This is a genomic window from Corynebacterium sp. KPL4015 (assembly GCF_040225725.1).
In the GTDB taxonomy this organism is placed as follows: Bacteria; Actinomycetota; Actinomycetes; order Mycobacteriales; family Mycobacteriaceae; genus Corynebacterium; species Corynebacterium rhinophilum.
The window spans coordinates 1-55,327 of sequence record NZ_JBEHGF010000014.1 but is presented as its reverse complement, the minus strand read 5'-3'; the positions used below and the strand labels follow the sequence as shown (position 1 = coordinate 55,327).

Genomic DNA, 55,327 nt, shown 5'->3' with positions numbered 1-55,327 from the left:
CCCGCTGCTGCGCTGGCGCGCAGGTTATGAGCGTGGTCGGCCATGGGCGTGAAGGAATTCTAAGGGGTGAGTGCCTTAGGAGTTGTCAGAAATCCACTGTTCGGTCAGCTTGCCCTCGTTATCAAAGAGCTCTGCCAGGGATTCGCCCACCTTTGGCTCGATGGCTGCGCCCATCATCGGGATCTTGACGGAGATCTCGTTGGTGTAGGTCAGCTTGGTCATCTCGCCCTCGCCGGCCAGGGAAATCTCGCCCTTGAAGTCCACCGGGGTGCCCTTGACGTCTGCGGTGTAGTTGACGTCAGCGGCCTGGCCGTTGAGCTCGCCCACGGTGACCACGCGCTTGACCTTGAGGTCCTGCGAGACCATGGCGCGCACTGCCTCTGGCAAGAGGTTGGTCGGCAGGACCTCGTAGAGAGTTGCTACGTTATCGGAGAAATCGTGAACCTGGCCTGCCTCAGGGGAAAGGTTTGCCACGATGTACTCCCAGTACCCCTGGGTGAGCAGCGCCTTGTGAACCATGTCGATAGGCTGATTGATGGTTACGGTGTTTTCACTACGAGTTGACATGCTTAACAGACTACCTTGGTATACGTGCTTGATAAATTTTTTACGCAACAACTCACAGCAATCGACGGCGTAGACGTGGATCCCACGGCGAGCTTTGCCGATCTCACCACCTTGCGCGTGGGGGGAAAGCCGCGGGTCACGTTGCGTTGTTCGCGGCCTGAAGCAGCGGTTGCAGCACTGCGGTACCTCGAGAAAGAAAAAGTTCCTTTCATCGTGGTCGGCGGCGGTTCCAACCTGTTGGTTTCTGATGGCGAGGTAGACGTGGTCGCCGTCGTCCTCGACTTTGCCGTGGTGGACATGGATACCGAGACTGGCCTCGTGCGCGCCCAAGCCGGTGCGGTATGGGACGAGGTCGTGGCGGAATCCGTGGCACAGTCCCTGGGCGGCATCGAGTGCCTTTCCGGCATTCCCGGCACGGTGGGCGCGGTGCCCGTGCAAAACGTGGGTGCCTATGGAGCCGAGATTTCTGAGGTCTTGACCCGCGTGCGCCTGTATAACCTGCGCACCGATGCCGATGAGTGGGTTCCCGTCTCCGATCTTGATCTGGCCTACCGCTACTCCAACCTGAAATTCACCGGCCGCGCGGTGGTGCTCGAGGTCGAATTGCAATTGACCACCGATGGGCTGTCGCGCCCACTGCGCTTTGGGCAGCTTACCGATGCCCCCGGCGAGCGCCGCCCCGTCGCCCAGGTCCGCGAAGAGGTCCTCGCGCTGCGCCGCGGCAAGGGCATGGTGCTTGATGCCGCCGACCACGACACCTGGTCTGCCGGCTCCTTTTTCACCAACCCCGTGGTCGAGTCCAGCGTCGCTGATGCCGTCCAGGACAAGGTGCGCGCCACGCTTGGCGATGCCCTCGCCGACCGCATGCCCCGCCATCCCGCCACCGCTTCAGCACAGGGCGAACCGTCCCCGCACGAAAAGCTTTCGGCAGCCTGGCTTATCGATAACGCAGGATTCACAAAGGGCTACCCCGGCTCCGGCCCAGCAACGCTGTCCACCAAGCACACCCTGGCGCTGACCAACCGCGGAAACGCGACCGCCGCAGACATCGTCGCGCTGGCCCGCACGATCCGCGACGGCGTGCGCGAAGCCTTCGGCGTCGAGCTCGTGCCCGAGCCGGTGTGGCTGGGCGTATCCATGGACGAAGACTAGGCCGCACGCATATAAAAACGTCCAAAACAACCGCGTTCTTCTAAAATTCGTCCTCATTTTTGACGAAACGCGGTTGTTTTGGACGTAATCGTTGCTTGTGGCCGGCACAGGCAGCACGGGCGGCGCAAAAGCCGCCCCGGCGCAGTCTTAGGCAGCCATGACCTCGAGCCACTCCGGCTTGGCGTCCAAGAACTTGCGGGCCGCATCCTGCGCGCCCTTCAAGCTGTGGTGCGCGCCCCAACCGCACTGCTCTTCGTTGGCGGCGGGAACCTCGGTGGCGGTAAGGATATCGTTCAGCGCGCCCTCAACGGCGCGCAGCAATTCATCCTGCTCCATGCCGTTGGTGATGGCATAGAAACCGGTGCGGCAGCCCATAGGTGCAAAGCCGATGAGCTTATCGGTGTAATTGCGCATAAAGTTGGCCATCATGTGCTCCACGGAGTGCAGCGCCTCCGTGTCCAAGTGCTCCTTATTGGGCTGGCAGAAGCGCAGGTCATACTTGATAATTTCCACGCCGCCGCCCAAATCGGTGCGGTCAGCCACGCGGATATATGGCGCGCTGACGAGGCGGTGGTCGAGCTCGAAGGACTTGACGTTAATCTTTTCTTGGTTCTGTTCAGTCATACTCCCCAGCCTAATCGCTGCGAGTGTCACTTCACAGAATAGATTCTTCAGCCGAATGCGCGCCGCGAGTTAGCGGGAAGAAACCTCCGCCACCAAGATGTCCTGCACCTGGCGGCGGCGCAGCTTGCCTAGCTGATCGGTGGGCAATTCCTCCCGCACCACGAAATGGCGCGGGACCTTATAGCGGGCCAGGAGGCCGCGGCAGTGCTCGCGCAGCGCTTCCGCATCGAAGGTGGCGCCGGGGTGGAGCACCAGGCAGGCGGCAACGTCCTCGGAACCATCGGCGCGCGGGACGCCTGCCACCGCTGCTTGGCCCACCGCGGGGTGGCTCAACAGTGCATGTTCCACCTCGCTGGGAAAGACGTTAAACCCACCGGTGATGATGACCTCTTTAATCCGGCCCACCAGCCGGAAATGGCCATCGGCCTCGCGCACCCCCATATCGCCGGTGCGCAGCCACTCGCCGTGGAATGCCTCCCGCGTGGCGGTGGGATTATCGAGATAGCCCGCAAAAACTTGGGGCCCGCGGGCGAGGATCTCACCGGGCGTGCCATCGGGTTGGCTGCGGTCCAGGTCACCCGGATCCCCGATGCGCAGGTCGGTATCGGCAAGCGGCTTGCCGATGGTCCCCACGCGCCGCCCCTCACCAAGCGGGTTAATGGTCAGCACGGGTGAGGCCTCGGTGAGCCCGTAGCCTTCGACGAGCATGCCGCCGGTGCGGTCTTGCCAGGGCTCGATGATGCGCGCGGGCAGCGATGCAGCCCCGGAAATGGCGTAGCGTACTCCGCCCAGGTCCGCGGCTGGTTCAGCGGCCTGCTCGTTCATGGCGCGCTCATAAATGGTGGGAACACCCGGCATCCACGTCGGGCGGCGCTGTGCCAAGGCGCTGACCACGGCCGCGGGGCGCGGGGAAGGCAGCAGGACGATCTCGGCGGCGCAGCGCATCGCGAGCAAGACGCTCATGGTCAGTCCATAGGAGTGGAACATCGGCAGCGTGGCGAGGAAGCGCTCGTGGCCGGGGCGCAGATCGACCTGGGCCTCCAATTGGATGCAATTGGCGGCGAGGTTGTGGTGCGTGAGCACCACGCCCTTAGGCTGGCCGGTGGTGCCGGAGGTGTAGAGGATAAGTGCGGCATCGGCAAGCGCGGCCTGGCGGTGGGGAACTGGGGCGCCGGAGAGGGGAAGGTGCACCTCCAAAGACACGGGGATCACCGTGCTGGCCAGGCCATCGACCACGGCGGTGACCTGATCCCAGACCAGGGCGATGCTGGCGCCGTGGTGGGCAAAGAGCGGGGCCAGCTCGTGGGCGGTGTACTGAGGGTTATGTTCGACTACGACCGCGCCCAGGCGCAGCACCGCGAAAAAGGCAATGAGGTGCTGCGGGGAGTTGGGCAAGACCAGCGCTACCCGGTCGCCGGGGCGGATTCCCATCTCCCGCAGGGCGCCGGCGGCAGCGGCGATGCGGGTATCCAGCTCCGCGTAGCTCAAGGTCTCGCCGCCGAAAAATGTGGCGGGACGGTCGGGGAAGTTGGCTACTGCGGTGGCGAGGAAATCCGTCAGCGTGGCTTCGTACTCGAGGTCTGACATGGTGGTTAATACTAAGCCTTCTGTTTGAGGAGATCGAGGAGATCCTGCTGCACCATGCGGCGGCGGACCTTGCCCAGCTGGTCCGAAGCCAGCTCCTCAAAGTGGTAGAAGGTGCGCGGAACCTTGTAGCGGGTCAGGCGCTCGCGGCAGAAGGATTTGAGGCCTTCTGGGTCCAAAACGGCGCCATCGCGCAGGATGAGACAGGCGACGACGTCCTCGGAGCCATCCTTGCGCGGGCGGCCCACCACGGCGACCTCCTTGACATCTGGGTGCTTGCGCACCACCTCTTCGACTTCGGCCGGGTAGACGTTAAAGCCGCCGGTGATGATGATTTCCTTGATGCGGCTAACCAGCTTGACCCAGCCGTCCTCATCCATGGTGGCCATATCGCCGGTGCGGAACCAGCCGTTGTGGAAGGACTCCTCGGTGGCCTTTTCGTTATTGAAATAGCCCTGGAAAATCTGCGGCCCGCGAGCCAGCATCTCGCCCGGCTCGCCATCTGGCTGGGTTTCATCGAGGTTATCCGGGTTGCCAATGCGCACCTCGGTATCGGGAAAGGGCAGGCCCACATAGCCCGGGCGGCGGTTGCCGTTCATGGGGTTGCCAATAAGCACGGGGGAGGTCTCGGTCATGCCGAAGCCCTCCACGAGGCGGCCGCCGGTCATGGATTCCCAGCGCTCCATCACGTCAACCGGCAGGGTAGCGGCGCCAGAGAACGCGTTGCTGATGCCGGCGAGATCCACGCCCTTGTCCTCGGCGGCGTCCATGATCTTCTCGTACAACGTGGGCACGCCCGGCAGCCAAGTGGGAGTGTGCTTCTTAATGATGTCCATGATGAGCGGCATCTGCGGGGACGGAACCAAGATCAGCTCGGCGCCGAAGTAGATGCTGAGCACGCACAGCGTGGTCATGCCGTAGGCGTGGAAGAGCGGCAAGGCGGCGAGGAAGCGCTGCTCGGTGGCGTCCATATTCGTCAGCCAAGCCTCGCCCTGCACGCAGTTGGCGATGAGGTTGCCGTGCGAAAGTAACGCGCCCTTGGGCTTGCCGGTGGTGCCGGAGGTGTAGAGGATAAGCGCGATATCGTCCTGCGTGACCTTGGCAATCTCGAGGTCCTTGCCGTCGCCGCCGATGGCAGAACCGATAAGCGTGGACCAGGCCACGGTATTCGGGGCCGCGCCGGTCAGTTGCTCGCGCTTGGCGGCCAACGGCGGTAGGGGAATCCGGAGCGCGAGGCGCTTGAGTGGTGGCATCGCGTCGATCATGTTGACGGACATGATGGTCTCCAGCGGGGTGGTGGCGCGAATCTTTTCCAAGGTGGTGGCGGTTTTATCCCAGGCGATGACCACGCGCGCGCCGTGGTCCTGGAAAAGCCCCTCGAGTTCGTGAGCGGTGTAGAGGGGATTGTGCTCTACCGCGGTGGCTCCCAGCAGCTGGATGGCATAAAACGCCACCACGTGTTGGGGGCAGTTGGGCATGACGATGGCGACCCTATCGCCAGGCCGAATGCCAAAGGCCTTAAGGCCCGCGGCGGCTGCGCGCACCTGTGCGTCTAGCTCCGCGTAGTTCTGCGTATTGCCAAAGAAGTAGGTAGCGGACTTATTCCCATTGATGCGGAGGTTATTGACGTAGTAGTCAACGATGGTTTTATCGCCATAATCAAGCGTGGCGGGGGTCCAGTCGCTGTAGTGCTTAATCCAGGCCCGGGATTCGTATGCAGACACGCGCTACCCTTTCGTTTGGTAAAGAAAAATATTACAAAGGGCGAGTATACCCAGAACGTGAGGAAATCCTCTAGTTTTCTTCGAGTGTCAGCAAAAAACGCTTGATATCCAGGCCGCCGGCATAGCCACCGAGCGTTCCATCGCTGCGCAGCACGCGGTGGCAAGGCCGAATGATCGGCAGGGGATTGGCGCCGCAGGCGGTGCCGACCGCCCGGGTAGCAGCGGGACGCCCCACGGCGGCGGCGAGCTCGCCATAGCTTGAGACCTCGCCGTAGCCGATGGTGTCGAGTTGCGCATGAATTTGGGCGCGGAATTCGGTCGTCGGTGCCGGATTAAGCGGCAGGTCGAATTCGCGGCGGCGCCCAGCGAAATACTCCGCGAGCTGCTCCTGCGCCACATCTAGGATGTGTGCACCGCGCTTGTCGATGCCCCCATTGTCCCCGCCGCGAGTCTTGTCGGCTCCGTCGCTACCTCTGCTTTCCTCGTCGCGACCCGACTGGATCGCGACGAAGTCGACACGGGACAGCCCGTCCGCATCTGCGGTCAACAGTAGCGGGCCGATGGGGGTATCGATGGTGCGCAACATGGTGTGAACTCTAGGTGTTTTAGGAGTTCTTCTCTGCTTCGAGGCGGTTGATGAGGTCTTCTTGTACCTCGCGGCGGCGGATCTTGCCCATTTGGTCCTTGGCCAGTTCCTCGAAGTGGTAGAAGGTGCGTGGGACCTTGTAGCGGGTCAGGCGCTCGCGGCAGTACTCCTTGAGGCCTTCGGGGTCGAGCGCGGCGCCATCGGCAAGATCGAGACAGGCCACGACGTCTTCGGAGCCGTCCTCGCGCGGGCGGCCCACCACGGCGGCGTCGTCGACGCTGGGGTGCTCGCGCAGGATTTCTTCGACCTCGCCTGGGTAGACGTTGAAGCCGCCGGTGATGATGATTTCCTTGATGCGGCTGACCAGGCGGATGAAGCCGTCTTCTTCCATGATGCCCATGTCACCGGTGCGGAACCAGTCACCGTGGAAGGCGGTATCGGTGGCTTCCTGGTTATTGAGGTAGCCCTTGAAAATCTGCGGGCCGCGGGCCAGCACTTCGCCCTCAACGCCGTCCGGCTGGGTTTCATCCAGGTTATCGGGGTTGGCGATGCGCACCTCGGTATCCGGGAAGGGAATGCCCACGTAGCCGGGGCGTCGGTCAGTGCTCATGGGGTTACCTACGATGATTGGCGAGCACTCGGTTAGGCCATAGCCCTCTACGAGCAGGCCACCGGTGGCGTTTTCCCACTTATTGACGGTCTCAGAAGGCAGGGTGGATGCGCCGGAGAAGGCTGCTCGCACGCCCTTGATGGGTACTTCTTGCTCCTCGGCGGCCTTGACGATGCGCTCGTACAAGGTAGGAACGCCCGGGACCCAGGTCGGGGTGTGCTTCTTCATCAGCTGCATGATGAGCGGGATCTGCGGCACGGGGAGAATGACCAATTCGCCGCCGATGAGCTGGGCCAAGGTGACGTTCATGGTCAGTCCATACGCGTGGAAGAAGGGCAGGGCGGCGAGCATGCGCTCTGGCTTATCGCCTAAGCCTGGCACCCACGCCTTGCCCTGGAGCAGGTTGGATACGAGGTTGCCGTGCGAGAGCATCGCGCCCTTGGGTGCGCCGGTCGTACCGGAGGTGTACATCACCAGCGCGATGGTGTCCTTATCAATGTCCTCCGGCGTCTTAATATCGCTGCCGTTGCCACCGATGGCATCACCAATCAGCGCCTCCCACGGCACGGTATTTGGTGCCGGGGCAGAAAGCTGCTCGCGCTTGGCCTTGAGCGGGGGAAGCGGCAGGCGCAGCGCGGCGCGCTGCAGGGTGGGCATGGCGTTGATCATGTTGATGGACACGACCGTTTCCAGGTTGGTGGTAGCCCGCAGCTTCTCCAGGGTGGGGGCGGCCTTGTCCCAGGCGATGGCGATGCGCGCGCCGTGATCCTGGAACAGACCCTCCAGCTCGTGGGCGGTATAAAGCGGGTTGTGCAGCACAACCTGGGCGCCGAGCTTCAAGATGGCATAAAAGGCCGCGATGTACTGCGGGCTATTGGGGGCAACGATGGCTACGCGGTCACCGGGGCGCACGCCAAAGGCCTTCAGGCCGGCTGCGGCGGCGCGCACTTGGCGGTCCAGCTCGGAATAGTTTTGGCTGCGTCCAAAGAAATACGTGGCTGACTTATCGCCATTGACCTTGAGGTTATTGTCAAACAGGTCCAACAGGGTGGTGTTGCCATAGTCGAGGCTATGCGGCGTCCACTCCGGGTAATACTGGAGCCATGCCTTTGATTCATAAGCGGACAATGCGTGACCTTTCGGTAGCGTAGGTTGTTGGCAGGGGTCAGTATAGCGCCGCTAAGATGAGTTACCATGCGCATCGCCATGATTTCTATGCATACTTCCCCCATTGAGCAGCCTGGCTCCGGGGATGCCGGCGGAATGAACGTCTACGTTTTAAATATTGCCTGCCAATTAGCCCAGCTTGGTGTCGAGGTGGATGTCTATACCCGCGCTACCCGCCCCAGCCACAAAGAAATCGTGGAAGTGGCCCCCAACCTGCGGGTGATCAACATCGTGGCCGGTCCCTTTGAGGGGCTAGAAAAAGAAGATCTACCTACCCAGCTGGCAGCTTTTTCCGGCGGCGTAATGCAATTTGCCAAGTGGCAGGGCAAAAAATATGACCTTATTCACTCCCATTACTGGCTTTCCGGCCAAGTGGGATGGCTGCTTCGCGATCTATGGGGCATCCCCCTCGTCCACACCGCCCACACCTTGGCAGCGGTGAAAAACGCTTACCGCACCGCCGAGGACACCGTGGAATCAGAGGCGCGGCGCATCTGCGAGCAGCAATTGGTGGATAATGCCGATCTCCTGGTGGTCAATACCGATCAGGAAGCCCGCGATCTGGCGGAGCACTACGATGCCGAGCGCGATATCATCCGCGTGGTCTCCCCAGGTGCTGACGTGGGGCTATTCACCCCAGGTACCGACCGCAACACTGAGCGTTCCCGCCGCGAGCTGGGCATCCCGTTGCATACCAAGGTCGTGGCCTTTGTGGGGCGGCTACAGAAATTCAAGGGGCCCGAAGTTCTTATCCGCACCGCCGCCGAGCTGTGCCACCGCGAGCCCACCCGCGATTTTAGGGTGCTCATCTGCGGCGGGCCATCCGGGGCCAATGCCTCGCCGGAGGCGTATAGGGAATTGGCGCGGGAGTTGGGCGTGCAAAAGCGCGTGCGCTTTTTAGGACCCCGCCCACCCGAGGAGCTGGTAGGTGTGTACCGCGCCGCGGATATCGTGGCGGTGCCCAGCTACAACGAGTCTTTTGGTCTGGTGGCGCTCGAGGCTCAGGCCTCTGGCACGCCGGTCGTCGCCGCGGCAGTGGGTGGGCTGCCCATCGCCGTCGTCGATGGCGAGACCGGGCTGCTGGTGCCGTCCCACGATCCGAAGGACTGGGCGGATTCCTTGAGCCAGCTGCTTGATGATGACGCCCGGCGCATCGCCATGGGCGAGGCCGCCGTCGCGCATGCCGCGCGATTTAGTTGGACCAACACGGCCCGAGAGCTGACGGAAATTTATGACGAAGCCCGGCAGATTCCCGTGCCGGACTGCCACCAACGTCGGGCGAAGGGAGACTAGCTTCACTGACGCGCCGGGCGGTTTCGTGGCATGCTGGAGGCATGACTAACGGAAAACTGATTCTTCTTCGCCATGGCCAATCCACCTGGAATGAATCCAACCAATTTACTGGTTGGGTCGATGTTGATCTGACAGAAAAGGGTGAGGCAGAGGCCAAGCGCGGCGGCGAGCTGCTCGCGCAAGAAGGCATCCTGCCCAACGTGCTGTACACCTCCTTGCTGCGCCGCGCCATCCGCACCGCCAATATCGCGCTGGATGCGGCCGACCGCCACTGGATCCCGGTCATTCGTGACTGGCGCCTCAATGAGCGCCACTACGGTGCGCTGCAGGGCTTGAACAAGGCCGAGACCAAGGAAGAATACGGCGAGGACCAGTTCATGGCATGGCGCCGTTCCTATGACACGCGCCCGCCCGAGCTTGCCGATGACGCCGAGTACTCCCAGGCAAACGACCCCCGCTACGCGGACCTGGACAAGGTCCCACAGACGGAGTGCCTGAAGGACGTAGTCGAGCGCTTCGTGCCTTATTTCGAGGAAGAGATTCTGCCGCGGGCTAAGAAGGGCGAGTCCGTCATGATTGCAGCGCACGGCAACTCCCTGCGCGCGTTGGTCAAGCACCTCGATGGCATTTCCGATGATGACATCGCCGGGCTGAATATCCCGACCGGTATCCCGCTGGTTTACGAGATTGCGGAGGATGGCTCCGTGGTCAACGAGGGCGGCACCTACCTGGACCCAGAGGCCGCCGAGGCCGGGGCCGCTGCCGTTGCCGCGCAGGGTGGCAAGTAACCCGCTACTGCATATAAGTCCCCGGGGAGGTGCTCCCTGGGGACTTTCTAATGATTAGGCTTAATCACGTGGAATTAATTTTTGTCTTTCTCGCGGGCGTGCTTGCCTGCGCGGTGGCGCTGCCATTAATTTCCCGGGTGCGCGAGCGTATGGCACGCCGCCAGCGCGCCAGCGACGCCCAGGCAAACCAGGTCACCAACGTGAGCCAAGGCCTGCACCTCGCGGTCCAGGGCTCTCCTACGGCGCTGACGGTGCTCGATAGGAATCAGGAAATCATCCTGTCCAATCCCGCGGCGCACGAGATGTCCGTGGTCCACGATCGCGCCGTCAATCCGGAAATCTGGAAGACCGCAGAGCAGGTCTTCGAGGATAAGGAAACCCGCACCGTGGACCTGGCAATCCCCAAGCGCCGCACTGGGCACCGCGTCACTCAGGTCAAGGCCGTTATCAAGCCGCTGACGCTTAACGATGGCCGCTTTATCATCATCTACGGCACCGATGAGAGCGAAAACGTGCGCATGGAATCCGCGCGCCGCGATTTCGTAGCTAACGTCTCCCACGAGCTGAAAACCCCGGTGGGTGGCATCGCACTGCTGGCCGAGGCCCTGCTGCAAGACCCCGAGGATCCGGAGCACGTGAAGTACTTCGGCAACAAGGTGCAAAAAGAGGCCAACCGCATGGCGGATATGGTCAGCGAGCTTATTTCGCTGTCCAAGCTGCAGGGCGCCGAAGCGCTGCCGGAAATGCAACCGCTTTACGTGGACGATCTCATTGACGAGGCGATTTCGCGCAATCAGCTCGCCGCAGACGCGCGCTCCATCAGGCTGACCCAAGGTCCCTCCGAGGGCGTGCAGATCAGAGGCGACCGTTCTCTCTTGGTAACGGCGCTGTCTAACCTCATTTCCAACGCGATTAATTATTCGCCGGAGGAATTGCCGGTCTCCGTCTCACAGAAAGTGGTGGGAGAGGACGTCGTGTTGATCCGGGTGACGGACCGTGGCATCGGTATCCCACCGGAGCATCATAAGCGCGTCTTCGAGCGCTTTTTCCGCGTTGACCAAGCCCGGTCGCGGCAGACGGGAGGCACTGGCTTAGGATTAGCAATTGTCAAACACGTGGTGGCCAACCACGGGGGCAATATCAAGCTGTGGTCGCGCCCGGGCACGGGCTCTACTTTTACCATCGAGTTGCCCATATATAAGGAAGAGAAGCCAGCGCACGAGGCTGACTTGCAGGATAATGAAGACAAGGAATCCGTCGATGCGGCGGCTCCTGGGCTCCAGCGTGCGGTAGCACGCGTTGCAGCACGTCGAAAGGATAAAGCACAATGACCACCATCCTCATCGTGGAAGATGAAGAGTCGCTGGCCGATCCGCTGGCATTCTTGCTCCGCAAGGAAGGCTTCGAGCCGATTATCGCCCTCGATGGCCCATCGGCGCTGGAGAAATTCGCCGATAATGACATCGACATCGTGCTGCTTGACCTTATGCTTCCCGGCATGTCCGGCACCGACGTGTGCAAGCAGCTGCGCGCCACCTCCTCCGTGCCGGTCATTATGGTCACCGCGCGCGATGCGGAAATCGACAAGGTCGTGGGCCTGGAGCTGGGCGCGGACGATTACGTCACCAAACCGTATTCCTCCCGCGAGCTCATTGCCCGCATCCGGGCCGTGTTGCGTCGCGGCAACGATCGGTCCTCCCACGCGGATGCTGCGGAGAGCACCGAGGCAGAAGACGAGCAGATCCTGTCCGGCGGCCGCGTGAAGATGGATGTGGAGCGCCACATCGTCACCGTGGCAGACGAGCCTGTGGCCATGCCGCTCAAGGAGTTTGACCTGCTGGAATACCTCCTGCGCAACGCCGGGCGCGTGCTGACCCGCGGCCAGCTCATCGATCGCATTTGGGGTGCCGATTACGTGGGCGATACCAAGACGCTAGACGTGCACATCAAGCGCCTGCGCACCAAGATTGAGGAGCACCCCTCCCGCCCGAAGCACCTGGTGACGGTGCGCGGGCTGGGCTATAAATTCGAGCTCTAATACCAGCCGGCCTTGATACTGGCTGGGTGCTGGCTAAGCTTTACGCCGTGCTCGGCGGCTTCCGCGCGGGCACGGCATTGTTGAGCCAAAATATCGTAGCTTTCGCGCCCCATGAGCGCGACGAGCTCGTCCTCGTGCGATTGCCACATCGGCAGCGGATTGGCGTGGCAGGCGCCATCGGTAGAGCAGTACCAATCAAAGTCTTCGCCGCCATTTCCCCAACCGCGGCGGTCATATTCGCCGATGGTGGTGCGCAAAATCTCCTGCCCATCGGGGCGTTCTTCATAATCCTCGTAGCGCCGCAGCGGCAGCTGCCAGCACACCTCCGGCTTGACCACGGTCAGCTCCTCGCCGCTATCGACGGCCCATTGGTGCAGCGCGCAGCCGGTGCCTGTTTCCCAGCCAGCGCGGTTGGCAAAGATGCAGGCGCCATCCACGATGGGCGTTTTTAGCGCCGGTTCCGGTTCGCCGTCCTCGCCATCGAGCTCGTCCCATTCCAACCAGGGCTCTAGCTCATTGGTTTTTTCTTGCGCCAGGAACTCATCTACCCCCGCTGGGCGCAGCTGCCAATAGCGCGCGGGCATGCGGGAGACGGCATCGTAAAGCTGGTCGTGGTCTTGTTCATCGGCCATATATGCACCGTGCACGCAGCAGCCCACATAGGGTTGGCTCTTATCGATGCCCCGGCACGCCGACGTGCCAAATTGGCAGCTGTAGTGCGATTCCACCCACGTGAGATCGATGGAAAAGACATGGTAAGGGTCGTTTGGGTTGGTAAATTCGAACCACTCCCGCGGAAAATCTGGGGCTTCTTCGCGCCCGGCTTTAATCGATGCCGCCGCTGGCGAGCTCGCGGGAAAACCTAGGTAAACGGTGTCAGATTTTGGGCGATTCACACCTAACCACGGTAGACCTACTACGCTATTAGTGTGCGATTAGGTGTATTAGACGTTGGAAGTAATACCGTCCACCTCGTTGCGGTCGATGCCGCAATGGGGGGACGGCCTACTCCGATGAGCGATTGGAAGACCCCACTCCGGCTGGTTGAACAGCTGGATAAGAAGGGAAACATCCACGAAAAGGGGCTTAAAAAGCTCGTGTCCGCCGTGGGTGAGGCAAGTGAGCTGGGTGAAAAACTCGGGTGCTCCGAATTTATTGCCTTCGCGACCTCCGCGGTCCGCTCTGCCCCTAACTCTGAAGCGGTACTCGATGAGGTGGAAAAGCAGACCGGTGTGCGCCTGCAGATCCTCACGGGCGTGGAAGAAGCGCAGCTTACCTTCCTCGCGGCTCGTCGTTGGTACGGCTGGTCCGCTGGGCGCATTACCAACCTGGACATCGGCGGTGGCTCCTTGGAGCTATCTACCGGTACCGATGAACACCCTGACCTGGCTTTCTCTCTCGATCTGGGCGCAGGGCGGCTGACCCACAACTGGTTCGATACCGATCCGCCTGAGAAGAAGAAGGTCAGTGCGCTGCGCGATTTCATCGATGCGGAGCTTGAAGATGCCGTCACACAGATGAAGGCGATGGGTCCTGCCGGCCTGGCCGTGGGTACCTCGAAAACCTTCCGCACCCTGTCGCGGCTGACCGGCGCAGCACCCTCGTCTGCAGGGCCATACGTCAAGCGCACCTTGACCGCACCGGGCCTGCGCCAGTTGATTTCATTCATCACGCGCATGACTGCAGCAGACAGAGCGGACCTTGAGGGTGTAAGTTCGAACCGATCGCACCAAATCGTCGCCGGCGCTTTGGTTGCCGAGGCAAGCATGCGAGCTCTGGGTATCGAGAAGTTGGAAATCTGCCCATGGGCGCTGCGCGAAGGTGTTATTTTGCGCCGGACCGACAAGGGATTGGAATAGGAAGAGATCATGGCTGACGAAAAACAGTTGACCGTGGCCGAGCTGCTGGCTCGCAATAAGAAGGACCGCACGGATAAAGACGAGAAGACCTCTCGCCGCCGTCGGCGGAGCCTCGATGAGGGCGGCGTATCCGTTGCCGAGCTCACCGGCAGCCTGAAGAAGGTAAAGTCCACCCCGCCTGAGGCGAAGCACACCAACGTATCCATCGACGATGACGCCCCTGTCATCCGCGCGCCGAAGTCCAAGGATGAGCAGCCCGCTGAGAACAAGGCCGCGGAGTCCAAGGCCCAGCAGGCGAGCGGTTCCGCGGCGAAGCCGACCGGCTCCAAGCCTGCAGCGGGCAAGCCAGCCGCGGGCACGCAGGAAGGCTCGAAGCAGGGCGTGGGTCAGTCGGGCATCGGTAAGCCTGCGCAAACCAAGCCATCCCAGCCGCAATTCGCTTCACCCAAGCCGGCTGCAGAGAAGCCTTCCGCGGCTACCCCAACCGCGTCCCCGGCGCCGAAGCAGAACGGCAAGCCGAGCGGGCCTACCGCCTCTCCCAAGCCGGCAGCGGGGTCCGCCTCGCAGCCGACGGCTAAGCCTGCCCCAGCACAGAAGGCAAACGCGCAGGAGGAAAAGAAGCCTGCGCAGTCGAAGCCGGAGGACAAGGCGAGCGCAAAGGACGCCGAGAAGAAGTCCCATCAGCCATCCGCGGATGACACTGCGGTGATGCAGCGCATCGGCAAGTCGCAGTCCTTGCAGGACAAGCGGAAGGACGCCGCTGATGCCGCTGAATCCAGTGCTAAAGAAACAGCGGGCGCAGCTGGCGCTGCCGGGACAGGTGCCGCTGCAGCCACCGCAGCGGGCGCCAAGGACGCTGGAACCAAGGGCAAGGCCGCCGCGCCTGCGCAGAAGCCTGTGGCGGCCGCGAAGAAGCCTGACGATACCGGTGAGCTGTCTCAGGTGCGGGACGAGGAAGTTACCGAAGAGCACGAGAAGCTCAACCCCATGTCTATCCTCATCATGGTGGTCGTGGGCATTGTCTTGGCTATTGTTATCTTCAAGGGCTTTGAAGTTCTTTGGGATAACTTCCCGCGCATCGTTGTGGCCATCTTGGCACTCGGCGTGACCGCAATTATGGTCGGAGTTACGCATGCGCTACGCACCGCCCGCGATGGCTTCTCCATGTTCCTTGCGGGCCTTACCGGCCTTATATTGACCTTTGGCCCACTGCTTTTGGTCATGCTCTAAACCGGCGAATTGCTGAGAACCACCCGGCTGCTTCCTTCGTGGAGGTAGCCGGGTGGCGTTATTTTTGGCATTGTGGAGACCATGACAAAGATTGCAATTTTAGGTGGAGGACAAATCGGTGAGGCTTTGACCTCGGGTCTTGTGGAATCGGGCTTTAATGCTTCCGATATCACGGTGACTAACCGCACAGCCTCCCGCGGTGAAGAGCTCAAGAGCAACTATGGCGTTAATGTCACGACGGATAACGCCGAGGCGGTGGACGGCGCGGACTATATCTTCGCGTCCGTCAAGCCTTACGCCATCTTGGACCTGCTGGGTGAGATTAATCCAGCCAAGGACGCCGTGGTGGTCTCTATGGCAGCTGGGCTGACGCTGGAGGCCCTGCAGGCCGCTGCGGGCGAGGGCGTGCCGGTCGTGCGCGTTATGCCCAATACGCCGATGCTGGTGCGCCGCGGCATGTGCACCTGCGCCGCCGGCGAGCACGTCACTGAGGCCCAGATGCAGGGCGTGAGAGAGCTGCTCGAGGCCGTTGGTGAGGTCGCGGTCATCCCAGAGAAAAACATCGACGCTGTGACCGCCCTGGCTGGTTCCTCGCCGGCCTACTTCTTCCTTGTGGCAGAGGCGCTTGTCGATGCCGGCGTGCAGCTCGGCCTTCCCCGCGATATCGCCGAAAAGCTCGCCGCCCAGGCGGCTGCCGGCTCCGGCGATATGTTGGCCAACTCCGGCCGCTCGGCAACGCAGCTGCGCGCAGGCGTGACCTCGCCAGGCGGCACCACTGCCGCGGCCGTACGCGAGCTGGAAGAGTCCGGCCTGCGCGGTGCGTTCTACCGCGCCGCCGAGGCGTGCTCTGATAAGGCTAAGGAGCTGGGCTAGAAGCCCACCTAATGCGGCCAGTTCCCCGTGGTGGGGGTGTAGTTACCTCACACCACGCGGGGGCCGTACGGGAGCCATGGGGCGGTTGTTACGCAGCGCTTATGACGGTGAACTGAACAACTGCTGTGAAAAAATTTGGCACTTGGGTCGCATTAGTCACATGTTTCACGATAGGCTGGGACGAGCACGTGCGTGAAGTCCTGTGGGAGGGGAAGCCTACAGCGCGTAACGAGCTGAAGGGTTAGATAATTATGGCAAATGAAGAAAAAGGAACCTTTCTGACGATCGCGGAGGTCGCCGAAATCATGCGCGTCTCTAAGATGACTGTCTACCGTTTGGTTCACGCAGGCGAAATGCCGGCTGTGCGCGTCGGACGCTCTTTCCGCGTTCACGAGTCTGCCGTTAACGAGTACCTCGAGGCATCCGTTTACGGAGCGTAGGTTCTCGCGCCTTTAAGGCAGCGCCCACTTCTGTTGGCCACTCTTGGTCAGCGGTGGTGGGCGCTGTCTCGTTTTCCCGCGCGCTTCCTTTTGCCGGCGTCGCCATCGGGGCCACTTTTGGAGACGCGCTGGGGACTAGGTAAGATGGATCGCATTCGTGTCGGCATGCCGTGATGGCCCGCATATGTGCGGCCAAGGTGGCAAAGAGTGCACCTTTGTCGTTTCAGGCGCCGGCAGGTTCACAGTACGTACTAAAAGAAAGTGAGGACGCCTGTTATGGGTTCTGTCATCAAGAAGCGCCGCAAGCGCATGTCCAAGAAGAAGCACCGCAAGATGCTGCGCCGCACCCGCGTGCAGCGTCGTAAGTTGGGTAAGTAAACCCAATAGCCTAGGATTCCTCCGCACCGTGCCTTAGCGCGGCGGCGGAGGTTTTCTGGTTTTAACGCCGAGCTTGGATTTCCGGTCGTGCCTCCGCTGCACCTCTCCACATATGGTCGATTGTTTTGAGCTGTAGAATCAATTCAACCCAGAAAAGCTGGGTCATGCGATGCTTCATGTGTTTAGCATCTGTTTCAAGGGAGGTTCCTGAGTGGGGTCCTTATCTGTATTCGGTACGTATTTATTAGCCATCGTTTTGATCGGCGATGCCGTGCTTTCTGTGAAGCCGCCCAAGTTCATTAGTCGCTGCCTTAGCGGAGTCAATTTTCCGCAAGATTGGTGGTGGGCGCTTATCGGAATTAAGGCACTCGCTGCGCTTGGCTTGATCGTCGGAGCAGTTTTGAATAATCCGTCGATTACAACCACTGTCTCCGTCGGCGTACTTGCTTACTTTATTTTCGCCATTATCGCTCATATCAAGGCGAATTTCGTGGGTAAGGAGTTTTGGGTAAATTGCCTCGGGATGACGATTCTTAGTGCGGTTGTGCTCGTGTTGAACTTTGCGGCGATGGGGGAGCAATAGCCACACCGACGGGCTTAAGATAGTAATTTGCTGAGCGACCGTTTAGAGTCGGCAGTGCTGGCTGTATTTCTACTTCCGGAAATAGCGCCAGCCGCCATAGGAAAAGGCGGCCGTGACAAGCGCTGGAAGGCCATAGGTGCGAATAGCGCGGCGGATGGAGCGGTAGTCGCGGACGATCCAGCCGCGCTTCTCTGCAATGTTGCGCAGCTTGCGGTCCGGGTTGATGGCTACGGGGGTGCCCACCATGGTGAGCATGGGCATGTCATTGGCGGAGTCGGAGTAGGCGGTACACCGGTCTAAATCTAGGCCCTCGATGGTAGCGAGGGCGGCCACGGCGTGCTTCTTGCCTGGGCCGTGGAGGATATCGCCCACCAAGCGGCCGGTGAACTTGCCGTCTTCTACCTCTGCGACGGTGCCGAGAGCGCCGGTAAAGCCAAAGCGGCGCGCCAAGACCTGGGCGAGCTGGACTGGGGTAGCGGTAACGAGCCACACCTGTTGGCCGGCGGCTAGGTGCATCTCAGCGAGCTGCGTGGTGCCGGGATATGCGCGGCGGGCGAGTGAGGCTTCGACAATATCCTCGCAGAGCTCAATGAGCTCGTCTACGCTGCGGCCTTTGACAAACTCCAAGGCCTGCGCGCGGCCTTCGGCAACGTCTTTTGCATTCTCCGCGCCAGAGAGGCGGAATTTTAGTTGCTTCCAAGCAACCGGAAGTATCTCAGAGATGCGGATATAGCGCCGGCGGGCGAGCCCAAAGCCGAATTCCACCAAGGAGGAACCCTGAACGAGGGTATTGTCTACGTCGAAAAAGGCGGCGGCGCCGACATCGACGGGGACGTCCGGATCCTGGTCCGTGATGCGCTGGGAGCCTGCGGCGTCATAAGAGCCGGAGACGGAGGCTATGCCGGAGGCGAAGTCCTCGAGCTCTAGCCCGAACTCTTCTAAAGCGGCGGCAGCGGCCGCCTCACCTGCGGCGCGCTGTTCTTTTTCGCCCAAGGGGGCCAGCGCTTGGTTTTCTAAGAAGTTGCGCAGATTGCCGCGCGAGGCCGTCCAATTGGCCAAAAAGTCGCGGGGAGATTCGGGGAATCCGGGGGGAGGTATAGCGGACACGAGTGGAATAAACAGCTTTCGCAAACGCGGGGTGGACTAATATGTCCATAGTAAACGTTTCCACCGTCGGCGTCCTTATGAGGAGAATCCCGCCCCTATGTCCCAGCATCTAGTCGAGCTCATGGTGCGCCCCACCTGCGGTTCCTGTAAACGGGTAAAAGAGCAGATTACCCCCGTTATCCAGGAGGCCGGTGCCCAGCTGGAAGTGCGCAACGTGGAAGATAGCCGCGAGCTCGAGATGGAATTCGGTGACCGCGTTCCCGTTGTAGTGATAGACGGAGAAGAATTCGCCTGCTGGGAAGTCGATAACGAAGAGTTGGCTGCGGAGCTGCGCTGACGATTCGGGTTCCGCGCCCACGCGGGGTAGTCTTTGGAACCATTGCGGTCAATCAAAAGGTTGAGGAGTGTGGAGCATGAGCGTGCTCGTTGTGGGAATGTCCCACCAATCGGCACCCGTGGCGTTGCTGGAAAAATTGAGTATGGACGATGTGGTGCAGCATTCCGCTTGCGGGCGGTTGGTTGACACCGAGTCCCTTACTGAGGCGATGATCATTTCCACGTGTAACCGCCTCGAGGTCTATACGGTGACCAATTCCTTCCACACCGGCGTGCAGGACGTCATCCGGGTGCTGCAGGAAGTCTCCCACGTCGATGAGGAAGAGCTGCGCAATTACCTTTACGTGCGCTATGCCGATGCCGCCGCGGAACACCTCATGTCCGTTACCTCCGGCCTGGATTCGATGGTGGTGGGCGAGCAACAGATCATCGGTCAGGTGCGTTCTGCCTACCAGTCCGCCTCCGAGCAGGGCACGGTTGGCCCGCGTATCCACGCCTTGGCGCAGTCCGCGCTGCGTGCCGGCAAGCGCGTGCACTCGGAAACGGAGATCGATAAGGCCGGCGTCTCGATGGTGACTTTCGCCTTTGACCAGGCGCTGCAGCGCCTGAATGTGGAGGATCTGCAGGGCAAGTCCGCGCTCGTGCTCGGCGCCGGGGCGATGGCCTCGCTTGCGGCTACCCACGCCGGCAGGCTGGGCATCGGCGAGCTGGTGATTGCCAACCGGACTCGCGAGCGCGCCGAGCGCCTTGCCGGCCACGCTGAGGAGGCCGGGGTCCACACCCGCGTGGTGGATTTTGAGGATCGCGCCGCCGCGCTTGCCGATGTCGACCTCGCCATCTCCGCCACCGGCGCCGAAGGCTTTACCATTACCGCGTCCGACATTCCGCCCGCGCACCTGCTGATGCTCATTGACCTCTCCCTCCCGCGCGATATCGATGACGCGGCAACTGAAATCGATGACGTGGACCTGGTGAATATCGAGCGCCTCAGCAAGTCCCTGTCGGCGGCAGCGACTGATGTCGCGGCGGGCACGGACCCGCACGAGCAGGCCCGCACCATCGTGGACGAGGAGCTTGCCGCCTATACCTCTGCCCAACGCGTGCGCGATGTGGCACCTGCCGTTAGCGCCCTGCACCGCCGCGCGGCGGATCTCGTGGAGTGCGAGGCGGCTCGCCTGCAGCAAAAGCACCCGGAGCTAGAGGGCAAGCAGCTTGCCGATGTCCAAGGTGCCCTCAAACGCGTCGCCGACAAGCTGCTGCATGAACCGACGGTGCGGGCGAAGAAGCTGGCGGCATCGGATAGCAGTTTTAGCAGCGAAAATGCCCTGCAGGAACTCTTTGGCCTGCAGCTGGAAGGCTCCGGCGTTGCCGTGGCCGTCAATGAATTGCCCACGCTGAATAAGGAGGCGTAAATGTTCCAGATTGGTACCCGTGGCTCCAAGCTTGCCACCACCCAGGCAGGACACGTCCGCGATTGGCTTATCGATGCCGGATTCGATTCCGAACTTCACATCGTCACCACCGCCGGCGATACCAATATGGCCCCGGTCGAGCGCATCGGCGTGGGCGTATTCACCCAGGCGCTGCGCGAGGCGCTGTACAGCGGCGAATGCGATATCGCCGTGCACTCTTTCAAGGACCTGCCCACAGCCGAGGATGATCGCTTCCGTTTGGTCATCCCGCAGCGCCAGGACAGCCGCGAGGTGCTGGTCGCCCGTGACGGGATGAGCCTGATGCAGCTGCCGGAGGGCGCGCGGGTGGGAACCTCGGCGCCGCGCCGCATCTCCCAGCTGGCCGCCCTGCGCCCGGACCTGGAGATCCGCCCGCTGCGCGGCAATATCGATACCCGCATGTCCAAGGTGACCGATGGCGAGCTCGATGCCGTGGTGTTGGCCTATGCTGGCTTGCTGCGCGGCGGCTACGAGGACCGGGCGAGCGATATCTTTGACCCAGAATTATTCATGCCCGCTCCTGCCCAGGGTGCGCTCGCCATCGAGGCCGTCGCCGGCACTGAGGCGGCCGCGGCGCTTGACGCTGTTGTCGATGTTCAAGCCACCTCCGCTGCCCTTGCCGAGCGCGCCGTTCTCGCCCGCCTCGAGGCCGGCTGCACCGCGCCCGTGGCCGCTACGTCCCGCTGGAACGGCGATCAATTAACGGTGCGCGGCGGCGTCTTTGCGCTGGATGGTTCCCGCCAATTGACCGCCACCGCCTCTGGCGCCGCGGCGGAAGCTGCGGAGTTGGGCGCGCGGGTCTCTGATGAGCTTTTCACCCAAGGCGCGGCCGACCTGCTGGGTCAGTAATTTCTACTTTAAGCGCTAATAATTTAAGGTGTAGATACCATAGATCATTTTTTGCAATGATACCCGGCCCCCTTTAAGGGCATCCCAGGACGTAGCGCCTGGGATTTTGGCCGTTATGACCTTGATACCCACCGACGGCGCGGGGAGAAACACTGCAGGCGATCATGTCCGTGTGCGGTGCCGCGGGCCCAGATCTAGAAAAGAACTTTATGAGCAATGCTGTGTCAGACACCCAGTTGGGCAAGATCGTCTTCGTGGGCGCTGGTCCGGGAAACCCAGACCTGCTGACCGTCCGCGCCCGCGAAGTTCTGGCCAATAACGCTATCGCCGTGACCGATCCGCAGGTCATGCAGGGCGTGCGCGATGCTGTCGCCACCGCGCTGCCCGTCCCGCAAGAGCTGCTGGATGCCGCGGAAGAGGAATACGCGCAGATGTGCGCCGATGCCAAGGCCAAGGGCGCGCGCCGCAAGCCGCCCCGCCCACCGGCACCGACCGCCGCGGTGCTCTACGCACCGGGCGAGGACATCGTAAGCCAGCTGCGCGAGTGCCTTGCCGAGGCCGATGGCGAGGACGTCATCCGCCTCGTAACCGGTAACCCGCTCAACCGCGAATCCATCAAGGCCGAAATCAACGCCGTGGCCTCCGCAGGCCTGGAATTCCAGGTCGTGCCGGGCATGTCCCTGCCCTCGACCGTGCCGTCCTTTGCCGGGCTGGCGCTCGGATCGACGTACACGGAGGCCGATGTCACCGATGGCGCCGACTGGGACGCGCTCGCCAATGCCACCCAGCCCATCGTCTTGCAGGCCACCAAGGAAGATTTGGCGGAGATTTCCACTGAGCTGCAGCAGCGCGGCATGCCGGCAGAAACCGAGGCCTTCGTGACCGTCCACGGCACCACGCGTCTGCAGCGCACGTACGAGACGACGCTGGGGACCATCGCCAAGCTGGACGCGGACCTGTCCGGCCCGCTGGTGGTCACGCTCGGCCGCAGCATCGATGACCGCACCAAGTACTCGTGGTGGGAAAACCGCCCGCTCTACGGCTGGCGCGTGCTAGTTCCGCGCACCAAGGAACAGGCCGGGCCGATGTCCGCGCGCCTGGCCGGCTACGGCGCCATCCCGCAGAACGTGCCGACGATTTCCATCGAGCCGCCGCGAAATCCGGCGCAGATGGACCGCGCCATCAAGGGCATCGTCGAGGGCCGCTACAAGTGGATCGTCTTTACCTCCGTCAACGCCGTGACCGCCGTGTGGGATAAGATTTCCCAGCTCGGCCTGGACGCGCGCGATTTTGCCGGCGTGCACCTTGCCGCCGTGGGCACCAAGACCGCCGATGCTATCCGCGCCAAGGGCATGGTGCCGGAGCTTTTGCCGCATAAGAAGAAGCAAAACGCCGAGGGCCTGCTCGAGGTCTTTCCCAATTACGTCGAAGACATCGATGCCGTGAGCCGCGTGCTCCTGCCGCGTACCGATATCGCCGCCGATACGCTTGTCGATGGCCTCCAGGCCCTCCAGTGGGACGTCGATGACGTCGTGGCCTACCGCACCGTGCGCGCCGCCCCGCCCTCGGCAGAAATCCGCGACATGATCAAGACTGGTGGCTTCGACGCCGTGGCCTTTACATCCGGTTCCACCGTGCGCAACCTGGTGGGCATCGCCGGCAAGCCGCACCAGCGGACGATCATCGCGTGCATCGGGCCATCGGCAAGCGCAGCAGCAGAAGAGCTGGGCCTGCGCGTCGATGTCGTGCCAGATGTTGCGGACGTGCCCGCGCTTGTCGATGCCCTCGCTAGCCACGTCGCCGCCCTCCGCGCCGCCGGTAACCTGCCCGCGCCCCGCAAGAAGCGTCGCGCGCGCAAGAAGACTACTAAGGTCGAGAAGGCGTAAGTTTTTAGTCTCGCTCTAAGGAGTACCCAATGAGCTCATTTCCTGCCCGCCGCCCCCGCCGCCTGCGCTCCACGCCGCAGATGCGCAACCTCGTGGCCGAAACCACGCTGCACCCATCGGATCTGATTCTGCCGATGTTTATCGCAGACGGCCTCGATGAGCCGAATGAGATTTCCTCCATGCCCGGCGTGTACCAGCACACCTTTGACTCGCTGCGCCGCGCGACCGAAGAAGCCCTCGAGGCCGGCGTTACCTGCGTGGACCTCTTCGGCGTTCCGCTGGAAAAGGACAAGGACGCCACCGGCTCCGTGGCCTGGAACCCCGACGGCATTTTGAACCGCGGCATTGCCGCCCTGCGGGAGGAATTTGGCGATGACCTCATCATCATGGCCGATACCTGCCTCGACGAGTTCACCTCGCACGGACACTGCGGCGTCCTCGATGACCAGGGCCGCGTGCTTAACGATGAATCCGTTCAGCTCTACCAAAAAATGGCCCGCTCCCAGGCTGAAGCCGGCGCGCAGATCATTTCGCCGTCGGGCATGATGGACGGCCAGGTTGCCGCCATCCGCGCTGATCTCGATGAAGCCGGGCGCGATGACGTATCCATCATGGCCTACTCCGCGAAGTACGCCTCCGCCTTCTTCGGCCCCTTCCGCGAAGCCGTCGGCTCCTCCCTCGAGGGCGACCGCCGCACCTACCAGCAGGACCCGCGCAACTTCCGCGAATCCCTTTTGGAGGCCGAGCTCGATATCGAGGAAGGTGCCGACTTCGTCATGGTCAAGCCGGGCCTGCCGTATTTGGATGTCTTGTCCGCAATCGCGGAGACCTCTTCGGTACCCGTCGCCGTGTACCAGGTCTCCGGCGAGTACGCGATGATCAAGGCCGGTGCCGCCAACGGCTGGGTCAATGGCGAGGCCATCATGCTCGAATCGCTCACCGCCTTCAAGCGCGCCGGTGCCGACCAGATCCTGACGTACTTCGCCACCGAAGCCGCACGCCTGCTCAAGTAAAGGATTCTTGTGACACAGCCTTCTCCTCGTCCGTCGCCGCGCCCTGAGTCGCCGCAGCCCGAGTCGCCACAGGCCGGCAATCCTGGGCCACAGCGCGATAAGCAGCGAGAGCCTCAACGAGAATCGCGGCCTAAGCTGCAGCCTCGGTCGCCGCAGCCCGGTGACCCGCGTGACCAGCGCGGCAAGGGCTCGCAGGGCGGTTCCAAGCGCCCCGAGACCGTGGTCTACATGCTGTGGCTTTGGCTGGGCGTCGTCGCCGGGGAGACCGTCCACCAGATCCTCAACGTGGTGCTGACCCTGCTCAACCACGATGTGCTCATGGCACAGGCCAAGCAGATGGTCGAAAGCACCTCGGGTGGCGAAGACGGCGAAGAAGTTTCGGACTCCTTAATTGAAATGGCCGCCTATGGGTCGGTGGCGCTATCGGCTGCCATTGCCATCGGCGTGCTGGTGCTGCTGCTCTTTTTGCTGAAGTCGCTGGCGGGGCCATCAAAACGCGCGGGCACTTCGCGCCGCATCTGGTTCGCCTTTTCCATTTACTTCGGTTTCCGCATCCTGCTGACTTTCATGGTCACGCCCACGGGTGCTGACGTCCCCGACTGGCTCTTTGCCGCTGACGGCATGGTACAAATCTTGGTCGGCGTCGCCGCCGTATTGGGGCTCATTTTTTCCATTAAGCCCGACACCCTCGACTACACTGGCGAACTCGCGCAAATGCGCGAGCTGGAAAAGGAACTCGAGCAGGCGCGCCGGGATAAAGAGCGTGAGAAGCGCGAAAAGCAGGAAGCCAAGGAGAAGGGTGCCAAGGATCGGGGTAAGGAAACTTCCTCCCAGCAATCGCTTGGCGATGACCACAAGGACAACCGATGACCAGTATGTTCCCCGGCCACGGCCGGCGCGATGACGGTCAAAGTGACGATGCTGCGGATAAGAATCAACGCCCAGGCCCCCGCGACTATAACCGCCCCGTACAAAACATCACCCAGGAACAAGACCTGTCCGTGTGGCCGCGCCCTCTCCAGTGGGCGTATTGGGTGCTCGTTGTTGCAGCCGTCATCATGCTGGTTAGCGGCATGGTCGGTATCTTCGGCGGGGGCGGCGAGCAGATGGAGCCCTCGGATTCGGGCATCGCCGAGTACGTGCGGTCGAACCGCTTATTCGTCTCGGTATTTAATATCATCGGCGCAATCATTCTGGCGCTCTTTTCCGCGCAACTCGCCAATGGATCGAAGTGGGCGCGCCGCATTATTTCAGTCGTCATTGCGATTGCCCTCTTTTTCAATATCGCAGCTTTGGCGCTTGGTATCGGTGGTCTCGGCCTGCTACTGATCGCCGTGACGCTGCTTATCGCGGTGGTCCTGCTCTTCCGGCCCCAGTCCAACCGGTTCATTGCCCACCGCAGCCTCCACGGGAGCGACTGACGCCTGGCTTGCGCACAGGGAACGCAAGACCCGCGGCGCGGCTAATTAGCCCCTGCTCCAACTTTTGATTCATAATGAGGAGTATGTCTCGACTTAACCGCGCCCCCATTATCGATGCCGCGCTCGGCCGCACCCCCTCCCGTCCGCCAGTATGGTTGATGCGTCAAGCTGGTCGCTCACTGCCGGAGTACCGCGCCGCCCGCGAGGGCATCGGCATGCTGGACTCTTGCTTCATGCCGGAACTCCTCGCAGAAATCACCCTCCAGCCGGTGCGCCGCCATGACGTGGACGCGGCCATCCTCTTTTCCGATATCGTGGTCCCGCTCAAGGCAGCCGGCGTCAACGTCGACATCGTGCCCGGCCGCGGGCCGGTGATGGAGAAGGCGGTGAGGGAGAAGGGGGACATCGGCAAGCTGCCTATTCTTGATACCGACGTGCCCGAAGTTGCCCAAGGCATTGCGGGAATCCTCGGCGAGTTGACCGAGACCCAAGCGCTCATCGGATTCGTCGGCGCGCCATTTACCCTGGCCAGCTACCTTATCGAGGGCGGGCCATCCAAGAACCACGAGCGCACCAAGGCGCTCATGCACGCCGAGCCCGAAACGTGGCACATGCTCATGCGCCGGCTCGTGCCCACCATCATTAACTTCCTGCGGGTGCAGGTCGATGCCGGCATTGACGCCATGCAGCTTTTCGATTCCTGGGCCGGCTACCTCAACGAGCGCGACTACCGCGAGTTCGTGCTGCCATATTCGCAGGAAATCCTGGCCAGCGTCGATATTCCGCGCATCCACTTCGGCGTGGGCACCGGCGAGCTGCTGCCGGCGATGTCCGAAGCCGGCTCCGAGGTCATGGGCGTGGACTACCGCGTGGCCATGGACGCCGCCGCCCAGCGCGTGAGCTCCCGCGTGCTGCAGGGCAACCTCGACCCAGCGCTGCTTTTCGCCGGCGACGATGCCGTGCGCCAAGCCGTGCGCACCATCCGCGGCGAGGTCGAGCGCGCCCAGCAGCGCGGCGATATCGACACCCACATTTGGAACCTTGGGCACGGGGTGCTGCCCACTACCGACGCGGAGGCCATCACCCGCGCCGTATCCATCATTCACGAGGAGGGCTAAATGCGTATTGCCATCATCGGTGCCGGCCTCGCCGGCCTTACCGCCGCCTACGAACTGCGCGATCACGACGTCGAGGTTTTCGAGGCCGCCGGGCGCATCGGTGGGAAGCTGTATTCCGTGCCGTTTAATGACGGCCCCACCGACATGGGTGCCGAGGCATTCCTCGCCCGTCGGCGCGATGCCGTGGACTTCTTCCACGCCCTCGGCTTGGGCGGCAGTTTAGTTGACCCGTCAGGTTTGCGCTCGCTGGTCTACAGCGGGGAGCTCAAGGCCCTGCCGCAGGGCGGGGTGATGGGCATTCCGTCGCATTCCGAGCCGGTCGCACACCTAGTTTCGGAGGACACGGTGCGGCGCATCGATAACGAGCAGCCCTTCGCGTGGACCGTGGGCGGCGACGTCTCGGTCGGTGAGTTGGTGCGTCAACAATACGGCGGCGACCTGGTGGACCGCGTTGTTTCCTCGCTGCTGGGCGGGGTGTACTCATGCACCGCCGATGACCTGGGCCTGCGCGCCACCATCCCCACGCTTGCCGATGCCCTCGATACCCTCGCCGCCTCCGGCCCCGTCACCCTCTCTGCGGCCGTGCGCTCCCTCGAGGAATCCCGTGCAGAGAACCCCAGCGCCGGCGGGCCTGTTTTCCAGACCTTCCGCGGCGGCTACGCCGAACTCTATGAGACCCTGGCCGAAAAATCCCGCGCCAAGATTTTCGTTGACACGTTCATTTCTGGCATCACGCGCGAGGGCGATAAGTTCCGCCTGGCCGGCGCGCCGGGCGATACTGCGCCCTTCGACCGCGTGCTGGTAGCTACCCCGGCACCGACCGCCGCGCGCCTGCTGCCCAAGGTGGCTCCGGATGCGGCAACGCGGTTGAAGGGGGTGAAGCTGGCGGCATCGGCAGTCGTGGGCCTCAAATTCGACTCCGACACCGATCCCTCCGGTACCGCGTTGCCACAAAACTCCGGCATCCTCGTCGCCACCGACCAAGATGACGTGCACGCAAAGGCATTCACGCTGTCATCGCGCAAATGGCCGCACCTGGCAGAGCGCGGCGGGGCGCTGGTGCGTGCCTCGTTCGGCCGGTTCGGCGACGACGCCATCGTCCGCGCCGAAGAAGACGACCTCGTGGACTACGCCCTCGATGACCTGCAGCACCTGACCGGCTTCGACGGCCGCGCTGCTGGCGTCGCCGAAATCTTCACCCAGCGTTGGTTCGGCGGCCTGCCGCGCTTTGATGCCACCCACCTCGACACTGTGGCGGCCGTGCGCGATGCCTTGTCTCAATCCCCAGGCGTCGACGTCACCGGTGCCTGGGCCGGCGGCGTGGGCGTGCCTGCGGTCATCGCGGATGCACGCGCTGCCGCCGCCCGCATCGCTAGCAGCTAGCTCGCGCGGCTGCAATTAACGTTTGCTTGCCATTGGCACCACTTGCAGTCCGTGGTGGTTGAAACTAACCCCGGCTGTAGTTGACTCCACTGGGAGCCAGCGCCGGTTGCAGCTAGCGAAGTTGGTGGTTGGTGCTGGCGGTAGTTAAGCATCACCGGCGATGGCGCGGCTGAACCGTGATGCGGTTCGGAATAAGCAGCGAGGCGGATTTGGGCATGCCTAAACAGGCAGCAGGGTTACTGCTGCCTGACCAGGCGCTTGTGGCCAATGCACGCGCGTGCGGAAACCTGACATGCGCGCAGATAATTGGCATGTGCGAGGGCCTGACCCCTCGGCCGGGAATGCCGGTTGGGGCCTGGGCGCTAGGATTCGGCGCTGGGGCCGGGCACGGCATCGGGCACGGTGTCGGCCCAGGGCGGTTGCCACACCACCCGCCCGCGTCTGCGGGCGAGGTGACCGCGGCGCGGTGGGGCATTCGGGTCATCGTCGTTGACGCCGTTGTGGTACGGGCAGCAGGCCGCAAGGTTGGCCATATTGGTATCGCCGCCGTGCTGCCAGGCTTCTAGGTGGTGGATTTGGCACTTATCCGCGGGATAATTGCACCGCGGCCACGGGCAGACAGGATTTTCGGCGGCGGCCATGAGCCGCTGCTTCTCGTTGGCCATGCGCTCGGTGCGGTAGAGGTTCACCGCCCCCTCGAAGGGATGCACGAGGGTGATAAGGCCACGCTCGGAAAGCGTGCGCGCGACCAATTCGGCGCCGGTAAGCCGCGCACCATTGGTGAGTTGGATGGTGATTTCTTCGCCGTCACCGTCGATGATGCGGTCGAGCTCGTCGAGCGTGATGATCGCATTGGTCGTCACCGTCGGCCGCGGGGCGGCGGCGCCGGAGAAAAGCCCCGCGACGGAATCTAAAGGCGCATCCTCGTCCAGGTTGGACTCTAAGTCCGCGATGAGGGAGGATGGCCCGGTAATCGCGAGCGTCCACGGCGCGTCCTTGCGGCGGCGAATGCGCACGCCGGGGCGCGGTGGGGTGGGTGGATTGATTTCACGCAGCTTCTTGCGCGCTAGCTTTTCCATCTCATCGGTATCCGCAGCGGTGCGGCAGAGCTCCACCCGCAGCTGCCACGCCTGGCGCTTGGTCTTGGCGCGCGTGGCGTAGCGCTCGATAACCTCCAGCGTTGGCAGCGCGTGGGCGCGTTCGCGGGCGGCGGCCACGGCGCGGCGTTGTTGCCGGGAAAAGGAGGTGGGGGAGAAGAAGGCATCGGCAAGCGTGAGCAGCGTGCGCGCCGTCCGATTCGGCGCACCGGCCGCGCGCAGCTCGCGGGCGGACATGCCTGTGCACCCGGCGACGATGTCGATGCCGGGCGCCAGGGCCGCGAGGTATGCCTGAAGTGCTGTCATGCCACGCAGCCTAAGGTGATAGCGCAACTAAAGCGCGGCGCGCGAGCGCAGCCTGTGGATAACTCGCCCGAAAAGCGCTAAAAGGCCGCGGTTCGTTGACGCGACATGTGAATAACTAGCCCTTATTGCGGAAAACGAAGATGGACGAGAAGTCCTGATTCCCGTGGCCCATGTCCTGCATCTCGGCGAAGCGCTCGATGGCAGCGGATACGGCGGGCAGGGGCTTATCGGAGGTGCTCTCCATGAGCTTGGCGTCCTTGGCCAGGGCGTCGACGGTGAAATCGCCGGGGTCGGTATTGCGTTCGCCGGTGATGAATGGGCCTTTCATATTCGACATGAACGACAGGCCGGTGATGTCGAGCATCTGCAGGATGACCTCGGAATCGAGCCCCTCGGATTCGCCGAGCTGCAGGGCTTCGAGCAGGCCTTCGGCGGTCACGGCTAGGGCAAGGTTGGCCAGCAGCTTGCCGATGGCCGCCGTCGCCGCCGTTTCCACCCCAATCAGCTTCTCTTCGCCGGCCCAGGCCTCGGCAAGGCCGAGGGCGACCTCGCGGCGGTCATCGTCGGGCGTGCCGACATAAACGCCCAGGTTGCCCTCGCGCGCCGGCCCCAGCGAGCCCACGACGGGGGAGTGGACGTAGGAGCCGACGGCGGCGGCGAACTCGCGGGCATCGTCAGGCGAGACGGTGGTGGTGTCGATCCAGGTAATGCCCTCGGGGATAAGCTGCGGCTCGATGATCACCTCGCGGATCTGGTCGGGGCCGAAGAGGGAGGTGATGATGACCTCGGCGCCCTCGATGGCCGCGGCAGGGGTATCGGCGCGCGCCGCGCCCTCGTCCACGAGCGGTTGCGCGCGCTCAGCGGTGCGGTTCCACACCGTCACCTCGTGCTCGGATAGTAGGTGGCGGGCAAGCTCGGTGCCCATGCGTCCGGTTCCTAAAAATGCAATCTTCATACCTCCCCAGTGTGCCATCTCAGTGGGAATGCTGTTTCTATGACGTGTCACGGAACCGCGGGGAAGCTTAGTGGGTTGCTGTGAATTACGCCGACATGCACAGTCAAACTTTTGTATGTCGCGCGAGTCGCTAGAATGACAGACATGCCTAATACTTCCCAGTCGCAACAGTGGTTCGAGCGTTCCTCCAAAGTGATCCCGGGCGGGGTGAACTCGCCGGTGCGCGCTTTCGGCTCCGTGGGCGGCCAGGCCCGCGTGATTGAGCGGGGCGAGGGATCACGCCTGTGGGATGTCGATGGCAATGAGTACGTCGACCTCGTGAGCTCGTATGGCCCGATGATCCACGGCAATGCGCACCCGGAAATCGTGGAGGTCGTGCAGCGGGCTGCCACCGGCGGGCTGAGCTTTGGCACGCCGACGGAGGGGGAGGCGCTGCTGGCGGAGGAAATCGTCAAGCGCACTGCGGCCGATAAGGTGCGCATGGTTAACTCCGGCACGGAGGCGACCATGTCGGCGGTGCGTTTGGCCCGCGGCTATACGGGCCGCGCGAAGGTGCTGAAGTTTGAGGGGTGCTACCACGGGCACGTGGATGCGCTGTTGGCATCGGCGGGCTCGGGCGTGGCGACGTTCGGCCTGCCGGATTCGCCGGGTGTTACGGGGGCGACGGCGAAGGATACCATCGTCGTTCCTTATAACGATCTGGATGCGGTGCGCGAGGCTTTTGCGGAGAACGAGGGCCAGATTGCCTGCATCATTGCGGAGGCCTCTGCCGGCAATATGGGCACCGTGGCCCCGAATGAGGGCTTCAACGCGGCGCTGAAGGAGATCGCGCATGCTGATGGCGCCCTGCTCATCCTCGACGAGGTCATGACCGGCTTCCGCACTTCGTATAAGGGTTGGTACGGCGTCGATGGCGTGGCGGCGGACTTAGTGACCTTTGGCAAGGTGGTCTCTGGTGGCTTGCCGGCTGCGGCCTTTGGTGGTCGCGCCGAGGTCATGGACTACCTGGCACCGGATGGTCCGGTTTACCAGGCGGGCACCTTGTCCGGTAACCCGGTGGCGATGGCTTCGGGATTGAAGTCGCTGCAGCTTGCCGATGAATCCCTTTACCCCCGCCTGCAAGAAAAGGCCGACCAGCTCGGCGCGATGATTTCTTCCGCGCTGGAGGCTGAGGGCGTGGCGCACCACATTCAGCGCGCGGCATCCATGTTCTCCATTCGCTTCGCAGAGGGCGAAGGCCGCAACTTCGCGGATATGCAGTCCGCGGAGAACTTCCGCTTTGCCCCGTTCTTCCACGCGCTGCTTGAAAACGGCATCTACGTGGCACCGAGCGCGTTCGAGACTTGGTTCGTCTCTGATGCTCTTGGCGATGCCGACTTTGAGCGCATCGATGCCGCCCTCAAGCCCGCCGCGAAGGCCGCGGCCGCAGCGCGTCCCGCACAATAAGGCCTGCGCAACTAGGCCTGCACAATTAGGCCTGCTCAACAAGGAGAGACATGACACGCACCATCGTTCACCTCGTGCGCCATGGCGAGGTACACAACCCAGGAAAGATCCTGTACGGGCGCATTCCGGGCTATCACCTATCCTCGCGCGGGCATTCCATGGCCGCGCGGACGGCGGAAAGCTTCCGCGATCATGATGTGACCTATTTGGCGGCCTCGCCGCTGCAGCGCGCGCAGGAAACGGCGCGGCCGATTGCGCAGGTGACGGGGTTAAATGTGGACGTCGATAAGACGCTCATTGAGTCCGGCAACCAATTCGAGGGCTTGCGCACCAAGGGCCTGCGATCGGCGCTGTGGAACCCGCGGCACTGGCCCAAGCTGACTAACCCGCTGGAGCCGTCGTGGGGTGAGGCGTATGAGGGCATCGCCGAGCGCATGCTCGGTGCGGTCGACCGCGCGCATACCGCGGCAGAAGGCCACGAGGCCGTGCTGGTGAGCCACCAGCTGCCCATCGTGATGGTGCAGCGCACGGTGCTGGGCCAGCGCCTGCCGCATGCGCCGTGGAATCGCGAGTGCGCGCTGGCCTCGGTAACCTCGCTGCTCTTTGAGGATAACCAGGTCACCGATATCTTCTACTCCGCGCCGGCGCAGGAGATTTAATGGCACGCACACGCACCCGTGCGGCAACGCGCGTTGTGGCAGCCGCGCTTTCTGCAACCGCCTTGACCCTTTCTGCCTGCACACAGGACGCCGAAAACGCCCAAAACGCGGTGGCCACCGGCGGCGAGTTCGAGTTCATCTCCCCGGGCGGGGAGCGGGAAATCCACTACGAGGAAGCCGATAGGAAACCGCTGCGCAGCTTCAGCGGCGCCGATGTCCGCGATACGGATAAGACCATTTCCTTGGATGACTACGAGGGCGAAGTCGTGGTCTTGAATTCCTGGGGTCAGTGGTGCGCGCCGTGCCGCGCTGAGGCCGATGATCTGCAGGCGGTGCACGCCGAGCTGCAAAAACGCGACTTGGGCACGGTCTTAGGCATCAACGTGCGCGACTATAACCCGCAGGTATCCAATGACTTCTTGGACGATAACGGCCTGGACTACCCCTCCATCTATGACCCGCCGTTTAAGACGGCCGCCGCGCTCGGCGGCGTACCTACGTCCGTGGTGCCGACCACGATCGTCTTGGATAAACAACACCGCCCGGCTACCGTTTTCTTGCGGTCCATCACCACCGATGACGTGATGGATGTTGTGGATGAATTAGAAAAGGAATAAATGGAATACGCAGCAAATATCGGCGGCCAGTTTGCCGAAGCTGCCACCTCCGGCCCGTTGATCCTCGGCATCCTCGCCGCGGCTCTGGCGGGTCTCGTCAGCTTTGCCAGCCCCTGCGTCATCCCGCTGGTGCCCGGCTATATCTCTTACCTCGCTAGCGTGGTTGGCGGTGAGGTGAGCTATGACGAGAAGCTGGGGGTGGGCGTCGGCAAGCGCAGGCAATGGGCCGTCGTGCTGGCGGCAGCGCTGTTCATCTTGGGCTTTACCGTGGTCTTTGTACTGGCGACGGTCTCGGTCTTTGGCGCGATTTCCGCGCTCACGCTCAACGCCGATACGCTGATGCGCGTGGGCGGTGGCGTCACCATCTTGATGGGCGTGGTCTTCCTGGGGGCTATTCCAGCGCTGCAGAAAGACACCCGCCTGGCGCCAAAGCGCTGGACTACGTGGCTGGGCGCGCCGCTTTTGGGCGGTGTTTTCGCGCTGGGGTGGACGCCGTGCCTGGGCCCCACGCTGGCAGCGATTGTGTCCATTTCCGCCGGCACCGAAGGCATGACCGCCGCCCGCGGCGCCCTGCTCATCGTGGGGTATTGCCTGGGCCTTGGACTGCCGTTCCTGCTGGTGGCGCTGGGGTCCGCGCGGGCGATGCGCACCATTTCGTGGGCCCGCAAGCATTCGCGCACCATTCAGATCATTGGCGGCGTGGCGATGATCCTCGTGGGCCTTGCTCTGGTTACCGGCCTGTGGGGCGAGTTTATTTCCTATATCCAGAAATGGACCGTGGACTACGGCGCAACCCTCATTTAGGAGAAACGTGAAATATATCCGCAAAGCCTGGCGCTGGCTTACCAGCATGCGCACCGCGCTGGCCCTGCTTTTCCTGCTGGCGCTCGCCGCCATCCCCGGCTCCCTCTTGCCGCAGCGCGACCTGAACGAGCAGAACGTGCAGGAGTTCATCGAATCCAATGGCACCGTAGCGGAAATCTACGATAAGCTGCAGCTTTTTGATGTCTTTTCCTCCATCTGGTTCCAAGCCATCTTCCTGCTTTTGGCGGTCTCGCTCATTGGCTGCATCATTCCGCGCTCCATCGATCACTACAAGGCGTGGCGCACGCAGCCCACGCGCGCGCCGAAGTACCTGCACCGCCTGCCGCTGAGCGCCGAGGGGCATTCGGAAAAGAGCGAGGAAGAACTCAGCGCGGAGATCCACAAGCGCCTGAAAAAATGGCGCGTGGCCGAATACAGCCCGGATAAGGATCGCGCCGGGGTGCACGCCTTTTCCGCCGAGCGCGGCTACGGCCGCGAGCTGGCCAACCTCATTTTCCACGTCGCGCTGGTAGCGATCCTGGTCACCGTGGCCGCCGGCCGCCTGGTCAACTACGAGGGCCAGGTCATCGTGGTGACGGAGTCCGGCTCGCAGGGCGGCAATACCTCGCTGGAGCAGTCCACGGAGTTTTGTAATACCTCCACCTCGAACTTTGACTCCTTCCGGGCAGGGCCGCTTTTCGATGGCACTGGGCTCCACCCCTTCTGCATGACCGCGCACGACTTCACCGCGAAGTACCTGCCCAATGGCCAGGCGGAGATGTTTACCTCCAACGTCTCCTACGCGGAGGGTGACGATATTTATAAGGACTCTTCCGAATGGAAGGACTATGAGCTCAAGGTCAACCACCCGCTGCGCTTGGCGCAAAACCGCGTCTACCTGCAGGGCCACGGCTATGCACCGACGGTGACGGTGGAGTGGCCGGATGGTGAAAAGCGCACGCAGACCATCCAATTCCAGCCCACTGACACGACCTTCTTCCTATCTTCGGGCGTGCTGCGCTTTGACCCGCCGGCAGGCATGTACCCGGACCTTTTCGAGCGCCGCCAGAACCAGCTGGCCATCCAGGGGCTTTTCGCCCCGACGGCCGAGTGGAGCGGTGAGAACGGCAAGCTTTTGCAGTCCTCCCACCCGGGCCTGAATGATCCGGCGTTGGCGGTCGATATCTACCGCGGTGATGCCGGCCTCGATACCGGTACGCCGCAGTCGCTCTTCTCGCTGGATTCAAACCTCGTGCACTCGGGGCAGCTGCAGAAGATCGACCGCGTGAACCTGAGCCAAGGCGATGACGTCACGCTTGATGATGGCACCAAGATCACCTTTGACGGTGCCAATGAATTTGCCAATTACCAGGTCTCCTATGACCCATTCCAGAATTGGGTGCTGGCATCCGCGCTGGTCATGTTGGTATCCCTCGTGGCCTCGCTGATGATTAAGCGCCGCCGCGTCTATATTCGCCTGCAGCCGGAGTCTGCCGGCGGCACCACCCTCGAGATGGGTGGTCTCGCCCGCACCGACCGCGCCGGCTGGTCTGAGGAATTCCACGAGCTGCACCGCGCGCTCTTGGAGCTTCCGGATCCAGATGAGGTGGAAGAAGACAAACTCTATACTGATGATTGATCCAACTATAGTTGGATCCCGCTGTGTGCATGAGTAAGGTAATCAGCATTATCCCGCACGTGTGAAGGCTAGGTGGACTCCCTTGCAGATTGATCAGAATCTGTCGAACTTCTCGGATCTCGCGGTGCAGACCGCATTCGTGGTGTACTGCGTCGCGCTATTGATGTCGCTGTTGTACTACGGCCGCATACGCAGCCTCATCGAGGCGCGCCGCGTGGGCCGCTCGGAGGCGTCCAAGGTATTGGTCGGCGCAGGGGCCGAGGCTGGCACCGCTACCGGCTCTGACGCTGCAACCGGCACGGGCGCAACGGATGCCAGCACCGATTACGAAGCTGAGGCAGCCTCCGCGGCAGCAACTATGAGCGAGGAAAAAGTCGCGGAAAAGGAACGCAAGCTGGATAAGCTCGGCGGCATGACCAGCTCGCTGATGTGGGTTGGCATTGCCCTGCATGCCGCTGCCATCGTGCTACGCGGTCTGGCGACGGGCCGTTTCCCATTTGGCAACCTCTACGAGTACGTGTTGATGGTGAGCTTTGGCGTGCTGCTGGTGGGCAATATCGCCATGCAGCGCAAGGAATGGCGCACGGTCTGGCCGTGGATCCTTACCCCGGTACTGGCGCTGATGTTTTACGGCTCCACCAAGCTCTATGCGGAGTCTGCACCGGTGGTGCCGGCCCTGCAATCGCACTGGCTGCCCATCCACGTCACGGTGGTGTCCTTGGGCGCGTCCATCGGCATCATTTCCGGCATCATCTCGCTATTGACCCTGTTGCGCCAGTGGCAGCCAAAGAACGCGGAGCGCGGCATCTTTGGTGCTCTGGCTTATCCGCTGCCATCTGCGGCCAAGATTGACCGTTTGGCGTACCGCTTGGCCGTTATCACCCTGCCCACCTTGGGCCTCGGCATCATCTTGGGCGCCATCTGGGCCGAATCCGCGTGGGGTCGCTTCTGGGGCTGGGACCCGAAGGAAACCATGTCCTTTGCCACCTGGATTCTCTATGCGGCCTACCTGCACGCGCGCGCGACCCCGGCCTTCCGCAAGGCGGCGCCGTGGATCAACGTTTTGGCCATGGCGGCGATGGTATTCAACCTCTTCTTCATCAATATGGTGGTCTCCGGCCTGCACTCCTATGCGGGGCTGAACTAAATGGCCACCAACCATAGCCCGCGCAATAAACAGGGAAAGCCGGCCGGCGATAACGAGCTCATCTTGGGCTTGGGCGCGCAGATTGCGCAGCGGAGGCGTGAGTTGGGCATCGTCCAGCAGCAGCTTGCCGATGCCGCCCAGGTCTCCCGCTCCACCCTCCACACCATCGAGCACGGTGGGGCAGGCGTGCGGTGGGAGAAGGTTACCGCCGTGGCAGAAGCGCTGGGACTTGAGATGCGGTTCGTGCCAAAGGATTAATCCTGGTTGTCGTTCGGGCCCTTTGAACCATTGTTGCCGTCGGCGTCGCGAGTGCGGCGCTGGCGGCGTTTTTCTTCCTCGGCCTCCTGCTTGCGGCGCTGCTTGAAGCGCTCCTTTTCCAGGTTCCACAGGAATTCCTCGTCATCATCGGGGCCCTTGATGGAACGCGGTTGTTCTTCAACCTGGCGGGACTTCCAGGACGATGGCCCAAAGGCCTTCCACACCAGGTAAGCGGCGAGGACAAAAAGCAGTAGGAGGATTAGTCGACCCATGCGGATTATTCTACCTGTACGGCGTACAATCGACCCCCATGACGCACAACCCTGAGCCACCGAAACCAGACCCCGAACTGCGCCGTCGTTCGCGCAAGGCGCTATGGAAATACGGGCTCGCGCGCGTGGTGCTTTTTCTCGCGCTCACCGCGGTCATCGAGCTGCTGGCGGTAGGGATTGGTTTCCCCATTCCCGTACTCGTGGCAGCGCTCCTAGCGCTCTTTGTGGCCCTGCCGCTATCGATGCTGATATTTAAAAACTGGCGCATCGAGGCCACGCAGACGCTGGCGGAGTACTCCGCGCAACGCAAGGCGCACAAGCGCTGGGTACAGGCCGAATTGGAAGGCCGCGCGGAGGCCTAGGCGCGCAAAGCCTAGCCCTGGACTAGATGAGGGCGACGGCGATGGCCTCGATCACTGCCCAGATGAGCATGGCGCGCCCGGTCAGCCCCAGCACGGGGATGAGCTGATGTCCGGTGGCGCCGCGATTGACCGTGCGCACCGCGCGGAGTGCAAACGGGAAGTAGACCAGGCCAGCCAGCGCGAGCCAGCTGCCGAAGGCAACCGCGATGGTAAGTACGAAGGGCAAGAGCAGTAGGCCCGTAAAAAGCAGGCGGGCGTTCTTATTGCCCAGCCGTACCGCGAGGGTGATCTTGCCGGCCTCGGCATCGGAGGGAATATCGCGGATATTATTGACCAGGTTCACCCCGGAGCTCATGGCGCCGATGCCGATGGCCAGGGCTAGGCCCGTCCAGGAAATGCGGCCGGCTTGGGTAAATTCGGTGCCGAGCACGGCGACGAGTCCGAAGAAGACAAAGACGGCGACCTCGCCCAAACCGCGGTAGCCGTAGGGGTTCTTACCGCCGGTATAAAACCACGCACCGGCGATGCACAGCGCGCCGATGAGGATGAGCCACCAGGCACCAGCGGCCAGGGATAGGATGATTCCGGCCAGGCCGGCGACGGCGAAGCAGCCAAAGGCGGCGTATTTCACGTGGCGCGGCTGCGCAAGCCCGCTGCCGGTCAGCCGCTGCGGGCCGGTGCGGTCATCATCGGTACCGCGGATGCCATCGGAATAGTCGTTGGCATAGTTCACGCCGATAATAAGCGCCCACGCCACGATGAACGCGAACACCGCGCGGCCGATATGCCCGCCGCTAATACCGAAGGCCGCGCCCGTACCTGCGATAACGGGTGCGAAGGCGTTGGCCCACGTATGTGGGCGAGCACCATTGATCCAATCCTTGGCGGTCGCGGAATAATTACCGGCTGATGAAGTCATAGCCACCATTGTGCCACTGCGTAGTGGGCGTAAAGCAATCAGGAAGCTGGGGCCTGCGGTGGGGGCTAGGCGTTAAAGACTGCGGCGACGGCCTGGCGGTCTACCTTGCCGGGGCCGGTGGTGGGAAATTCCGCAAGGTGCTTTAAATCTTTAGGCAGCTGCCAACGGGGAAGTTCGGCGTCTTCGAGGGCCTCGAAGATATCGCCAAGCTCGGCATTACCGGTATAGGCGGCCACGATGGCTTGGCCCAGCCGCGGGTGCGGGATACCGACGACGCACGCCTCGGCAACACCGGGCACCCGGAGGATTTCGCGTTCCAAGACCTCTGGGTGCAGCTTCAACCCGCCGGAGTCGATGACATTATCGAGGCGCCCGGTGACGGTGAGGATGCCATCTTCGATGACGCCGGCATCGGAAGTGGCGAACCACCCGTTTCCGGGAAACGCCTCGTGGCTTGGGGCATTGCGGTAGCCCTGCGCGATGGTGGGCCCGCCGAGTAAGATGCGGCCGTCCTGGACGCGGGCCGTCGTACCGGGCAGTGGGCGGCCATCGTAGACGCAGCCGCCGGCGGTCTCGGAGGAACCGTAGGTGGTGGTGATAGTGATGCCCTGATCCGCGGCCGCGGCGTGCAGGCGCGGGTGGATGGCGGCACCGCCCACCAAGATGGCATCGAAACTCTGGAGCGCATCGATGCCCTCCGGCACATCCATGGCTTTGGCCAGCTGCAGCGGGGTGAGCGCGGTGTAGGTGCGGTCGCCGGTGCGGGAGAGCTCCGCGGCGGCGCGGGCGAAGGCTGAGATATCAAAGCCTTCGCTGAGATCGAGGCAGAGCGGATCCACCCCGGCCACCAGGGAACGGACGAGGACCTGGATGCCGGCGATGTGGTGGGCGGGCATCGCCAAGAGCCATTGCCCAGGGCCACCGAGGACCTGGTGGGTGGCATCGGCGCTGGCCACCAGGTTGGCTGGCGTTAATTGCGCGCCCTTTGGGGTGCCGGTGGACCCTGAAGTGGAGACCACGAGCGCGATGTCCTCTGCGATGGGCTCGCCGGCGCGCTGGGAATTGCGCAGGAGGGTGGCGCGGGTGGCATCGGCAAGCGGCAGCGGCAAAAAGCAGGACCTGCCGACAATGGCGGATTCGAGGTCCGGCAGGATGGCCGCGGGGTCATGCGGATCGACGGGCAAGGGGGCGAGGATAGTCACGGCACTAGATCTTAAGGCCACGGCGGGACAAACCCCGGTTGCGGCCGGGGTGAGTCGATACAGGGATCAGCGGTAGGTGTCCTCCTGATCAAAGGGACGTTCGTTATTGGCCTCGGCCTCCTTAATGCGGCGCAGCATCCACACGCGGGAGCCGAGCACGCCCGCGACGGCGAGGACCGCGAGCAGGATACAAAATGCGATGAGCACGGTGCGGGGCACTCCTTAATAGTAGTACGGGAACTCGTCCCAGTTGGGCTCGCGCTTGTCCAGGAAGGACTGCTTGCCCTCGACGGCCTCATCGGTCATATAGGCCAAGCGGGTGGCCTCTCCGGCGAAGACCTGCTGGCCCATCAGGCCATCATCGGTGAGGTTGAACGCGAATTTCAGCATGCGCTGGGCGGTGGGGGACTTCATATTGATTTCCTGGCCCATGCGGATGGCGGCATCCTCGAGCTCGCCGTGGTCCGCGACCTCATTGACCGCGCCCATCTCATACATGCGCTGGGCATCGTAAGTGCGGCCCAAAAAGAAGATCTCGCGGGCGAATTTCTGGCCCACCATCTTGGCTAGGTAGGCCGAGCCATAGCCCGCATCGAAGGATCCAACGTCCGCGTCCGTCTGCTTAAAGCGCGCCTCCTGGCGGGAGGCCACGGTCATATCGCAGACCACGTGCAGCGAGTGCCCGCCGCCGGCGGCCCACCCATTGACCACGGCGATAACCACCTTGGGCATGGTGCGGATAAGGCGCTGGACCTCCAGGATGTGTAGGCGGCCGCCTTCGACCTTGGCGCGGGCCTCATCGACGCTGGATTCATCCGCCGTGGCATCGTCGTGGACGTGCTCGGTGGCATAGCGATACCCTGAGCGCCCACGAATGCGCTGGTCACCGCCGGAACAAAACGCCCAGCCGCCATCTTTTTGCGAGGGCCCATTGCCGGTAAGCAAGATCGTGCCCACATCCGGGGTGCGGCGGGCGTGATCCAAAGTGCGATACAGCTCATCCACGGTGTGCGGCCGGAAAGCATTGCGCACCTCCGGCCTGTCGATGGCGATGCGCACAATCCCATTCTTCCGACCGTCCGCCGCCAGACGGTGGTAGGTGACGTCCGTGAGATCCCCAAAGCCCTCAACTGGGCGCCACAATTCCTCGCGGAATGGATTTTCGGTGCTGTATTTCTTCTGCTCGCTCATAGCGCCCAGCATAGTGGGCGCGAAAAAGTTTAGTCCCCATTCCCAACCCTCACCTCTACGCACTGCCCAGCATGCTGGTAATAATCGATACTCAATAACTGCGAGGGTTTCCCGCAATGTACCCGTGTACCCTATGCCGGCGCGGTCATCAATACGGTGGGAAGACTCGAACTTCCTCAACCCTTTAACGCCAAAGGGTGCCTAGATGTCCTCGAATTTCCCCTCGAAGGCGGGGGCATACTCGCTGCAAGTGCGCAAAGGCTACCGCCACGCGCGCGGCGTGGCATGACTAAAGCTTCGCTATGGAGTTATCAGTTCCGTATTCCAGTTCAACTGCTGGATGCGGGTATCAAGCTCCCGGTACTGCTTGGACAGGTCATCGACCCGCTTGCGCAGCTCTGCTACCGGAAGCGTGGCCACGAACTTAATCTCCGCGCGGGAGTAGCGGTCCTGGCGCGCGCCCGCGGCCTGGGCGAGGTCGTGGTAGATGCGGCGGGTGCGCACGAGGCCATCGCGAAGCGCAAGTGCCTGCATCAAGTTCCTCTCGCCATCAAAATCGGTGGCCACGTTCGTGGCATTGATGGCCTGCACGAGCTTATCGATGCGCCCGGTAATGCTCTCCAACTCGCGCAAAAGCTCGGCCGGATCCTCGTCCGGGGTATCGCCCTCCTGCACGCGCACGACGGAGAGCAGGCGCTCGCGCAGCTCAGTGAGCCGTTCCTGCGCCTGCGCGCGCTCTGCTAATGCCTCTGCCAGTAACATGGTTCCTCCTTCAGGGTAGGTAGGAACCAAAGTAGCCGGGGCAGGGAACTGGGGTCAATGGTTTCTAAGGATGAAAGATGTTTTTATCCACTGCTTAATAGATTTCTTTGGCTGGGGTTCAGTTCTCATTACCCCTGATAGACTTCAGTGCGGCCCAAAATGGGCCGTTTAACTGGGGTTTATTGGTGATCCTGTCTTAAAAAATTACCAGCTGAGATGGTTTATCTTCCACTTCAGCGGTCTCCGCCTTAGAAAACCTGATGGCTTTTGCCCACTGGTTATCAGTGATTGAAATGATCCTGATGTCACCACCTTCCGGAAGATGGGCTTTGATCTGTTTAACGGTAGAAGCGATTCGAGAAGATAAAGGGAAGTATTGGACGTAAACGCTCAATTGAGATCTGCAAAAACCGAGATCCAAGAGTTGATTTCGGAATTTGTTCGCCTCACTAGTCTGCTTCTTAGTTTTAACAGGTAGATCGAACATCACCACACACCACATTGGTTCGCTATCCTTCGCTGGCATCGAGGACCCCTTCCCATCGGGGCACACTTAAATCGCGAACGGCTCCCTCGACGTAGAGACCGTAGTGTTGGCCAAATTCATTAAAAACCGTGCTGAGGGATTTGCCACCAGCTTCAAACACACAAGTAAGGGCGTTGGAAATAGTTGTCTTTTGGGTAGACTCTAATTCCTCGCCATAATTAATTTTCGTGAATACGATCTGATCCACCATGGGCCTGAATGGCTCCATGAGATCGTCGACGAGTGCCCAGTTATTTCCGCGACCGTGGTGAAATACTCCGAGCGTTCCAGACAACCCGGCGCCGACGATGGCACGAATTCCGTATCCACGCAAGAGCGTGTAGCCATAATCTAGCGCGGAATTCCATCCAGGATCGCCAGCACCAGGTAAACGGGAAAATGCTTGGTCATGAGAAAGATAAGACCAATACTTTCGTGCAGCTTGGGCCTCCCGGTTCTCGGGATCCCCGGACTTTACTGTTCGCGAAAGCTTGACTAAGTCGTTTGCTCCCGTTTTGCCTAAAGCCTCCAACACAGATGCCTGACCGTGGATTTTGGCGGCGACTATTCGTGTCCAGGCTTGCTTTTTCTTAGGTAAAGAAAGTTGAGCCTGAGCTTGTTGTCGTGCTCCCAACCTTGAGTGCGGATTCCATGGATAGGCACCGGAGACTGGAACGCCTCGCCAATCGCAGACGATCAATGCAATGTCATAGTCTCCGAACTTTTGAAGTACAGCTCCGCTAATTGAACTCTTGGTGCCAACCAGAACCACTGCAATTTGGGATAGTGGTATTGCGACCTCGGCGGAATCGTCTTTGCCGATGACGAGTTGACCTCGAGAATAGCGAAGTGAACCGTGGAGACTCAGACAGTCTATTACCCGCCATCCAGCATTCATTTTCTTACTCTTCCTTCCAAGAAATTGGCAAGTGTGCATTGCTAGTCAGTCTGGCTCTACCCAACGCATCACGCCTGACAACTGTCGTATTGCCCGCATTAAAGACTTTGTTGATAGATACACGCCATCCCTTGGTATCAATAATTTTCCTAGATCCTAGTGCACAATCGTCGGGCAATCCTTCGGCGCTCATATGCAGTGGACGAAGAGTTAGCAATGAAGGTGAATCAAACCCGTCCAATCTCCAACGACGGACTAGGCTGAATTCGCTTTGCATTTCCTCGATAAGGCCAGTGCGGAAGGTGGATGTATCAATTATTAGCTCGTCATCAGTGACCAACCAACCAAGATACTCCGCTGTGTTTTCTGCTAGTGCCTTTCGCAGCTTTGGTTCTGCTTGGCGGACAGACATGGTTTGTGGTTTGAGCTCCACAGAAAACAGATCTTCGTGGCGGTGCTGCACGAGATCGGTGTTGTAGACACGAAGCATGCAGTAGATAGGTGCCTTTTTCCCGGGGATTTTATAAACGCGCGCATGGTGGAACCGGCTGAGTTTGGCGTACCCGCCTCGTACTTTGATAGCTCCCGCACCTACTGGGAATACTTCGATTTCATCTTCTGCGTCGTACCATGTCCCATGGACGCGAATCCGGCGGTTGGGATTCTCAGGTAGTCCGTCCTTTTCATCGAAGTCCGGTTCGCGGGTAAGGGCGCACCATAGGGCTTCGCTAGAAGCTCGGTCGATATCAGTAACGGATATGGCGTCACCAACCCGAATGGTCTTTAACTCGCTAATGGTGTCTTCGTGCGCGCGGCCGTTTCCTAGGCGCAAGCGCAAATTAGAGGTAACGACGATACGGTCTTCATCCAGAGCAATCTGCAATAGAACAGCCAGCTTCTGCATTTTGGGAATCCAAGCATTCCACACCGCACGGTGCTTATCATCGGAGCCAGTGAACTCTTTCCATTGCGAAGTGCCTTGTAGCAGCTGAGCTTCACGCTTTTTATTGGAGCGAATCGCCAGTGTCTCTGCTACATAGTTGTGAATGAATGCGACAACTGCCGCATCAACTGCGTGGTGGCGGCGGTCAAGACGGGATTTTCCGGTTCCATCAATAAACCGCAGCTTGTCCGTGATACCGGCGGCTCTGCGAGCTTCAGCAGTAAGAGCGCCGCGATAGACATTGACCGTCGCATTTTCCTCTTGGAAGCGTTGCGCCACTCGGCCGCGTAGTTCATTTGCCATCCACGCTACTGATTCCATGGAACGGGCATCTAGGGGCTCATCGACAACCGTGCGATTGAGTCTTTCGCATACGCTTTTGCGAAACTTCTGGAAGTCCTTTTTGGACATTCCGGAGTCCTCTGACCAGTGCCGTGTTCTATCTAACGCTTCTTTGACACTTACGCCTGGGATAGTCGACTTTTCGGCCCACACCGCAAAGGGGATGTTCTTCTTCGCAAGGTTGCAGCGGTGGCAAGTTGCAACCAAGTTATCTCTCGTATTGGTGGAACCCTCGCCTGCGCGTGGGACGATATGGTCCATCTCGCAGGTCGTATAGGTAATGGGAGAACCGCAATAAGCGCATTGACAATTTTGCCTTTGTACGGACTGGTAACGCCACAAATCAGAAGAGCGTACCTTTCCTTCGATACCGAGGTTTTCTTGCATTTTCTGAAAGAGCTCTCGGCTTCGTTTATGACGATTGTTATTTGCGCGGTCAATTTCGATTGCTTTGGATTTGCTGACGAACCCATCGCGAACGTGTTCAATTACTACTGATTTGGGAGCTCCCCATTCGTCTGCGGCAGCTTCTAACCATCGTGCTACCCCCTTGAGGACACGATCTACGGCAGGGTTGCCAACGGGTTCGCCAATCCGAGGAGCAGGAGGAGTCCAATCCTTGGGGATACCAAATTCAGCCAGACGTGCTTCATAAAGGTCTAGGTTTTCGTCGAGCATACGGTTGGTCAGGCGCATTAATGTGTCTTCGCTGTATGCGGCCCGTCCCATGGGAAGGTGAAGAGAATCTAGTTTTTCTTGTTCGGTCTCATCCAAATTTGTAAAGAAGGCTTGTACCTGTGCTCCTGCAGGGGAGTCGAAGTCCTCCACCTCTGAGTTTGACAGCGATTTAAGCATAGCCGCGCGTTCGTCATCTGAGGCGTTTTCCCACCAGTGGGCAAGGGATTTAACCTTGGAATCCAGGATAGTTCTATTGGTGTCATGTACTGGAGGCGTAGCGCCGGCGCGTTCGCCATCATCCGTCATTGTGGCGGTGCCGCGTAGTTGGCCTCGCTCAATATTTAAGATCTCGGCGATCTTTAGCCAGGACGGCTCCTCTTTCTTTGGGAGGTTGACTAGGTAATTAAAGACGATGAGCTTTTCGTCCCGGTCGAGAGGAACTGTGACGCCGTTACGGTAAATTCGGAGATTTCCAGTCAGAGCCGCAATTCGGTATTGCTGAAAAGCATCTGAAGCTTTGAGGGCGCGGAATAGCTTTGGTTGCAGTGGATCTTTGCCTACGCGTCCTTTCTGTGCGCCTTTGGGAGATTCCGCAGCGAAAACAAGATCCAAAATCTGCTTTCGTAGCGTGTCATCAATCTTTTGGACGCGACAGATCTCATTGATTTCACGGGCGTGGTCGATTTGGTGCAGCCTGGCAGAAATTACTGCTTGGTTAACCTGTTCTTGTGGTTTCTTCTTATCTTTTTGCTTACCACCACCGCGCAATCTATCTTTGCCAAATTGAGCAAAAGAAATTAGCTGACCGACGGTAGCGGTCTCAGGAATCTGACGCCCAGTGGAAGCTTCCAGTTCTTTGCGTATTTGTTCAAATGCATCGCTTGGCTTGTCGGGCGAGTAAAGGCTCGACACCTTCCAATATGGATTGCGCCAGCCACGGTGATTGGCAATGTGACGAAAAGCGATAGAAAGGTATTGTCCTCGCTGAGTATCGTCAGAGATATAACCATTGACAAGGGCTACGCGTGCATGCCAAGGAAGATAAGGATCGGAATAGCGCTCGAAGGGGAGTGTCTCCCACCCTTGTGCAGTGAGAAAATTTTCTAGCTTTACCATGCGGCGCCGTCGACGGCGATAAAGGCGGCGCGTTCGACGAGCTACACCAGAAGAAGCGAGTCGAGTTACTGCCCTTTTCTGTTGATCTGGATCTAGCCCAGAGTCGTGAATGAGCGAAACGGAGCTCAGGATGCTAACCGGCTGGTCATTGTCATCGACTTCGATGGCAGTGCACCCCAATGAGTAGGTGCCGACATCGATACCGACGCGGTATAGGAGAGACATAAGGATAAGCCTTTCAGATACAAGAAAAGCCGAACCCGAAGGTTCGGCTGGAGCATTCTTCAACGCCGGAAACGGGCCGACGCTTACTGAGGTTCAATTCTCGAGGTACATTCTATCCGATTATTTATTGGACTTGTTGATGCGATGAAAAATTTCCCTCTTTTGGGGTTAGTATAAATTGAATACAATGGACGGTGTGTGCTGGAGTGTTCTTACTTAGGTATTGATAAGTACGGCTGATAGTATGAACCTATGAACATCGATGACGTGCTCGACCGCGCCCACGTAGTCTCCCTCCCGCTGGCCGTGAAGTTTCGCGGCATCACCACGCGGGAGGCGTTGCTGATTGAAGGGCCTGCCGGTTGGGGTGAATTTGCGCCGTTCCTGGAATACGGGCCTGCGGAGTCGGCCGCGTGGCTGCGCGCCGGGTTGGAGGCGGCCTACGAGGGCTTTCCGGAGCCTGTCCGAGAGTGGGTAGAGGTCAACGCCACCATTCCCGCCGTTCCCGCTAGCGAGGTTCCGGCGATTGTGGATCGCTATCCCGGCTGCCGGACGTTCAAGATCAAGGTGGCGGAGAAAGGCCAGACGCTTGCCGATGACATCGCGCGCGTCCACGCCGTCCGCGATCACGTCAGCGCCCGCGGCGTTATTCCTGTGCTGCGCGTGGACGCCAATGGCGGCTGGAGCGTGGCCGAGGCAGTAGAAGCCGCCCAAGCGCTCATGCCGCTGGACTATATGGAACAACCCTGCGCGAGCGCGGAAGAATTGGTGGAGGTGCGCAGGCAGCTCATGCGCAATGGGCTTTTTGTGCGCGTGGCCGCGGATGAATCCATTCGCAAGGTTGAGGATCCGTACCGCGTGGCGGATCTGCAGGCGGCAGATGTAGCGGTGGTGAAACCCGCGCCGCTGGGCGGGGTGCGCCGCGTCCTCGACGTGGCACAGCACCTGCGCGAACGGCATATGGATATTACGGTGGCCTCGGCGCTGGATACCTCCATCGGCATCAATATGGGCCTAGCGGCGGTGGCGGCGTTGCCACAAATCTATGACGACGAGGACATCGACGTCACCCCGGCCGCAGCGGGCCTGGCCACGGGAAGCCTCTTCGAAGAAGACGTCACCGCGCCCCGCCAGCTACACGACGGCCACCTGCGCGCCGAAATCCTCGCCCCAGAACCGGACCGCCTGTCCGACCTAGCCGCGTCGGCCAACCGCCGCGACTGGTGGTTCGAGCGCCTGCGGGAATCGTGGCAATTCCTGTAGTTGCTCCTAAAGCATAAAAGCGCCTGGCAATTGCCAGGCGCTTTTATCTATCTAAACCTTAGACCAACTCGTGAGTGAGGTTGGCTGGGCGGGTGTAGGTATTAACAACCGGGGACCACTTGATGGCGTCGTCCACGATCTTCTGCAGGGTTTCCTTGTCGGCGTCGCCGTCGATGTCGACCTTAACGTTGACGTCGGAAACTCCTGGGCGCTTGTCCTCGCCCAAGTCACCAACGCCCCAGGTTGGGGAGAGGTCGATGTCGCCGACGATGTCGAGCTCCAGCTTGGTCAGGGTAACGCCACGGTGCTGGGCGATGGCCTGGATGCCAACGTTGATGCAGGCACCAAGACCAGCCTGAGCGACCTCGGTGGGGTTGGGTGCGGAGTCATCGCCAAGCAGCGGCAAAGGCTCGCCCACCTTAATGGTGTGGCCGCGCACGGTGGTGTTATTGCGGAAGAGACCGTCTGCCTCAGTGTGGGAGCGGACGTGCTTCTTAGCGCCCTCAGGGTTGTCGATGTTCTTCTGCGCTAGGTCGTTGAGCTTCTCGCCGTCAATGGGCTCGAGAGCGTCGCCTTCTTTGTGGTTCGGGGTGAGATCAGACATTAAATTGCTCCTTGTATCAGACGATTATTTACTGATGGCGCCATGGTAGCTCGAAGGTAAATATAAATCTAGAACGAGAGGTCTATTTTGTAGAGAAAGGCAGGTCTGTGATGAATAAAAATAAGGACACCGCATTTCCTGGCTTGTGAATTTAGAAATTGACACCATAGTGTACCTAGCCTAGGTTCATTCTGAACAAACCACTTGGTCTAGTTGAGAAAGAACATATGGTGCACAACCGAAACCTGTCGCGACGGCAGATACTGCGCAGTGCAGTGGCAATGGGTGGGGTAGCAGTAGGCTCGCAGATGCTATCTGCATGCTCCTCGCCGCGGCAGGAAAGCAACGCCCAGTCCGGAAAATCTGGGCAGGGCGGGGAAACCCTCACCATCGGATTCGTGCCCATCGCGTGCGCGTCACCGTTGGTTGCAGCCGATGGCTTGGGTGCCTTCGCAAAGCAGGGGCTCAACGTTGAGCTGCGCAAATTCGCGGGGTGGGCGGATCTCTGGACCGCCTATGCCACCGGCGCCTTAGACGTGGCGCACATGCTCTCGCCCATGCCGCTGGCCATCGATGCCGGGGCTACCAATGCCTCCCGGCCCACCGAATTGGCCTTTACGCAAAACACCAACGGGCAGGCACTGACCTTGTCCACCTCCCACCTGGATACCGTGTCGCGGCCTGAGGATCTAAAGGGCATGGTGCTAGGCATCCCCTTTGAGTATTCGGTGCATGCGCTCTTGCTGCGCGATTACCTCGTGGCCGGCGGGGTGGATCCGGTCTCTGATGTGGAACTGCGCCTCTTGCGCCCGGCCGATATGGTGGCACAACTTTCGGTAGGCACCATCGACGGGTTTATTGGCCCAGAGCCCTTCAACCAGCGCGCCCTGACTACCGGCTCGGGCCGCGCCTTTGTTCCCACCCGCCAGATGTGGGAAAACCACCCGTGCTGCTCGGTTGCCGTGGCCAAGGAAGTGGACCGAGACGTGCGCGACCGCGTGGTCGCGGCGCTGCACGAAGGTGCGCAGTACGTCGATAGCCCGCACCACGTCCATGAATCGGCCTCCATGCTGGCCAAGGAGAAGTACCTGAACCAGAAAGAAGAGCTAATCTCGCGGGCGCTGGCCGGAAATTACACCACCTGGGACGGCAAGGACCTGGTGGATCCACAGATGATTAAGTTCGGCGGCAGCACCTCTGCCACCGCAATTACGTGGATGGCCGCCCAAATGGCCCGCTGGGACCTGGGCGGAAAGGCAATGCCGCTGGATGACCAAGCGCTGCTAGATGTCACGAAATCCGTTTTGCCGCGCGAGGCCGATCTCACTACGGACCCAGTGGAGATCAACGGCCATACCTTCGATCCCCTGCACCCCACTGCCGGATACCAGCGTTAAGGACTCCCACGCTTATGACGACACTGAAAAATCAGAGCGCTCGCACCAGCACAGCGCACTCCACTGACACCCACTCAGCAGCGCCCCATTCGGGCCGCACCGCCAGCCGGAAGAAGCGGCGGGAGAGCCCGTGGAAGGCAATGGGCCTGGGTGTTGCGCTTTTCATTGCCTTCATCGCCATCTGGCAGGCGGTCGCGGCCGCGGGCTGGCTTTCCGATATCGCCCCCACTCCTGCGCGCACCTGGGATAGGGCCGTAGAGATCCTTTCTGATCCCTTCTACCGGGATGGGTCGGCCTCGGTGGGCATCTTTTGGCACATGGTGGCCTCTCTGCGCCGCGTGCTCATCGGCTTTGCCATCGCCATGGTGATCGCTATTCCGCTGGGCTTTTGGCTGGGGTCCTCGGCTACCTTCCGCCGCGCGACGGATCCCTTTGTCCAGATCCTGCGCCCCGTGTCCCCGCTGGCGTGGCTGCCACTAGGCCTGGCGCTGCTTCGCGATGCCGAAAATACCGCCGTCTTCGTCATCATCCTCTCTGCCTTGTGGCCGACGCTGCTCAATACCATCGAGGCGGTCCGTGGGATTCACCCCACGTATAAGAACCTAGCGGCCACGCTCGGCACGAACCGGATGCAACAGCTCCTCTACATCGTCGGGCCGGCTGCGCTGCCAGGGATTATCACCGGCATGCGGCAATCGCTATCGACCGCCTGGTTAGTCATCGTGGCCGCGGAAATGCTCGTCGGCGGCCAAGGCGTCGGTTTCTTTGTCTGGAATATGTGGAACCGCCTCGATATTGACGCCATCGTCGTGGTCATCGTGCTGATCGGTGTCATCGGATTAGCTCTGGATTACCTCGTTGCTTCCCTGCAGAAAGTGGTGCGCTATGACTAATGCCCATATCGAATTTGCTGGTATTACCAAAAGCTACGGCCCAACCAAGATCATTGGGGATACCTCAGTATCCATTGGGGAGGGCGAATTCGTATCCCTGCTGGGGCCATCGGGCTCCGGCAAGTCCACCATGCTGAATATGATCGCGGGCCTGGCATTTCCCTCTACCGGCGAGGTGCGCGCGCGAGGCGAGGCCGTGACCGGCCCAGGCCCAGACCGCGGTGTGGTATTTCAAAACCACGCGCTGCTGCCGTGGATGACGGCGCGTGGGAATATCGAATTCGGGCTGCGTTCGGCTCGCCCGGAACTATCAAAGGCGGAGCGCACCCAGATTGCACAGGAGTTCCTCGATGAGGTCAGCCTGGGCCATGCGGCAGATAGGCGCCCATCGCGGTTATCCGGTGGCATGCAACAGCGCGTCGGTTTGGCGCGCGCCTTTGCCATCGGCTCGGATATCTTATTGCTCGATGAGCCCTTCGGCGCATTGGATGCGCTTACCCGCCGCCAGCTGCAGTCGCTGTTGCTTAACGTGTGGGAAGAAAACCGCCGTACGGTGGTCATGGTCACCCACGACGTGGATGAGGCGGTTTTGCTCTCGGACCGCATCTTGGTGATGTCGCCGGGGCCAGAGGCCACCATCATCGAGGACATCGAAGTGGGCTTGCCCCGCCCGCGCAGCGGCAGCGAAGACTCCGCGGTGGTGGAGCGGAAAAATGAGCTGCGCGAGCGGCTGCTGGGGCTGCTAGAAAACGGCTAGAGCGAGAGGATGTTCCTATATAGGTTGTCAACTTCGTGGGTGGGCTTGTTGGGCGTGTGTTGACTTTAGGTTGCTGCGGCGTTGAGTCTTTTGCCTTCTTTGCGTTTTCGTTCATAGAATTGCCGGGAACGCTCGTGGAATCTGATCGATGCAAAAGACGATTGCCATAGGGCGTTCTTTAATTTTTTGTTGCCAGCCCGATTGGGCGAATTCGACATAAGGGCCTGACCCCCGAAATGTGGACACGTCGGGGGTAGCTGTGCTGCTTTAGTTAGTGTAGCTGAAGTCTCGGCTTCAAAGACATCAGGAGCTACAAGATTGCACCAGGAGTGGCGCCTTCGGGTGTTGTAGTCCATGCACCACCGGAAGATTTCCTGGCGGCAGCTGATTGGACTTTCAAAGAGTTTCCTATCACGCAGTACTTCCCGCTTTAAGGTGGCGTTAAATGATTCTGCCAGGGCATTATCGGCACTCGTTCCAACCGCGCCCATGGACTGGCGTACACCTAACGATGAGCAGTAGTTTCTAAATGCTTGTGTGAAGTGTCCCAGGTTTTGTTCCGTTTGAGTAGATGGGAAAATCTGGAACGTGCCGAGAAAATTTGACCAGGATGCCAAGGATCGTGTGGTCCGTCTCGTGGAAGACCGCATCTTGGCGGAAAACATGTCGATGTGGGCCGGGCTGGTTTTTAAGACCGGGCGGTTTGAGTGCCTTCCTGGGTGTGGTGCCATTGGTTGGCGTACTCAGTCGGCGGGATAAACCCTAGGCTCGAATGAGGATGATAGGTATTATAGCGCTTCGACCACAGTCGCAGGCAACGCGACGCATGGGCGGGGTCGTCGAACATCTCGTCCTCTCACAGCTCGTCGCGTAGCCGGTTGTGGAAGGACTCCACAAACCCGTTATGCCATGGCATTCCCGGTGGGATGAACGCCTCGACAGTGTCTTGCTTAGCAGCCCAACTAGCCAGCTCACGGCTGATGAACTCCGGGCCGTTATCCATACGTAACACCCGAGGCCTGCCACGCACAGCAGCTCACGTTCTCCAGCAGGTCAATCACCGCAGTAGCAGTAATTGACCGAGCGACCTCGAAACCAACATGCTCACGGGTAAACTCGTCGATCACGTTGCAGATCTTAAAAGGCTTTGCCCTGGTAGTCGCTATCGAACTGGAAGTCCAGTGCCCACACGTGCCCCGGACATGTCGCTGGCTGCGTACGCGGCGTTGGCACAGGCAAGCACCGTTGCTTACCAGCTTTGCGAGGCAAGACCCGCAAACCCTCCTGGCGCCACAGGTAATACACCACATCACGGCCACAGGTAAAACCAGCTGGCCTGGGCTTTCACCCAAGCGCGGCGATAGCCCCAGCGTCGGTGCTCACCAGCGAAAGTGACGAGCCACCTGCGTAGAGCAGCGTACTTATCCACGCTGGGCTGCTGGTGGTGTGTGCGGGCGTTGTAGTATGCCGCTCTAGAGACCCCGACCACGCGACAGGCAAAGCGCACCGAATAGCCCACGGATACAACGTCATCGATGGCTTCATAATTTGCGTGCCGGGGAAAGAATTTTTGCCTCCGCATGCTCCTTTTAGTAGCGGTTTTTCCAGCTCGGCTTCTCCGAGTAGGCGGGTAAGCTTGGCGTTTTCTTCCTGCAGTTCTTTAAAGCGGCAGGCTTCGCTGCGGGACATCTCGCCGTACTGCTTGACCCAGCGACGGTAGGTTGCCTCGCTAACACCGAGGTCGCGGCAGACTTCGGCTACGGTACTACCCGAGGCCTTCATGGATCGGGCTTTATCAAGCTTGGCCACGATCTGCTCAGGAGTGTGTTTTGAAAACTTCTTCATGATTATCAGTCTTCCCGCCCAACAAGGGGCTGTCACGGAAGACACGATCAAACCACATGGTCTATTTAATCCAGCCCAGACCAACCCCAGCCGAGGTGGAAACCGAATTTTGGAAGAAGACCCCGCAACAGGGAATAATAGAAATCAAGGCAAATGCCTAGGAACAAAACTCGGGGCACTTCATCTTCGAGATGGCCTAACAACGCCCACACGCAGCGGCCATCAGGGAATGAGAAACTGAGTCTTCGCTGCTCTCCGCCCAACTTTGCAACAGCACCTATTAAGTTAACTTTACGGATTTTGAGGGTAAGGTTTTATGATCCAGTCCAATAAACCAGGTGTAGGGGCGGTTATCGTAGCCCTAGCTGTCCTATGGCAAGGAATCGGCACTGCGATAGTCGGAGCCCAAGTAGACCCAGAGCTATCTACTTTTACTACGTTTTCAGCGTTTCTTATCGCGGCGATTATCTCCACAGTGGTCTATTTAGCGTTTTATCGTAGAAAATACCGAGCTACGGAAACACCGCATCCCCCCATGAAAATGATAACTGCAGCAAGCCTCAATCTGTTTACTGCGGGCGCTTTCTGCTTATTCTATGTTTCCACTACTTTGATGCAGTCCACTGCAGCAAGTGTCATCGAAACAGGAGTCGGCCCTTTTATTGTCGCAGTAATAATGACTTGGTCGGCCAGAAGGCTCAGCAGTTCATTGGTGTCAACAACTGCAGTAGTGGTTCTGGCTCTATGTTTTTTCTTCCTAGGAACGGGAAGCAGTTCACCCCAGTCTTATCTGGGTTTCGCTCTAGCTGTAGGCGCAGGAATTTCTGCGGTAGGAGTGCTTTACTCCTCGCGCTGGGCTACTGAACAAGGGAACAGCGTTCTCACGATTGCAGCAGTGAGGTTTCACTTAGCTTGGATTATTAGCGGTCTCGTGGCTTTCTTTTCCGTGGAAGCGGAGATGCTTCGAGGCTCTACCCTGTCAATCGTCCTGCTATCGGTGATGTGCATTACTTTTCCTATCCTGCTCTTGCAGTGGGGAATTACCTTAGCGCCGCCTTTCATCTCGGCACTGATCATCGCGGCCCTTCCGGCCGTGGTGATGGCTACCGAGGTGGCATTGGGCTCTCAAGTCGAACCAATTCAGTTAACTTTGTTGATGCTCATTGTGGCAATAACCATAAGCCAAGCAATGTGGGGAACACGGAAAAATGAAAATATTAGTAGTTGATGATTCTTCAAGTGGCGCCGATCTGGTGGCAACCCTGCGCCAAAAAGGGACGTAGAGGTTGCTACTGCTAACCCGCCGTATGCCATCTCAGCTAACGAAGACGGGAGCATTTCCGATCCATGGGCCCTGGCCCTACTCCGGGAATGTAGCCAAGAAAAATTTGACCTTGTTGTGCCGGGAAGCGAATCAGGAGTATCCATAGCTGAGTGGGTTTCAGCTGAGTTAGGACTACCGCATAACGGTAGAGAGAAGATCTGGCACCGTCGCCATAAGCAAGGAATGATTGAAGTTGCTCACCAATATGGACTGCGTGCCCCAAGGTCTGTTACCCTATCCTCCGCTTCTGCACAAGACAGCCTTTATCTAGACCCGTCCCTGGTCAAGGATTGTGTTGTCAAGCCTGTGGGAAGCGGGGGCAGTGACCATGTCTATTTCTGCAAAACAGAACCCGAGACTCTTCAGGCGATTACTACCATTCAAAATTCTACGACTTTGCTAGGAGAAAAATCACCCTCCGTGGTTCTTCAGGAGTACGTAGACGGACCTCAATATTTTGTGAACACGGTGACAGCCGAAGGGCGTCATATTGTGACCGAAGTTTTCCGATACGGACTTACGGAGGAATCTGGAGCTCCCCACATATATTCAGCTATCACAGTAGGACCGGAGGACAACCACTATTCCGGTGCCGTGGAATATACCTTATCGCTCCTTGACGCTCTGGAAGTAAACTTCGGAGCCTCCCACGTGGAACTGAGGTGGTCTAAGGGGCAGTGGGTACTTATTGAATACAACGGTCGCTGTAGAGCGTGTCAAGTTGTTTGTGTGTGGGGTCGGACTATAGGTATTTGTCGAAGCGGTCGGGAAAGGCCACGGCCATTTGGTTGATGGCTTGTTTCCAGCCGGATACTCGTGC

At 60.7% G+C, this 55,327-nt stretch carries 56 protein-coding genes and 4 pseudogenes (1 of these 60 cut by a window edge); 35 read left to right on the top strand and 25 right to left on the bottom strand.

Features of this window, described 5'->3' with window-relative positions; genetic code table 11:
- Together ABRP64_RS06870 and ABRP64_RS06865 are read right to left on the bottom strand one after the other, a co-directional pair.
- Positions 1-44 carry the 5' portion of a class I SAM-dependent methyltransferase gene (locus ABRP64_RS06870; RefSeq protein ID WP_296089388.1) on the bottom strand. Its footprint begins 766 nt before the window's first position, so the window shows 44 of its 810 coding nt (coding positions 1-44); the start codon lies at positions 42-44; the stop codon falls past the left edge of the window.
- Positions 45-75: 31 nt separating this feature from the next.
- A complete protein-coding gene (locus tag ABRP64_RS06865) occupies positions 76-567 on the bottom strand; it encodes a DUF2505 domain-containing protein (protein ID WP_284770990.1) in 492 nt (163 codons plus the stop codon).
- Between the two features lie 24 nt (positions 568-591).
- Here ABRP64_RS06865 and ABRP64_RS06860 point away from each other — a divergent pair, with 24 nt between their 5' ends.
- Positions 592-1,719: a UDP-N-acetylmuramate dehydrogenase gene (locus ABRP64_RS06860; protein WP_284770991.1), complete on the top strand. Its 1,128-nt coding sequence runs from the start codon at positions 592-594 to the stop codon at positions 1,717-1,719.
- Between the two features lie 147 nt (positions 1,720-1,866).
- Here the strand turns inward: ABRP64_RS06860 and ABRP64_RS06855 are convergent, their stop codons facing one another.
- The 5 genes from ABRP64_RS06855 to ABRP64_RS06835 all read right to left on the bottom strand — a co-directional run bounded on the left by ABRP64_RS06855 (position 1,867) and on the right by ABRP64_RS06835 (position 7,975).
- Positions 1,867-2,343 carry an S-ribosylhomocysteine lyase gene (locus tag ABRP64_RS06855; RefSeq protein ID WP_023025084.1) on the bottom strand — a complete coding sequence of 159 codons (477 nt, stop codon included), beginning with the start codon at positions 2,341-2,343 and terminating at the stop codon, positions 1,867-1,869.
- A 69-nt stretch (positions 2,344-2,412) separates the two neighbouring features.
- Positions 2,413-3,930 carry an AMP-binding protein gene (locus ABRP64_RS06850; RefSeq protein WP_349865922.1) on the bottom strand — a complete coding sequence of 506 codons (1,518 nt, stop codon included), beginning with the start codon at positions 3,928-3,930 and terminating at the stop codon, positions 2,413-2,415.
- Between the two features lie 11 nt (positions 3,931-3,941).
- Complete coding sequence (locus ABRP64_RS06845) at positions 3,942-5,651, bottom strand: long-chain-fatty-acid--CoA ligase (protein ID WP_349865920.1); 1,710 nt, start codon at positions 5,649-5,651, stop codon at positions 3,942-3,944.
- Positions 5,652-5,721: 70 nt separating this feature from the next.
- The gene (locus tag ABRP64_RS06840; RefSeq protein ID WP_284785370.1) at positions 5,722-6,237 is read right to left on the bottom strand and encodes a methylated-DNA--[protein]-cysteine S-methyltransferase; all 516 of its coding nucleotides are present in this window, start codon (positions 6,235-6,237) and stop codon (positions 5,722-5,724) included.
- 19 nt (positions 6,238-6,256) lie between these two features.
- The gene (locus ABRP64_RS06835; RefSeq protein WP_284785372.1) at positions 6,257-7,975 is read right to left on the bottom strand and encodes a long-chain-fatty-acid--CoA ligase; all 1,719 of its coding nucleotides are present in this window, start codon (positions 7,973-7,975) and stop codon (positions 6,257-6,259) included.
- A gap of 66 nt (positions 7,976-8,041) precedes the next feature.
- Here ABRP64_RS06835 and mshA point away from each other — a divergent pair, with 66 nt between their 5' ends.
- The 4 genes from mshA (at position 8,042) to ABRP64_RS06815 (ending at position 12,133) form a co-directional block, all read left to right on the top strand.
- Complete coding sequence (mshA, locus tag ABRP64_RS06830) at positions 8,042-9,307, top strand: D-inositol-3-phosphate glycosyltransferase (RefSeq protein ID WP_284770997.1); 1,266 nt, start codon at positions 8,042-8,044, stop codon at positions 9,305-9,307.
- A 41-nt stretch (positions 9,308-9,348) separates the two neighbouring features.
- Positions 9,349-10,095: a phosphoglyceromutase gene (locus tag ABRP64_RS06825; RefSeq protein ID WP_005276632.1), complete on the top strand. Its 747-nt coding sequence runs from the start codon at positions 9,349-9,351 to the stop codon at positions 10,093-10,095.
- Between the two features lie 68 nt (positions 10,096-10,163).
- A complete protein-coding gene (locus ABRP64_RS06820; protein ID WP_410755951.1) occupies positions 10,164-11,426 on the top strand; it encodes a sensor histidine kinase in 1,263 nt (420 codons plus the stop codon).
- On the top strand, positions 11,423-12,133 hold the full coding sequence (locus ABRP64_RS06815; RefSeq protein WP_284770999.1) for a response regulator transcription factor: 711 nt from the start codon (positions 11,423-11,425) through the stop codon (positions 12,131-12,133). Before ABRP64_RS06820 ends, ABRP64_RS06815 begins: the two co-directional genes overlap by 4 nt.
- On the opposite strand, the gene ABRP64_RS06810 is transcribed toward ABRP64_RS06815, so the two are convergent.
- Positions 12,130-13,029 carry a DUF3109 family protein gene (locus tag ABRP64_RS06810; RefSeq protein WP_349865918.1) on the bottom strand — a complete coding sequence of 300 codons (900 nt, stop codon included), beginning with the start codon at positions 13,027-13,029 and terminating at the stop codon, positions 12,130-12,132. The genes ABRP64_RS06815 and ABRP64_RS06810 overlap by 4 nt on opposite strands.
- A gap of 33 nt (positions 13,030-13,062) precedes the next feature.
- Between ABRP64_RS06810 and ABRP64_RS06805 the strand changes: the two genes are divergently transcribed.
- The 6 genes from ABRP64_RS06805 to ABRP64_RS06780 all read left to right on the top strand — a co-directional run bounded on the left by ABRP64_RS06805 (position 13,063) and on the right by ABRP64_RS06780 (position 17,496).
- Positions 13,063-13,992, top strand: coding sequence for a Ppx/GppA family phosphatase (locus tag ABRP64_RS06805; protein WP_349836907.1), 930 nt, complete (start codon positions 13,063-13,065; stop codon positions 13,990-13,992).
- Between the two features lie 9 nt (positions 13,993-14,001).
- A complete protein-coding gene (locus ABRP64_RS06800; protein WP_349865916.1) occupies positions 14,002-15,222 on the top strand; it encodes an Rv0497 family membrane protein in 1,221 nt (406 codons plus the stop codon).
- Between the two features lie 81 nt (positions 15,223-15,303).
- Positions 15,304-16,095 carry a pyrroline-5-carboxylate reductase gene (proC, locus tag ABRP64_RS06795; protein WP_349865915.1) on the top strand — a complete coding sequence of 264 codons (792 nt, stop codon included), beginning with the start codon at positions 15,304-15,306 and terminating at the stop codon, positions 16,093-16,095.
- A gap of 251 nt (positions 16,096-16,346) precedes the next feature.
- Positions 16,347-16,535 carry a helix-turn-helix domain-containing protein gene (locus ABRP64_RS06790; RefSeq protein ID WP_005276651.1) on the top strand — a complete coding sequence of 63 codons (189 nt, stop codon included), beginning with the start codon at positions 16,347-16,349 and terminating at the stop codon, positions 16,533-16,535.
- A gap of 276 nt (positions 16,536-16,811) precedes the next feature.
- Positions 16,812-16,913, top strand: a complete 102-nt coding sequence (locus ABRP64_RS06785; protein WP_003855542.1) for a 30S ribosomal protein bS22 — start codon at positions 16,812-16,814, stop codon at positions 16,911-16,913.
- 211 nt (positions 16,914-17,124) lie between these two features.
- Positions 17,125-17,496, top strand: coding sequence for a DoxX family protein (locus ABRP64_RS06780; protein ID WP_284771004.1), 372 nt, complete (start codon positions 17,125-17,127; stop codon positions 17,494-17,496).
- A gap of 69 nt (positions 17,497-17,565) precedes the next feature.
- Here ABRP64_RS06780 and ABRP64_RS06775 read toward each other — a convergent pair whose 3' ends face one another.
- Complete coding sequence (locus ABRP64_RS06775; protein WP_284785374.1) at positions 17,566-18,603, bottom strand: HAD family hydrolase; 1,038 nt, start codon at positions 18,601-18,603, stop codon at positions 17,566-17,568.
- Positions 18,604-18,700: 97 nt separating this feature from the next.
- Between ABRP64_RS06775 and ABRP64_RS06770 the strand changes: the two genes are divergently transcribed.
- From ABRP64_RS06770 to ABRP64_RS06730, 9 genes are all read left to right on the top strand, one after another.
- The gene (locus ABRP64_RS06770; RefSeq protein WP_239268840.1) at positions 18,701-18,940 is read left to right on the top strand and encodes a glutaredoxin family protein; all 240 of its coding nucleotides are present in this window, start codon (positions 18,701-18,703) and stop codon (positions 18,938-18,940) included.
- Positions 18,941-19,016: 76 nt separating this feature from the next.
- On the top strand, positions 19,017-20,351 hold the full coding sequence (locus ABRP64_RS06765) for a glutamyl-tRNA reductase (protein ID WP_349865913.1): 1,335 nt from the start codon (positions 19,017-19,019) through the stop codon (positions 20,349-20,351).
- On the top strand, positions 20,352-21,239 hold the full coding sequence (hemC, locus tag ABRP64_RS06760; protein WP_349865911.1) for a hydroxymethylbilane synthase: 888 nt from the start codon (positions 20,352-20,354) through the stop codon (positions 21,237-21,239).
- A gap of 209 nt (positions 21,240-21,448) precedes the next feature.
- Complete coding sequence (locus ABRP64_RS06755) at positions 21,449-23,125, top strand: bifunctional uroporphyrinogen-III C-methyltransferase/uroporphyrinogen-III synthase (protein WP_296089412.1); 1,677 nt, start codon at positions 21,449-21,451, stop codon at positions 23,123-23,125.
- A gap of 29 nt (positions 23,126-23,154) precedes the next feature.
- Positions 23,155-24,138 (top strand): porphobilinogen synthase, encoded by a 984-nt coding sequence (gene hemB / locus ABRP64_RS06750; protein WP_349865908.1) that lies wholly within the window; start codon positions 23,155-23,157, stop codon positions 24,136-24,138.
- Positions 24,139-24,147: 9 nt separating this feature from the next.
- Positions 24,148-25,008 (top strand): hypothetical protein, encoded by an 861-nt coding sequence (locus ABRP64_RS06745; RefSeq protein WP_284771010.1) that lies wholly within the window; start codon positions 24,148-24,150, stop codon positions 25,006-25,008.
- Entirely contained in the window at positions 25,005-25,559 is a 555-nt protein-coding gene (locus ABRP64_RS06740; protein ID WP_284783265.1) for a tellurium resistance protein TerC, read from the top strand. Before ABRP64_RS06745 ends, ABRP64_RS06740 begins: the two co-directional genes overlap by 4 nt.
- An 83-nt stretch (positions 25,560-25,642) precedes the next feature.
- Entirely contained in the window at positions 25,643-26,677 is a 1,035-nt protein-coding gene (hemE, locus tag ABRP64_RS06735) for a uroporphyrinogen decarboxylase (RefSeq protein WP_284771012.1), read from the top strand.
- On the top strand, positions 26,678-28,060 hold the full coding sequence (locus ABRP64_RS06730) for a protoporphyrinogen oxidase (RefSeq protein ID WP_284771013.1): 1,383 nt from the start codon (positions 26,678-26,680) through the stop codon (positions 28,058-28,060). It abuts the gene before it with no gap.
- Positions 28,061-28,422: 362 nt separating this feature from the next.
- Here the strand turns inward: ABRP64_RS06730 and ABRP64_RS06725 are convergent, their stop codons facing one another.
- Together ABRP64_RS06725 and ABRP64_RS06720 are read right to left on the bottom strand one after the other, a co-directional pair.
- On the bottom strand, positions 28,423-29,463 hold the full coding sequence (locus ABRP64_RS06725) for an HNH endonuclease signature motif containing protein (RefSeq protein ID WP_284783271.1): 1,041 nt from the start codon (positions 29,461-29,463) through the stop codon (positions 28,423-28,425).
- Positions 29,464-29,578: 115 nt separating this feature from the next.
- A complete protein-coding gene (locus ABRP64_RS06720) occupies positions 29,579-30,418 on the bottom strand; it encodes an NAD(P)-dependent oxidoreductase (protein ID WP_284771014.1) in 840 nt (279 codons plus the stop codon).
- Positions 30,419-30,553: 135 nt separating this feature from the next.
- Here ABRP64_RS06720 and hemL point away from each other — a divergent pair, with 135 nt between their 5' ends.
- The 7 genes from hemL to ABRP64_RS06685 all read left to right on the top strand — a co-directional run bounded on the left by hemL (position 30,554) and on the right by ABRP64_RS06685 (position 36,988).
- The gene (gene hemL / locus ABRP64_RS06715; protein ID WP_284771015.1) at positions 30,554-31,864 is read left to right on the top strand and encodes a glutamate-1-semialdehyde 2,1-aminomutase; all 1,311 of its coding nucleotides are present in this window, start codon (positions 30,554-30,556) and stop codon (positions 31,862-31,864) included.
- 50 nt (positions 31,865-31,914) lie between these two features.
- A complete protein-coding gene (locus ABRP64_RS06710) occupies positions 31,915-32,523 on the top strand; it encodes a histidine phosphatase family protein (RefSeq protein ID WP_284771016.1) in 609 nt (202 codons plus the stop codon).
- Positions 32,523-33,140 (top strand): TlpA disulfide reductase family protein, encoded by a 618-nt coding sequence (locus ABRP64_RS06705; protein ID WP_284783272.1) that lies wholly within the window; start codon positions 32,523-32,525, stop codon positions 33,138-33,140. The genes ABRP64_RS06710 and ABRP64_RS06705 overlap by 1 nt, the downstream gene beginning before the upstream one ends.
- Entirely contained in the window at positions 33,141-33,944 is an 804-nt protein-coding gene (locus ABRP64_RS06700; RefSeq protein WP_284771018.1) for a cytochrome c biogenesis CcdA family protein, read from the top strand. It begins immediately after the preceding gene.
- 7 nt (positions 33,945-33,951) lie between these two features.
- The gene (locus ABRP64_RS06695; RefSeq protein WP_284771019.1) at positions 33,952-35,583 is read left to right on the top strand and encodes a cytochrome c biogenesis protein ResB; all 1,632 of its coding nucleotides are present in this window, start codon (positions 33,952-33,954) and stop codon (positions 35,581-35,583) included.
- 82 nt (positions 35,584-35,665) lie between these two features.
- A complete protein-coding gene (ccsB, locus tag ABRP64_RS06690; RefSeq protein ID WP_284771020.1) occupies positions 35,666-36,730 on the top strand; it encodes a c-type cytochrome biogenesis protein CcsB in 1,065 nt (354 codons plus the stop codon).
- Entirely contained in the window at positions 36,731-36,988 is a 258-nt protein-coding gene (locus tag ABRP64_RS06685; RefSeq protein WP_023016668.1) for a helix-turn-helix domain-containing protein, read from the top strand.
- Here the strand turns inward: ABRP64_RS06685 and ABRP64_RS06680 are convergent.
- Positions 36,985-37,260 (bottom strand): hypothetical protein, encoded by a 276-nt coding sequence (locus ABRP64_RS06680; RefSeq protein ID WP_284771021.1) that lies wholly within the window; start codon positions 37,258-37,260, stop codon positions 36,985-36,987. The genes ABRP64_RS06685 and ABRP64_RS06680 overlap by 4 nt on opposite strands.
- 38 nt (positions 37,261-37,298) lie before the next feature.
- On the opposite strand from ABRP64_RS06680, the gene ABRP64_RS06675 reads away from it, so the two are divergent.
- Positions 37,299-37,622, top strand: coding sequence for a DUF4229 domain-containing protein (locus ABRP64_RS06675; protein WP_284771022.1), 324 nt, complete (start codon positions 37,299-37,301; stop codon positions 37,620-37,622).
- Positions 37,623-37,644: 22 nt separating this feature from the next.
- Here the strand turns inward: ABRP64_RS06675 and ABRP64_RS06670 are convergent, their stop codons facing one another.
- From ABRP64_RS06670 to cas9, 8 genes are all read right to left on the bottom strand, one after another.
- Complete coding sequence (locus ABRP64_RS06670; RefSeq protein WP_284771023.1) at positions 37,645-38,550, bottom strand: 1,4-dihydroxy-2-naphthoate polyprenyltransferase; 906 nt, start codon at positions 38,548-38,550, stop codon at positions 37,645-37,647.
- A gap of 56 nt (positions 38,551-38,606) precedes the next feature.
- Positions 38,607-39,743, bottom strand: a complete 1,137-nt coding sequence (menE, locus tag ABRP64_RS06665) for an o-succinylbenzoate--CoA ligase (RefSeq protein WP_284785382.1) — start codon at positions 39,741-39,743, stop codon at positions 38,607-38,609.
- 66 nt (positions 39,744-39,809) lie between these two features.
- Positions 39,810-39,950 carry a hypothetical protein gene (locus tag ABRP64_RS06660; RefSeq protein WP_023028231.1) on the bottom strand — a complete coding sequence of 47 codons (141 nt, stop codon included), beginning with the start codon at positions 39,948-39,950 and terminating at the stop codon, positions 39,810-39,812.
- A gap of 15 nt (positions 39,951-39,965) precedes the next feature.
- Positions 39,966-40,934: a 1,4-dihydroxy-2-naphthoyl-CoA synthase gene (locus ABRP64_RS06655; protein WP_284783278.1), complete on the bottom strand. Its 969-nt coding sequence runs from the start codon at positions 40,932-40,934 to the stop codon at positions 39,966-39,968.
- A 300-nt stretch (positions 40,935-41,234) separates the two neighbouring features.
- Positions 41,235-41,696, bottom strand: coding sequence for a DIP1984 family protein (locus ABRP64_RS06650; RefSeq protein ID WP_284783280.1), 462 nt, complete (start codon positions 41,694-41,696; stop codon positions 41,235-41,237).
- A 196-nt stretch (positions 41,697-41,892) separates the two neighbouring features.
- A complete protein-coding gene (cas2, locus tag ABRP64_RS06645; RefSeq protein ID WP_005281056.1) occupies positions 41,893-42,222 on the bottom strand; it encodes a CRISPR-associated endonuclease Cas2 in 330 nt (109 codons plus the stop codon).
- The gene (gene cas1 / locus ABRP64_RS06640) at positions 42,206-43,120 is read right to left on the bottom strand and encodes a type II CRISPR-associated endonuclease Cas1 (RefSeq protein WP_284771025.1); all 915 of its coding nucleotides are present in this window, start codon (positions 43,118-43,120) and stop codon (positions 42,206-42,208) included. Before cas1 ends, cas2 begins: the two co-directional genes overlap by 17 nt.
- Before the next feature lie 4 nt (positions 43,121-43,124).
- Positions 43,125-46,424, bottom strand: a complete 3,300-nt coding sequence (gene cas9, locus ABRP64_RS06635) for a type II CRISPR RNA-guided endonuclease Cas9 (RefSeq protein WP_284783281.1) — start codon at positions 46,422-46,424, stop codon at positions 43,125-43,127.
- A gap of 252 nt (positions 46,425-46,676) precedes the next feature.
- Between cas9 and ABRP64_RS06630 the strand changes: the two genes are divergently transcribed.
- Complete coding sequence (locus tag ABRP64_RS06630; protein WP_284771026.1) at positions 46,677-47,687, top strand: o-succinylbenzoate synthase; 1,011 nt, start codon at positions 46,677-46,679, stop codon at positions 47,685-47,687.
- A 58-nt stretch (positions 47,688-47,745) separates the two neighbouring features.
- On the opposite strand, the gene ABRP64_RS06625 is transcribed toward ABRP64_RS06630, so the two are convergent.
- Positions 47,746-48,291, bottom strand: coding sequence for an OsmC family protein (locus tag ABRP64_RS06625; RefSeq protein ID WP_284771027.1), 546 nt, complete (start codon positions 48,289-48,291; stop codon positions 47,746-47,748).
- Positions 48,292-48,518: 227 nt separating this feature from the next.
- Between ABRP64_RS06625 and ABRP64_RS06620 the strand changes: the two genes are divergently transcribed.
- Genes ABRP64_RS06620 through ABRP64_RS06610 form a run of 3 tightly spaced genes read left to right on the top strand, consistent with a single transcriptional unit; the run spans position 48,519 to position 51,338 of the window.
- Positions 48,519-49,688, top strand: a complete 1,170-nt coding sequence (locus ABRP64_RS06620) for an ABC transporter substrate-binding protein (RefSeq protein WP_284771028.1) — start codon at positions 48,519-48,521, stop codon at positions 49,686-49,688.
- A gap of 14 nt (positions 49,689-49,702) precedes the next feature.
- Entirely contained in the window at positions 49,703-50,581 is an 879-nt protein-coding gene (locus tag ABRP64_RS06615) for an ABC transporter permease (RefSeq protein WP_284771029.1), read from the top strand.
- Complete coding sequence (locus ABRP64_RS06610) at positions 50,574-51,338, top strand: ABC transporter ATP-binding protein (RefSeq protein ID WP_284771030.1); 765 nt, start codon at positions 50,574-50,576, stop codon at positions 51,336-51,338. Before ABRP64_RS06615 ends, ABRP64_RS06610 begins: the two co-directional genes overlap by 8 nt.
- Before the next feature lie 74 nt (positions 51,339-51,412).
- On the opposite strand, the pseudogene ABRP64_RS06605 reads toward ABRP64_RS06610, so the two are convergent.
- Positions 51,413-51,562 (bottom strand): annotated as a pseudogene (locus tag ABRP64_RS06605) (IS110 family transposase); the annotation flags it as partial.
- Between the two features lie 99 nt (positions 51,563-51,661).
- Positions 51,662-51,889, bottom strand: a pseudogene (locus ABRP64_RS06600) (integrase core domain-containing protein); the annotation flags it as partial.
- Between the two features lie 37 nt (positions 51,890-51,926).
- Between ABRP64_RS06600 and ABRP64_RS06595 the strand changes: the two are divergent.
- Positions 51,927-52,097: a hypothetical protein gene (locus tag ABRP64_RS06595; protein WP_200449860.1), complete on the top strand. Its 171-nt coding sequence runs from the start codon at positions 51,927-51,929 to the stop codon at positions 52,095-52,097.
- Here the strand turns inward: ABRP64_RS06595 and ABRP64_RS06590 are convergent.
- Together ABRP64_RS06590 and ABRP64_RS06585 are read right to left on the bottom strand one after the other, a co-directional pair.
- Positions 52,027-52,341 (bottom strand): annotated as a pseudogene (locus ABRP64_RS06590) (integrase core domain-containing protein). The gene ABRP64_RS06595 and the pseudogene ABRP64_RS06590 overlap by 71 nt on opposite strands.
- 341 nt (positions 52,342-52,682) lie before the next feature.
- Entirely contained in the window at positions 52,683-53,183 is a 501-nt protein-coding gene (locus ABRP64_RS06585) for a transposase (protein ID WP_237791549.1), read from the bottom strand.
- Between the two features lie 316 nt (positions 53,184-53,499).
- Between ABRP64_RS06585 and ABRP64_RS06580 the strand changes: the two genes are divergently transcribed.
- The gene (locus ABRP64_RS06580; RefSeq protein WP_234457548.1) at positions 53,500-54,411 is read left to right on the top strand and encodes a DMT family transporter; all 912 of its coding nucleotides are present in this window, start codon (positions 53,500-53,502) and stop codon (positions 54,409-54,411) included.
- 279 nt (positions 54,412-54,690) lie between these two features.
- Positions 54,691-55,209, top strand: a pseudogene (locus ABRP64_RS06575) (ATP-grasp domain-containing protein); the annotation flags it as partial.
- Between the last annotated feature and the right edge of the window lie 118 nt (positions 55,210-55,327).

Excerpts from the sequence above, each read along its gene's own strand:
- ABRP64_RS06865 (WP_284770990.1), bottom strand. The coding sequence starts at position 567 with ATGTCAACTCGTAGTGAAAACACCGTAACCATCAATCAGCCTATCGAC.
- ABRP64_RS06855 (WP_023025084.1), bottom strand. The coding sequence starts at position 2,343 with ATGACTGAACAGAACCAAGAAAAGATTAACGTCAAGTCCTTCGAGCTC.
- ABRP64_RS06850 (WP_349865922.1), bottom strand. The coding sequence starts at position 3,930 with ATGTCAGACCTCGAGTACGAAGCCACGCTGACGGATTTCCTCGCCACC.
- ABRP64_RS06840 (WP_284785370.1), bottom strand. The coding sequence starts at position 6,237 with ATGTTGCGCACCATCGATACCCCCATCGGCCCGCTACTGTTGACCGCA.
- mshA (WP_284770997.1), top strand. The coding sequence starts at position 8,042 with ATGCGCATCGCCATGATTTCTATGCATACTTCCCCCATTGAGCAGCCT.
- ABRP64_RS06825 (WP_005276632.1), top strand. The coding sequence starts at position 9,349 with ATGACTAACGGAAAACTGATTCTTCTTCGCCATGGCCAATCCACCTGG.
- ABRP64_RS06815 (WP_284770999.1), top strand. The coding sequence starts at position 11,423 with ATGACCACCATCCTCATCGTGGAAGATGAAGAGTCGCTGGCCGATCCG.
- ABRP64_RS06800 (WP_349865916.1), top strand. The coding sequence starts at position 14,002 with ATGGCTGACGAAAAACAGTTGACCGTGGCCGAGCTGCTGGCTCGCAAT.
- proC (WP_349865915.1), top strand. The coding sequence starts at position 15,304 with ATGACAAAGATTGCAATTTTAGGTGGAGGACAAATCGGTGAGGCTTTG.
- ABRP64_RS06790 (WP_005276651.1), top strand. The coding sequence starts at position 16,347 with ATGGCAAATGAAGAAAAAGGAACCTTTCTGACGATCGCGGAGGTCGCC.
- ABRP64_RS06785 (WP_003855542.1), top strand. The coding sequence starts at position 16,812 with ATGGGTTCTGTCATCAAGAAGCGCCGCAAGCGCATGTCCAAGAAGAAG.
- ABRP64_RS06770 (WP_239268840.1), top strand. The coding sequence starts at position 18,701 with ATGTCCCAGCATCTAGTCGAGCTCATGGTGCGCCCCACCTGCGGTTCC.
- ABRP64_RS06765 (WP_349865913.1), top strand. The coding sequence starts at position 19,017 with ATGAGCGTGCTCGTTGTGGGAATGTCCCACCAATCGGCACCCGTGGCG.
- hemC (WP_349865911.1), top strand. The coding sequence starts at position 20,352 with ATGTTCCAGATTGGTACCCGTGGCTCCAAGCTTGCCACCACCCAGGCA.
- ABRP64_RS06755 (WP_296089412.1), top strand. The coding sequence starts at position 21,449 with ATGAGCAATGCTGTGTCAGACACCCAGTTGGGCAAGATCGTCTTCGTG.
- hemB (WP_349865908.1), top strand. The coding sequence starts at position 23,155 with ATGAGCTCATTTCCTGCCCGCCGCCCCCGCCGCCTGCGCTCCACGCCG.
- ABRP64_RS06740 (WP_284783265.1), top strand. The coding sequence starts at position 25,005 with ATGACCAGTATGTTCCCCGGCCACGGCCGGCGCGATGACGGTCAAAGT.
- hemE (WP_284771012.1), top strand. The coding sequence starts at position 25,643 with ATGTCTCGACTTAACCGCGCCCCCATTATCGATGCCGCGCTCGGCCGC.
- ABRP64_RS06730 (WP_284771013.1), top strand. The coding sequence starts at position 26,678 with ATGCGTATTGCCATCATCGGTGCCGGCCTCGCCGGCCTTACCGCCGCC.
- ABRP64_RS06725 (WP_284783271.1), bottom strand. The coding sequence starts at position 29,463 with ATGACAGCACTTCAGGCATACCTCGCGGCCCTGGCGCCCGGCATCGAC.
- ABRP64_RS06720 (WP_284771014.1), bottom strand. The coding sequence starts at position 30,418 with ATGAAGATTGCATTTTTAGGAACCGGACGCATGGGCACCGAGCTTGCC.
- hemL (WP_284771015.1), top strand. The coding sequence starts at position 30,554 with ATGACAGACATGCCTAATACTTCCCAGTCGCAACAGTGGTTCGAGCGT.
- ABRP64_RS06710 (WP_284771016.1), top strand. The coding sequence starts at position 31,915 with ATGACACGCACCATCGTTCACCTCGTGCGCCATGGCGAGGTACACAAC.
- ABRP64_RS06705 (WP_284783272.1), top strand. The coding sequence starts at position 32,523 with ATGGCACGCACACGCACCCGTGCGGCAACGCGCGTTGTGGCAGCCGCG.
- ABRP64_RS06700 (WP_284771018.1), top strand. The coding sequence starts at position 33,141 with ATGGAATACGCAGCAAATATCGGCGGCCAGTTTGCCGAAGCTGCCACC.
- ABRP64_RS06685 (WP_023016668.1), top strand. The coding sequence starts at position 36,731 with ATGGCCACCAACCATAGCCCGCGCAATAAACAGGGAAAGCCGGCCGGC.
- ABRP64_RS06680 (WP_284771021.1), bottom strand. The coding sequence starts at position 37,260 with ATGGGTCGACTAATCCTCCTACTGCTTTTTGTCCTCGCCGCTTACCTG.
- ABRP64_RS06675 (WP_284771022.1), top strand. The coding sequence starts at position 37,299 with ATGACGCACAACCCTGAGCCACCGAAACCAGACCCCGAACTGCGCCGT.
- ABRP64_RS06670 (WP_284771023.1), bottom strand. The coding sequence starts at position 38,550 with ATGGTGGCTATGACTTCATCAGCCGGTAATTATTCCGCGACCGCCAAG.
- ABRP64_RS06655 (WP_284783278.1), bottom strand. The coding sequence starts at position 40,934 with ATGAGCGAGCAGAAGAAATACAGCACCGAAAATCCATTCCGCGAGGAA.
- ABRP64_RS06650 (WP_284783280.1), bottom strand. The coding sequence starts at position 41,696 with ATGTTACTGGCAGAGGCATTAGCAGAGCGCGCGCAGGCGCAGGAACGG.
- cas2 (WP_005281056.1), bottom strand. The coding sequence starts at position 42,222 with ATGCCAGCGAAGGATAGCGAACCAATGTGGTGTGTGGTGATGTTCGAT.
- cas1 (WP_284771025.1), bottom strand. The coding sequence starts at position 43,120 with ATGAATGCTGGATGGCGGGTAATAGACTGTCTGAGTCTCCACGGTTCA.
- cas9 (WP_284783281.1), bottom strand. The coding sequence starts at position 46,424 with ATGTCTCTCCTATACCGCGTCGGTATCGATGTCGGCACCTACTCATTG.
- ABRP64_RS06630 (WP_284771026.1), top strand. The coding sequence starts at position 46,677 with ATGAACATCGATGACGTGCTCGACCGCGCCCACGTAGTCTCCCTCCCG.
- ABRP64_RS06625 (WP_284771027.1), bottom strand. The coding sequence starts at position 48,291 with ATGTCTGATCTCACCCCGAACCACAAAGAAGGCGACGCTCTCGAGCCC.
- ABRP64_RS06620 (WP_284771028.1), top strand. The coding sequence starts at position 48,519 with ATGGTGCACAACCGAAACCTGTCGCGACGGCAGATACTGCGCAGTGCA.
- ABRP64_RS06615 (WP_284771029.1), top strand. The coding sequence starts at position 49,703 with ATGACGACACTGAAAAATCAGAGCGCTCGCACCAGCACAGCGCACTCC.
- ABRP64_RS06610 (WP_284771030.1), top strand. The coding sequence starts at position 50,574 with ATGACTAATGCCCATATCGAATTTGCTGGTATTACCAAAAGCTACGGC.
- ABRP64_RS06585 (WP_237791549.1), bottom strand. The coding sequence starts at position 53,183 with ATGAAGAAGTTTTCAAAACACACTCCTGAGCAGATCGTGGCCAAGCTT.
- ABRP64_RS06580 (WP_234457548.1), top strand. The coding sequence starts at position 53,500 with ATGATCCAGTCCAATAAACCAGGTGTAGGGGCGGTTATCGTAGCCCTA.